The organism is Marinobacter xestospongiae (assembly GCF_023156385.1).
GTDB lineage: Bacteria > Pseudomonadota > Gammaproteobacteria > Pseudomonadales > Oleiphilaceae > Marinobacter > Marinobacter xestospongiae.
Genome location: NZ_JAKZAK010000020.1, coordinates 57672 through 110374, shown reverse-complemented (window position 1 = coordinate 110374; position 52703 = coordinate 57672). Strand labels below are relative to the sequence as shown.

Below are 52703 nucleotides of genomic sequence, written 5' to 3'. Positions count from 1 at the left end.
AATGAGGGTACCGGCAGCGACCCTCCTTCCCCTACCTCGTTATCTCAAAGTGCTGCGGTTATTGTCTGACATCAGGGGGCAACGCAAGTCTTACCGTCAAGGGTGGTTTCCGAATCAGGTTTCGTTGGCGATATCCCTTAGATATCGACCGTACGCACTTTTCTCCAATCTGGCCGCTGCTGTTAGAAGCTGTTCGGCGGTTATCCAGTTTCGCTTGAAAGCGATTTCTTCCAGGCAAGCGATCTTGTAGCCCTGTCGCTTTTCAATCGTTTCCACGAATTGGGCTGCCTCGAGCAGACTGCTATGGGTGCCGGTGTCTAGCCACGCAAATCCTCTTCCTAGCACCTCAACCGAAAGGTCTCCCCGCTCCAGATAGGTCTGGTTTATGGCGGTGATTTCCAGCTCACCTCGTGTGGACGGGCTTAGTCCTCGCGCAATATCAACCACATCGTTATCGTAAAAATACAGTCCGGTGATGGCAAAGTGAGATTTTGGTCGTTTTGGTTTTTCCTCCAGAGACAGTGCCTGACGATTGCTGTCAAACTCAATGACGCCGAAGCGCTCGGGGTCTTTGACCTGATATCCAAAGACCTTTGCTCCCTTGGTCAGCTTGGCCGCCTGTAACAGTTTGGGAGAGAAGCCCTGGCCGTAGAAGATATTGTCACCAAGAACCAGGCATACCGAATCATTGCCAATAAAGTCAGCACCTAGATCAAAGGCCTGGGCAATGCCTTTGGGCTCTGGCTGTTCTTTATAGGTGAGCTCTAGACCAAACTGTTCTCCCTTGCCCAGCAGCCGCTCAAAAGCAGGTTGGTCCTGCGGCGTACTGATGATCAGTATCTCACGAATATTCGCAAGCATTAGAACCGATAATGGATAATAGATCATTGGCTTGTCATAGATTGGCAGCAACTGCTTACTTACCCCATGAGTAATCGGGTAGAGCCGGCTGCCGGTACCTCCGGCAAGAACAATACCTTTCATTGATTGCCTCTATCTATATCCAGAATGCCGCCATACATTTCAACGCTTCGGATGATCTGGTGCCACTGGCTGAGTTGCTGATACCAGTCAAGTGTAATCGTCTGGCTTGTTCTGTTCAGGTGGCCTGATCGGAGCTTCTCTACGATCTCCCGACACCCTTTTTCCGCATTCCAGCGGGCCTGCCAACCCAGAGTGCGCTCAACTTTCGAAAAGCTGACCTGGTAGCTACGATGGTCTGGTTCGCCATACCATTCAATATCGACGGGGCTATCAATAATTTCAGAGACAAGCTCCGCAATTTCCTTGCCGAGCGATCCCAGCTGATAGGTATTCGCAGTGCTACCTACATTGAAAATTTCACCATTGATCAGCGATGGCTTTGTCTCCAGGAGCTTCAGCATGAGATCAGTTGCATCTTGCACGTGAAGCATTGGTCGGTACTGAGTGCCATCTCGCATTAATGGCAAACAGCGGTTGGCGAAAGCGCCATAGGTCATGCCGTTGATGGCTAGGTCAAATCGCATTCTTGGGCTAAAACCAAATACAGTCGCTTGTCGCAATACAGTTACCGAAAAGTCGTCTTCACATAATTTGAGTGTGTCAATTTCAGCTCGTTCGTTGGCCCGCGCATAAACAGTGAGTGGGTTGGTGGGGGCTGTTTCATCAACGACCTCCTTCTGAAAACCATAGATGCTACAGCTAGACGGTAGAATATACCTTGGTACGCCTGAGGCTTTAGCCAGCTTGGCGGTAGCCACGCGTCCCTCATGGTTGATTTGCCACGTGGCGGCTTCGAACAGTTCGCCAGAAGGGTCATTCGAGATGGCAACGAGGTCGATGACTGCGTCAATATCCCGAAATTGCCTGCTGCTCAGTCGGCGAGAGTCTTCTTGAATGATCTCAAGATTAGGGGCTTTTTCGAGTACGTTTGAGCCAAAGAAAAAGCGGTCAATGGCCCTCACAGCGTAGCCATTGGCAAGGAGTTTGGGCACCAATACGCTACCAATATAGCCGCCAGCACCAGTAACGAGAACTCGTTTCATATAGATAACTCTGGGTTCAGCTCAGTCAGTTGGGGCGCCGGGGTGGGTCAAAGTTTGATCTTTCTTCTGTGTAAACGAAAACGGGCCCCAAGTGGAACCCGTTAACGATACGAGATATGACGGCGTCTGTCAGGCTTTTAGCCTTGCAGCAGCTGAAGTACCTGCTGCGGCCGGGCATTGGCCTGGGAAAGCACTGATAGTCCTGCCTGCTGCAATACTTGAGTACGGGCGAGTTCCGCCGATTCTGCGGCGAAATCCGCATCCCGTATGCGGCTGTTTGACGCTGACAGGTTCTCTGCGGTGGTCGACAGGTTGGCGATGGTGGACTCGAAACGGTTCTGTACCGCGCCCAGTTCTGCACGTAGGCTGTTGATCTGATCCAGAGCGTAGTCCAGCGAGATCATTGCAAAGTCGGCGCCGTCCTGTGTCGATACGTCCAGACTGTTTACGGATACCTGGTCGGCAGGCACCGCGGTTGTCACATTGAACGTGGTGCCGCCAGCCACGGTGACATCGACACTGAAGGCCTGATCGAATTCCGACGAGAAATAGATTTCGTTATTGCCTCGGTCAAGGAAAGCCCGAACACCTGTTTCACTGCTCACGGCGTTCACCTGGCCGAGTACGTCCTCCAGAGACGAAGCATCGTTGATCTGAACCGTGGTGGTGCCTGAGGGCGGTGTTGGCAGGTCAACGGTGAAGTCTACAGTACCGCCGTCGGCAAAGATGTCAGCGACGGTCTGGCCACTCACCACGGCTGCCGAAAGGCCCGAGGTCGCGCCAATAATGGAGCCAAGCTGGCTGCCCCGCGCATCCAGCCCGTTGACGCTGATGGTTTCACCGGTGTTGGCGCCAACCTGGAACGTTTGTGTTGGCAGCGAACCATCCAACACCCGCAGACCGTTGAAGGAGGTCTGGCTGGCGATCTGATTGATTGCCTGAATACGCTGTTCCACTTCCCGGTTCAGTGCAACGCGGTCGGTGTTGCTGTTGGGGGCGTTTGCCGCCTGCACGGCCAGTTCCCGAATCCGCTGCAGGTTGGCGGTGATTTCATCCAGTGCGCCTTCGGTGGTCTGCGCCAGGGAAATGCCGTCGTTGGCGTTTCGTCGGGCCATGTTCAGACCGGTGATCTGGGACTGGAACCTCTCGGAGATGGCCAGACCGGCGGCATCATCCTTGGCGGAGTTGATCCGCAAACCGGATGACAGGCGCTGCAGAGCGGTATCGGCGTCCCGCTGGGTGGCATTCAGGTTTCGCTGCGCATTAAGTGACGCAATGTTGGTGTTGATTATCTGGGGCATGTCGAGTCTCCCTGTTCAGAGATGCCGATTGCGACGTATACCCGGACCTTCGAGTTGCCTGCCGCCGGCAAAAACATTTGGCGTTGGAGCAGGTAAAGCGATCTTCGTGCCAGATTTTGATCTTAGCTTTAAATTATTGATCGGCAATGACTTTTCCGAATTGGTAGATGATTGTCCTGGATAGAGAGCGACGAATTCATGGCGATGGGAAGAGGGTTGCCGCTTTTTTTGCCGGTGCCAGGGGCGGTTGCGAGAGGGTGAGATCGCACAGCTCTGTGTCCCCTCGGGCGGATGGGGGGATGGGGTAGTTTGCGGGGTACATCCCTTGTAGGCTTTGCTACCATTCTGTTGATTGTCATGCGGCTTGTTGGTGCGGTGGAGGGGCTCCGCCAGCGCCTTCGCCGGTTTCGCTTCTTTGGAGAACCTATGTCCAAAAACCATCAGGACCCCGCTCAGGTCTATCTGCGCAGAAAAGAGAAGAACCTGAATTACTTCAAGCTGCATCTGCCTAGGGTCTACCAGATTCTGGAAAACATGATGCTGACCAGAGCTGAGCTGGTGGTGACACCGGGTAAGAATGATGTGGATATGACGGTCAATGGCAAGTCCTGTTATCGGGGACTGGCGAGGGAGTACTCCGAAGATGAGGCTCGTAGATTCCTTCAGGAAAACCCGGACGATAAGCCCATTGTCAGCTTTCGCCCTGCCTGGCCCGATGAGGCAAAAAGTCGGCGCTTTGCCTTTGGTACGCTACGTCAGGTGTTGGACTGTAGCCCGGTCGAGAAAAACGGGGAATTTACAGGGTATGTTCGGGGTAATGTTTTTCCGTCGGTTGTATTTCTTGGCTGTGGTCTGGGTTTTCACATTGAGGCGTTGGTGTCGAGGGCTAACATTGTCAATGCCATCGTGGTTGAGCGGGAACCTGAGAAGTTCGCGTTAAGCCTCTTTACGGTGGACTGGGAAAAGATCTGTTCCAGGTTCAAGCGTAAGGGGTATTCCATCAGTTTCGCCATTGGTTTCGCAAACACCGAAGCCGATATGCGGGAGCTGTTGTCGAGAAATCTGGCGGCGACTCTGCCGCTTTATCCTTATTCCACCATTTACTACAACCATTTGGCTGATGTGGAACTTGCCAAGGTGGCGATGGATGTCGCCAAGGATGTTGCACTGATTCCCTCGCAGTGGGCGAACTATGACGATGAGCTGATGCGGTTCCGGAATACCATCCAGAACGTTCGTGCTGGTATGACATGCATTGATCCGAGCGCGGCTTCCGCTCGCGCCAAAGCCCTTGCTGTTGTGGGGAGCGGTCCTTCCCTGGATGAACGTATTCAGGAGTTAAAGGAAATGCGGGATCATTTCGTCATCATTTCTGCCGGGACCGCGTTGAAGGCGCTGTTGTCAGCGGGCATCAAACCGGATTTCCAGGTGGAGCTCGATCCCAGTCACGTCATATGTCAGATGATTGAAGAAAACGAAGCTGAAGCATTGAAAGGAATAACGCTGCTTGCGGTTAATGAGGTCAACCCCTGGGTGCCAAAGCTGTTTGACCAAGTCCGCTTCTTCTTTAAGACTGACAACTATTTCCCGGGCCTATTGCAGCTGGAGTCGTCGGCACTCCCTGATTGTAATCCAACCTGTACCAATGCAGCGCTTTCCGTTGGGTATGCCTTGGGGTATACCCGATTTTTCCTGTTTGGCACGGACTACGGCTTCAAAAGTGAAGGAAAAGACCATTCGTCTGGTTCGGTGTATGGCAGTGGTTCGGACTCAGCGTTTTCTGAAGAGCTTAAAACGGCCCACTCAGCGCGCGCAAAGTCGTCTTTCACTGTGCCGGCAGCAGATGGTGGCACTGTATTGACACGCTCTGACTACTACGCCTCCAAACGATCTGCCGAGAAGTTTATTGAACGGGTTGGTTGCGCTGACGTCAGCTTCTATAACTGCTCGAACGGCGCAGAAATAGAAGGCACCACATGGCTGCCGGATTCTTCTGAAACCGTGAGGCAGTTCAGTGAGGATGGCGAGTCAGAGGCCCTGCCGGTTGATGAGGTGGCCACGTTCGATCTCGAACCAACCGACCTTTATGACCAGATTGACGCGATGGCTGAAGAGTTTCGATCAGAAACCCGTACCCTTATCAATATAGTCAAAAAGGCTCGCTTGGGGGGGCGCCGGGACCTGGTGCTGCTGGTGAACGAGCTCAGGGGGACGATGGCAACACTCAAGCCCAGGCAGGGGCAGGGCTCTGTAACCGCTGTCCAGAAGTACGCCAATCAGATGCTTCGGGGCACCGTGTTGCATTTTGCAAGCGCGGCGCTTTGTCATGGGTTGTCGGGAAATGATGCGCAGCTGAAGGATTTTTTGCAGGCTTGGCGAGCAGGTTTCTTATCCCTTTTTGAGGAGCTTCCTGAACACTTCCTCAAGGTTAGTCGCAATCCACAGGATATTGTCGATGACCCCTGGAGTCGCATGCATTTCTACAGTCCTGAGCCGGACATGGCCAGTGACGATGAGGGCTAGTGGGCTATTACATTTGTTTACAAAGTAGTCCGGATTTTTTCTAAAGGAATTCTCGGGGGCGCCGTTAAGCACTACAGCAGGGCGGCGTACCCCAAACACTGACAGGGCGCCAGACCTCTTACCAATACCTGAATTGTTTGAGGAGATGCATTATGGCTCTCGGTATCAACACCAACATCGCTTCCATCAACGCTCAGAACCAGCTTAGCCGTTCCCAGAGCCTGTCCAACGAGTCTCTGACCCGTCTGTCCTCCGGCCTGCGTATCAACTCAGCCAAGGACGACGCCGCCGGTCTGGCGATCTCCACCCGGTTCGACACCCAGATTCGCGGCCTGACCGTCGCCCAGCGTAATGCCAACGACGGCATTTCCATGGCGCAGACCGCTGAAGGTGGTCTGGACGAAACCATCAACAACCTCCAGCGTATTCGTGAGCTGGCGGTGCAGGCGGCCAACGGCTCCCTGACTGACGAAGACCGCTCGCTGTTGCAGGACGAAGTTACGCAACGACTGAACGAAATTCAGCGTATCAGCACCGAAACCAAGTTTAATGGCCAGTCTGTGCTGGATGGCTCTCTGAACGGTGGTTCTGCTGTCAGCTTCCAGGTTGGTGTAGAGTCTGGTGAGACCATCAGCTTCTCATTCGATCAGGACATGGGGACTGGTAGCAGCGGTCTGAATATCTCTAATGTGGATATTTCCAGCGCTTCTGGCGCCTCCAGTGCTCTGGCAACCCTGGACACTGCTATCGATTCTGTGAACTCCTTCCGCTCCGACCTCGGTGCGTTGCAGAACCGGTTCGAGAGTACCATTAACAACCTGGCCACCAACATCGAGAGCGCCAGCGCTGCCAACAGCCGAATTCTCGACGCGGACTTTGCCGCCGAGAGTGCTAAGCTGGCAAAAGCGAACGTGCTCCAACAGGCTGGTATTTCGGTTCTGGCACAGGCCAACGCCCGTCCGAACCAGGTCCTGTCCCTGCTTCAGTAATCGAGGCCGGGTAACGGGTTAAAATCGACCGGCCTGTCCAGTGGGATAGGCCGGTCTTTTGCCGTTAGGGAATAGCGGGGTGTGCTATGAACGAAGTGGGTTTAAACAACCTGGATCTGAAGATGGTTCAGTCCTCCGGGGAGTCCTCCCGCACCAGTAATGCCGGTACGGCGGAAGCTGGTGTGAGGTCGCCTCAGAAGGGATCGACGGCTTCAGAGCAACCCTCAAATGCATCAGCGGCGTCCGCAGCTGCCGTTGCACGCGAGCAGGCTGTCGCGCAGGAGAAGCGGGCCGCAGAGCAGGAACAGGACAGTGAGCGGGTCGACCAGGCGGTCTCCCGACTGAACGATTACGTGCAGAGTGTCCAGCGTGACCTGCGGTTCTCTGTCGATGACGATTCCGGCAAGACGGTGGTGAAAGTCATGGACCGGCAGACCGATGAGGTTATCCGGCAGATTCCGGATGAAGTTGCTATGAGGTTGGCCGAGAAATTGCAGCAGGACGAACCATTGACGCTGTTTGACATCAAGGTCTGACCAATCCGCCGAAAATGGGCGGGAGATTGCCGGCCTGCTCAACGGCGCACAACATGGAACGGCAAGGAATGCAGTTGGGGCGGTAAAGTTTTGCCGCCAGGTGCCGATACGCGGATTAACTGATCAAGAAGACGACGACGTCGGGAGGTACAGGCATGGCAGGTATCACTTCACTGGGAGCCGGGTCCGGGCTGTTCAGCATGGATTTGGTCGACCAGCTGGTCGCTGCCGAGCGTACGCCGACACAGGCCCGGCTGGATCGTAACCAGCAGCTGTATGAAACCAAGATTTCCGCCTACGGTGCCCTTCGCAGCGCTCTGGAAGGTCTGAAATCACCTCTGGAGGCGCTTAGCAAGCCGGATGGTCTTCGGGCTTTTACGGCGGCGTCGAGTGACGAAAACGTGGTTGGTCTCGATGTCGATCAGAGCAAGATCACCCGCGGCAGCTACAACATCAACGTCACTCAGCTGGCCCAGGCGCAATCGCTCGCTTCCAATGACTTTGCTGATCGGGATACTACCGCGGTCGGTACCGGTACGTTGACCATCAATGTTGGCGGTGAGTCCACCGACATCACCATCGACAGCTCCAACAACACCCTGGAAGGCATTGCCGAAGCCATTAACGATGCGGGCGCCGGCGTGTCCGCGGGTGTCGTCGACACCGGGTCAGGTTTCCGCCTGGTAATGTCCTCCGAGGAGTCCGGGCTGGACAATGCCATCGAAGTGTCCGTTTCCGGTGACGGTGACGGCAGCGACACCGACGCCAGTGGGCTGTCCCAGCTCGCCTTCAACGGCTCGGCGTCCAACATGAATGAAACCGTGGCGGCCAAGGACGCGCTGCTGGAAGTCAACGGCATTGCCATCAGCCGTTCCAGCAATTCGGTGGAGGGGGTCGTCGACGGGGCGACGTTCGAGTTGAAGTCAACGGGAACATCCACCATCAGCGTGACGGAGAACCCGGATGAGGTCGCTGATCGGATGCAGGCGTTTGTCGACAAGTACAACGCCTTTCAGGATATTGTTAAAAAGGCATCGGGCTATAACGCTGAAACTGAGCAGGGCAGCGTGTTAACCGGGGACTCGGCGATCCGCTCCATCCAGCGGGACCTGCGTAACCTGCTGGTGGACGTGCCCGAGGGCCTCGAGGACAGCCCGGTGCGGATGTTGGCGGATATTGGCATCAAGACTGACGCGGATACCGGCAAGCTTGAGTTTGATAAAGAGGTCTTCAAGGAGAAGCTGGACGAGTACCCGGATTCCGTCGCTGCACTGTTTGGTTCGGAAGACGGTGTTGAGGGTATCGCCACCAAAGCTCTTGACGTTCTGGAGACCCACTTGGGCAGCGATGGCACACTGGCCAGCCGCACCGACGGTCTGAACCAGTCCTTGGAGGACATTGAAGACAAGCGGCTGGATCTGGATCTGAGAATGGAGACGTTTCGGGAACGACTGATTTCCCAGTTTTCCGCGGCGGATTCGCTGATTGCCCAGCTCAACAGCACCGGAAGCTTTGTGAGTCAGCAGCTGGCGTCCCTTGCGCCCCAGCAGAACAGTGGCAAAAGTTAACCGAGTGAATTTGGAGAGGTAACGATGAAGGGGCTTCAACAGTACCAGCGTATCAATACCCAGACCAGCATCACCGATGCTGATCCGCACCGGTTGATCCAGTTGCTGTACAATGGTGCCATCGAGCGCATCAACATGTCCAAGGCCCGCATTCAGGTCAAGGATTACGAGGGCAAGGCCCGGTTGATCAACAAGGCCATTGAGATCATTGGTGGCCTGCGCAGTTTTCTGGATTTTGATCAGGGCGGTGATCTTGCCCCGCGGCTGGATTCGCTCTACGAGTATATGGAGCGGGCCCTGCTGGAAGCCAGTCTGACGAACGATGTCGCCCGGCTGGACGAAGTGATCGAGCTGTTGCGCTCCATCAAGGAAGGGTGGGACGGCATTCGCGAGGAAGTGGTACAGCAGCAGGCCGTCTGAACAAGGATTGGCGTGCCCAGGGTCGTTTTGCCCGGGGTGCGCCTCGGCAATTCGAGGTACTGTGTTTAGCCTGATCGGTACGCTTGTCTTTGCAATTATGTTGGCTCTGCCCTATTCGCAGGCGAGGGCTGAGGTCTCGACGCCGTCCGGGGATCTTCCCGGCGGTACCACGCCCGGGGTCGATTTACGGGTGGCTTCCGCGGATGTCTGGCCCTGGGGCTACCGCACCGAATCCGGCGAACTGGCCGGAACCCTCGTAACCTTCTACGATCGACTGTCCGTGTTGATCGGCAAAACCTTTCACAATGTCCTTAGGCCTCATCGTCGGGTGATCCGGGAGCTGGAATCCGGGCGAGTGGATCTTGCGGTGCTGTATGAAAGCCCGACCACAGAGCAGGCGGGTATTCTGGTAGCGCCTGTCATCCAGGTTCGGGTATTGCTGGCGGGGCTGGCTGATTCTCAGTTGAAGCTGTCCTTGGGGGGCGGCTTGGCCGGCCGGACTGTGGCCTACATTCGTGGCACCTATTACGGCGAAGCTTTCGAGCGGGATGACAGCATCCGCAAGGTGGCCGTCAAGGATCTGCGGCAGGCGGTTGAAATGCTGCTGCGGGGGCGGGTGGATGCCCTGGTCGCCAGTGATCAGTCATTTTTCAGCACGTTGCACGAGATGGGCCTGGGGGCTGAGCGGTTTCGGCTGAGCGTGGCCTTGCAGCAGCAGGATGGGGCGCTCTACCTGTCGCGGGCTTCATCCCGGGATGATCTGGTGCCGGAGCTACGCCGCGCGGTGGAAACCATGCGGCGGAATGGCGATCTGGCCGAGATCTTTCACCTTCCTTAAATGGCTGGCTTGGTCTTCCCCCTTTGGCTGTCTGGCCGGAAGCCGTTGACTGCCGTACAATAATGCCCCTTATGTTTAAAGCCCTGCGTTTCCTGGTCGCTGTTCTGTCGGTCAGGAACGGTGAGCGTGGCTTCAAATAATCCATCCTGTTCAGTCTGGAGCAAGGTATGTCTGATATTAAAAAGGTTGTGTTGGCCTATTCCGGTGGCCTGGACACCTCCGTCATCGTCCGTTGGTTGCAGGACACCTACAACTGTGAGGTGGTCACCTTTACTGCCGACCTGGGGCAGGGCGAGGAAGTGGAACCGGCACGCGCCAAAGCGGAAGCGCTGGGCGTCAAGGAGATCTACATCGAAGACCTGCGCGAAGAGTTCGTGCGTGACTACGTCTTCCCGATGTTCCGTGCCAACACCATCTATGAAGGCGAATACCTGCTCGGCACCTCCATTGCCCGTCCGCTGATTGCCAAGCGACTGGTTGAAATTGCCAACGAAACCGGCGCAGATGCGATTTCCCACGGTGCCACCGGCAAAGGTAACGATCAGGTACGCTTTGAGCTGGGCGCCTATGCCCTCAAGCCTGGCGTTCATGTGATTGCGCCCTGGCGGGAATGGGATCTGAACTCACGCGAGAAGCTGCTGGCGTATTGTGAGGAGCGCAACATTCCGGTGGAGAAGAAGAAAGGCAAGTCGCCTTACTCCATGGACGCCAACCTGTTGCACATTTCCTACGAAGGCATGGTCCTGGAAGACCCGTGGGCGGAAGCCGAAGAAGACATGTGGCGCTGGAGTGTGTCGCCCGAGAAGGCGCCGGATCAGCCGACCTACATTGAGCTTACCTATGAGATGGGTGACATCGTCGCCATCGACGGTCAGGCCATGAAGGCCCATGAGGTTCTGGCGCACCTGAACAAAGTGGGCGGAGACAACGGTATCGGCCGTATCGACATTGTTGAGAATCGCTACGTTGGCATGAAGTCCCGTGGCTGTTACGAAACCCCGGGTGGCACCATCATGCTGCGCGCTCATCGGGCAATCGAGTCCATCACCCTGGATCGTGAAGTCGCGCACCTGAAGGACAGCATCATGCCGCGCTACGCCGAGGTGGTGTACAACGGTTACTGGTGGTCACCGGAGCGGGAAGCGCTGCAGGCGCTGATCGACCAGACCCAGACCTACGTTAACGGCACCGTGCGTTTGAAGCTCTACAAGGGCAACGTGGAAGTGGTAGGCCGTAAGTCTCTGGATTCCCTGTTTGATGAGAAGATCGCCACCTTCGAGGAAGATCAGGGTGCCTACGATCAGAAAGACGCCGAAGGCTTCATCAAGCTGAACGCGTTGCGCCTGCGGATTGCCGCTGGCAAAGGACGTAACCTGCTGTAACGCGGTGAATCATGGCGCAGGGTGGCTGGTCTGCCCTGTGCCGCTCGCTTCTTGAGTGGCACTTTTCTTCCCTCCCATTCTTCAATCCTTCCCTTTCTGCTCCGCTGTTTTCTGCCGATACTCTCCGGGTGTCATGTTGACCCTGCGCTTGAAGGTGCGGTGAAACGACGTGGTTTCGCTGAAACCCAGGCGTAACGCAATGTCCGGTATCGGAAGCGTCGTGCGGCTCAGGTAGTCTTCCGCCATGTCCTGTCGTACGTCGTCCAGAAGCTGTTGGTAGGAGGTGTCCTCCTGGCTCAGCTTGCGTTGCAGTGTCCGGCTGGTCATCCCCAGGCTGCTTGCCACCATGTCCTGTCGGGTAATCCCTTCAAGCAGGTTCTGGTAGATGCTGTTGCGCACCTGGTTGATCAGTTCGCTCGCCGATTGCAGGCTGGCCAATTGCTGCTGGGCGTGTCGCTCCAGGGTGCTGCGGAGCACCGGGTCGGGCTGGCGCAATGGGGTCTGCAGCAGGCTTTTGTCAAACTCGATGGCGTCCTCGCCGGCGTCAAAAAACACCGGACAGTCCCAGCGCTGCTGGTATTCCCGCAGAGAATCCCCGCTCGGCGCCGGGCGCTGTAGATACACGGCGGTTGGGGAGGCCTGGGTGGGTTCCGCCAGCCAGCGGGCGTAGTTGATCCAGGAGGCAAAGACGTTATCCACCAGCTGTGGGCGGACGATGGGGTTCTGGTAGGTGCAGTGCCAGGTCAGGCGAATTTGTTCGCCCCGATCTTCCAGGGTGGTCGTGCCCATGTCGCCCACCAGTTTTTCGAAGGGCGCGATGCGCTGGACGGCTTCCCCGAGGGTTGCGCAGCTCATGGTGATGTAGCCAAGCACACTGTAGGAGCCGGGTTGCACGAAATCGCCGGTTTTCAGTCCCAGCAGAGGGTCGCGGCTGTGCTGACACAGCCGGTACAGGAATTCCTGAAGCTGGGAGCCATCTATTCGGCCATCATCGCTGTCCAGAGTGGCTGGGGCGATGCCCGCAGCCCGCAACAGGTCTCCCACCGGCAACTGGTTGGCCTGGGCGGCGCGCACGTATTGGCGCAAGGCAGCGACAGAAACGGTTCCAAGAGGGTTCATACCACACCACTTGTGCTGGTCGTGGGCTTCAGAAACGCTTCAATGCGCGAAAAGTGTCGGTGTGCCAACTGCGCAAGAGCCGTGCAATACTTCCTAACCCACTGATTATAATGATTGTCTTTCTGAGGGAGTCGGCTAAGGGTATAGCGAATTCAGGGTGGTGTCGATGGGGATATGGGGGTGGCAGGCAAAACAAAAAGGCCGACAACGTGGCCGGCCTCAATCCAATAAGGATAAACAAAATTTGCCTGAAAATCCTGAATTCTGTGGAAGCGCCGCCCATAATGCGGCGAGGGGACTTCGAACTCCCTCGCCATGGGGGGATACTGCTTGAATCCACAATTTAAGAATACGTCGGGTGGGGCTGACTGTCTGTGTGTGATCTGTGTCCCACTGTTACAGAATGTGGCGTCATCTGTCGTGATGTTGCCCGGTACCGGCTGCCGTCAGTTTGGCTCGGGGCCGTTGGTCAGGGGGCGATGGCGTCTGGGCGGGTTTCGGTAAAACGCCGGGTTTCGTACGCCTCCATCAGCCCCTGGACGGCGGCGCGCTCCATGTCCTGAACCGATGGTGTGCCAAACTGTGCATCGGCCTTGCAGAGCACCATGCCCGCTTCAACCGACAGGTAGCCGGTGGTGGTTTTCAGCGCCTTGTGGTTGATGCCGTCGAAGATGCGACGAAAGGTGGTGGTTGAGCACTGATCGCTGTTGCTGAAATGGGCAACGATGGCGAACTGGTTGTCACCGACGCGACACAGCGCGTCCATCGGACGGATCAGGTGGCCCAGGCGCCGGGCGATGCCGACAGCCAGCTCGCTCATGATGGCTGGGGTGTGCCGGCGTTTGAGTTCCTGCCAGTTGCGGATGCCGCACAGCACATAACCTGAGGCTCCGCCACGGGCCTCTGCCTGGCGCAGGCTTTTGCCCAGCCGCTCGCGGGCGTAGCGATTGTTGCAGAGGCCGGTTTCCAGATCGATGATATTGCTGGCTTCCAGCTCGCGATTGTTCTCCACCAGCAGCGAGTTGGCCCGCAGCAGGGCGTTCTGTCGATCGGCAATCCGGTCGGCGGCAAACACTCTGGGGATCAGCTGCTTGCTCATGTCGGACTTGAAGATGAAATCATCGACACCGCGATCAAATGCTTCTGTCAGGGCCTCCATGCTTTCCTTGGCGGTCAGCAGGATGGTGTAGGTGTAATGATTGGTCTGTTCATCCAGCTGGCGGACCCGATCGGTCAGCTGCAGTCCGTCCATTTCAGGCATCAGCCAGTCGGCGATCAGGATGCTGACCGGACGCTGTTCCATCAGCTGGATGGCTGCGGGGGCGTTGTTGGCGACACGGACGTCACGATAGCCAGCCTGGCGGAGGGCGCGACTGACCACCATGCTGCTGAACTTGGCGTCGTCCACGACGAGAATCGGAAGATCTAGGTTAGGCATTGTTTACGGCTCACCAATCCATTGTTCAGATGCGGTACCCGGCTGGTCTTGCTATGCTTGGGCACCTTTGCACAGAGCCTAGTGTCCCGTGCGGTTAATTTGCGGACCTACTGAGCCACTGAAAACGTTGAGAGCAAGGCGCGCTGATGAAGGTATGGTGGTTCCATATCGAATTAGCTCAACGCGGCTATCAACGTTTTCAGTGGCTCCCGAAGGGCGCCGCTCTGGGGCTCTTGGCCGGTGTTGCCAGCGCTTGATGTGGAACCACCACATCTGCGCTCTAGCGCCTTGGCCAAGAGCCCCAGAACGACGCAGTAGGTCAATAAATTAACCGCACGGGACACTAGGGGCGCCGCCAGTCGCGGTTGCTGGTCGCATTAAATTAAAGACGCCATTATAGCCAATCGCCGCATCCCTGCTGTGCACAATTGTAAAACCTGCGGATTCGACCCGGGTCGGCTTTCCTGAGCGTGACGGTCTCCGCATTTTGGGAGTTAGGACTATGCCATCTTTTGACGTTGTTTCCGAGATCGACATGCACGAAGTGACCAACGCGGTCGATCAGGCCAGGCGGGATCTGGGCAATCGCTGGGACTTCAAGAACGTCGAAGCCGAGATTGAACACGACGACAAGGGCATCACCATCAGCGCGGAGCAAGATTTCCAGCTGGAGCAGCTTCAGGATATGGTGCGGATGGCGTTCGCCAAACGTAACATCGACAGTCGAGCCCTCGCCGAGGATGGTGACAGCAAGGCCGGCAAGCTGGTCAAGCAGCACTTCACCCTGCGACAGGGCATTGAAACGGACATGGCGAAGAAGATCGTCAAGATGATCAAGGACGCCAAGCTGAAGGTTCAGGCCAGCATCCAGGGCGACAAGGTCCGGGTAACCGGCAAGAAGCGGGACGACCTCCAGACCGCCATTGCCCTGCTCAAGGAAGCCGAGCTCGACATTCCGCTGCAGTACAACAACTTCCGCGACTGACCCGGAGACACCGTTATCCGCATCAAGGCCCGCTTGCCTGACGTCCAGGCCTGGTTCCAGATCTATTCCCGTTGGCAGGTCCTTACCCTGCTGTTCCTTGGGTTTTCCGCGGGTCTGCCTTTCCTGTTGGTGTTCTCAACGCTGAATACCCGGCTTGCCGACATCGGGGTTGAGATCGCCACCATCGGCTTCTTCAGCTGGCTTGGTATTACCTATTCCATCAAGGTGTTTTGGGCACCGGTGCTGGACCGGCTGCGATTGCCGTTACTGGATCGCTGGTTCGGCAAGCGTCGCAGCTGGATGCTGCTGGCCCAGGCGGGGATCGCCGCCGGACTCTATGGTATGGCCCAGGTGGATGCAGGCAGGGCTCCGGAGATGATGGCGCTGTTTGGTCTGGTGGTGGCATTCTCCTCCGCCACCCAGGACATTGCGATCGATGCCTATCGCATTGAGATTGCCAGTGAGCGCCTTCAGGCCGCCATGGCGGCAACCTATATCTTTGGCTATCGGCTGGCCCTGCTGGTGGCGGGGGCCGGAGCGCTCTACATAGCCGAGCTGTGGTCCTGGCAGGTTTCCTACGAAGTCATGGCGCTGCTGATGGGGATTGGTGTGGTGACGGTGCTGAGTGTGCCGGAGCCCCGGGTCAATCACTTTACGGCGGCGGAGGACATCGCCGAGCGGGTACAGGAAGAGATTCTCAAACGCGCTCACCTGCAGCCTTGGCTGGCGCGGGCGGCTGGCTGGTTTTCCGCAGCGGTGGCAGGGCCATTCCTGGATTTCTTCCGGCGCTATCGCCAGTTTGCGTTGATCATCCTGGTAATGGTAGCGGTCTATCGCATTTCCGACATCGCCATGGGGGTGATGGCCAACCCGTTCTACCTGAACTTCATGGGCTTCACCAAGGTGGAGATCGCCAATGTGTCGAAGCTGTTCGGCTTCTTTATGACCATTGCCGGCTCCATGGCGGGTGGCATCCTGGTGGTGAAGTATGGCGTGCGGCGAATTCTGTTGGTGGGGGCGGTCATGACGGCGGCCACCAATCTGTTGTTTGTGGTGCTGGCTCAGTATCCACCCAGCGTCAGCGCATTGGCATTGGTGATCAGCGCCGACAATCTCAGTGGTGGTATTGCCAACGTGGCACTGATTGCCTGGCTGTCTTCTATGACCAGCGCGGCTTTTACCGCGACCCAGTACGCCCTGTTCAGCTCATTGATGACGTTACCCGGCAAGTTCCTTGGCGGGTTTTCGGGGCTGGTGGTGGAGGGCTATGGCTACGCCGAGTTCTTCCTGCTGGCGGGCGTGATGGGCATCCCGGCCATCCTGCTGGCGCTGTACCTGATTCGCCACGGCCAAATACTGGATGCCATGGCGCCAGACAAGTCCGGGGCAGCGGTGGCTGAGACCTCCTAGGGTTGCCACCGATACTGGCTCATGGTGACCCGGCCGCGGCCCGCGTCGATGCCTTCGGCCTGTAACAGTGCCACCTGCTGCAGATGGCGTTCCGAACCTTCTGGAAAGGCGATCTGGCCATTGCTGCGGAGCACTCGGTGCCAGGGTAGGGCGTGACCATCCGGCAGTTGGCTTAGGACCCGTCCCACCAGTCGTGCCTGTCGTCCAAGACCCGCCATGTCGGCCACCTGGCCATAGCTGGCAACGCAACCGGGTGGAATGGCAAACACAACCTGCCAGATCTTCTCTTCGCGACTGGGTTCCATCCTCTCCTCTTGATTCTCTGCTAATGACACACCGCTGCGGCGTTGGGCGGCAGCGGTGTGTCATTGTGCTACCGCTCGTAGGTGACTTCCAGTTCGGCGGTGGCCAGAGCGTGATGGTTGAGCATGAACCCGACCATGGCAGCAGATGCGTTTTCATCCAGCGGCAGGCTCTCAACGTTCAGGGCGTAGACCCGGAACTGGTAACGATGAGGACCATGGCCCTCGGGCGGGCAGGGGCCGCCATAGCCGGGTTTGCCGTAATCGGTTCGGCTCTGCACTGTGCCCTCCGGCAAGGCGCCCTGACTGCTGGCGCCACTGGCCAGAGAGCGGGTGTCGGCGGGCAGATTGAAGGCGACCCAGTGCCACCAGCCGCTGCCGGTGGGGGCGTCCGGGTCGTATACGGTGACGGCAAAGCTCTGAGTGGCGTCTGGCGCCTTGTCCCAGCGCAGGGACGGCGAGACGTTGTCACCCTGACAGCCAAAGCCGTTGAAGACGAATCGGGACTGCATGGTGGCCGGGTCGCCCAGATCCGGACTGTGCAACTGGAAGCTGTCGGCAAGGGCTGAAGTGGATAGCATGCCGCCAAGAATCAGCGGTAACAGACGGTGGTGACGGAAAAAACGCGATCGGTCAGTCATGACGGTCTCCCTTGGTGAGTGAGGAAGACAGTGTGCCGGTTGTTGCCGGTGCTCAGTCGCCTGCTGACCTCATGTTATCGCTTGCTCACGTCATCCTGGCGCTGATGGGTGTCCCGCAGGGTGCTGGGCAGGAGGCCAAAGCGGTCGCGAAAACGTTCCGCGAACCGGGAGGCGGACTGGTAACCCACATTCTCGGCGATCAACTGGATCGGTTGCTGGCTGCCTTGCAGCATGCCCAATGCCGACACCATTCTCGCTTCTTCCAGCAGGGCGCTGAAGCTGGTGCCCTCCCGGGCCAGCTGCCGTTGCAGGGTGGAGTCGCTGCAGCAGAGCTGGCGGGCGGCATCGGCCAGTCGCCAGGGTTTGCTAAGGTTACCGTAGATCAGTGACAGCACCTGTTGTGGCGCGGAGGTTTGGTAGCGGGTCAGGTGGTCAGCGTTGCCACTGTCAAGCAAGTGATCGCGGATCTCGCGGCTGCGCCCGGCGTGCCAGTTCTCCGGCAAAGAGTGCTGGTGGTGGCCATCAATCCATTGCTGCAGCATCAACCAGATGGGAGCCGGTGCGGGGTGAGTCCAACGGGCCTGCTGGGGGACCTGTGGTTCGGCGGCTGGCGGAGGCTCCGGCAGGGCGAGGGTCAACGCCAGGTAGCGACCATCGGCCGGTGGCAGATTGGCCAGGGCAATGTGGCCGGGCGGTAGCATGATGACCTCGCCCGCCTGCGCCTCCTGCAGCTCGCCGTTCAGATGCAGCTGCTTGACGCCGTCCAGAACAAAGATCAGCGAAGGGTAGTGCAGGGGCACATTGTGTATGTGCTGGGGCTGCTGGCAATGAAACAGAGCCACCGGTGGGGGCAACGTCGGTTGCTGCCCCCGGTCCAGGGTGTCATGAAGCCAGTTGGCGAGCGCTGTCCGCATGACGTGCTCCTTACAGGCGTAACGCCCCGTCGACTTCAATCATCCGGCCCGAGACATAGTCGTTCTCAAAGATGAAGGCAGCGGCCGATGCGATGTCGTCGGGTTTGCCCATGCGCTTGAGGGGAATGCCCGCGGTCATCTTCTCCAGAGCTTCCGGTTTCATCGAGGCCGTCATCTCGGTTTCAATGAAGCCCGGTGCGATGCCCATCACCCGAATGTTGTAGCGGGCCAGTTCCTTCGCCCAAACCGGAACCAGTGCTGCCACACCGGCTTTGGCCGACGAGTAGTTGCTCTGTCCCATGTTGCCGGCGCGGGAAATAGAGGAGATGTTGATGATGGCACCCTGGTCGCCGTTCTGGATCATCTGGGTGGCGGCTTCCCGGCCACACAGGAACACGCCGGTGAGGTTGACGTCGATGACGGCCTGCCACTCGGCCAGGCTCATGCGTTTGGTGATTTCGCCGTCTTTGGCCTTGACCATCAGGCCATCGCGGAGAATGCCGGCGTTGTTGATCAAACCGTTAAGCTGGCCGAAATCGGCACTGATGGCGGCGAAGGTTTTCTCGACGTCTTCTTCACGGGCGACGTTGCAGACATAGGCCCGGGCTTCTCCACCGGCCTGCTGGCAGGCAGCAACAGCGTCGTCCAGCTTGTCCTGCATCAAGTCAATCAGTGCCAGCCTGGCGCCTTTGGCGGCCAGGTACTCAGCCATGGCGCGGCCAAGGCCCTGGCCGCCGCCGGTAATTGCAATCACGGAATCTTGAAGTTTCATGGTTCGCCCTAACTGTAGAAATGGAGAGAGTCTCCGAATGTGCCCTTATAACCGGCCCGCTCGTGTCGTTGGACGGCATGGTTCCAGGGTGCATTCGGAAGCTCCCTAACAAACGGGGTGTTGGCAGTATATCAGACCCACCCCCCTTTCCTATTCCAACCAAAGGCCGATCTATGGGCGTTTTTCTTTTGCTTTTCATCATTATGCCGATCGTTGAGATGGCGATACTGATCAAGGTCGGGGCGGCCATTGGCGCGCTGAACACCATTGCCCTGGTGTTGCTGACGGCGGTCGTTGGTGCGGCGTTGCTGAAGCAGCAGGGGCTGGCAACGCTGTTGCGTGCCAATCAGCGCCTCAACAGTGGCGAGTTGCCGGCGCGGGAAGTTGCTGAGGGCCTGATCCTGGCGGTTGGCGGCGCCTTGCTGTTAACGCCGGGATTTGTGACCGACACCGTTGGTTTTCTCTGCCTGTTGCCAGGCTCCCGCCACTGGCTCGCTGCCCAGGCGCTCAAACGCATGCAGGTCCGTGGTCAGGCCCAGACATTTCAGTTCGGCATGGGTCCTGGTCCGTTTGGTCCTGGCCGACCGGATGACAGTGACATCATCGAGGGTGAGTTCCGCGATGAGACCGAGCGCGACCGTGACTACATCGAAAAAAAGTGATTTTTTTCCATTTGGGGGGATTGAAAACCGTGGCCTGACCCCCAGATAAACTCCACAAGATCACCGCGGGTGCTTAATCCTGCTGGAAAAACAGTTGGTTATGCACTCCGGTTTTTAACGCAAATGTCATTGCCAAAGACAACCTGACTATTGGAGATATCGAGCAATGAAAATTCGTCCGCTTCACGATCGAGTCGTCGTGCGCCGTAAGGAAGAAGAAGAGAAGACTGCGGGTGGCATTGTGCTGCCGGGTAACGCAAAGGAAAAGCCTTCCCAGGGTGAAGTGATCGCCGTGGGTGAGGGCCGTGTTCTCGATAACGGCGAAACCCGTGCACCGGCCGTCAAGGTAGGGGACACCGTGGTGTTTGGTCAGTATGCCGGCAACACCGTAAAGGTTGACGGCGAAGACCTGCTGATCATGAGCGAGAACGACATCTTCGGCGTTATTGAGTGATCCGCACAGCTAACTGACGTTGCCGGGTCCCCACAGCCGGGGCCCGCTGAAACCAGACAATTCGGTTTTACGAACAGGAATTAGGAACTATGGCAGCTAAAGACGTTAAATTCGGTGATAGTGCACGCAAGCGTATGGTCGCGGGCGTTAACATCCTGGCAGACGCCGTCAAGGTAACCCTGGGCCCGAAAGGCCGTAACGTGGTACTGGACAAGTCCTTCGGCGCGCCGACCGTGACCAAGGACGGTGTGTCCGTCGCCAAGGAAATCGAGCTGAAAGACAAGTTCGAGAACATGGGTGCCCAGATGGTCAAGGAAGTTGCTTCCCAGACCAACGACACCGCCGGTGACGGTACCACCACCGCTACCGTACTGGCCCAGTCCATCGTTAACGAGGGTATCAAGGCCGTCACTGCCGGCATGAACCCGATGGACCTCAAGCGCGGCATCGACAAGGCCACCCAGGCCGCCGTTAAGGCCATCCGTGACATGTCCAAGCCTTGCGACGACAGCCGCAACATCGCTCAGGTTGGCACTATTTCCGCCAACGGTGATGAAACCATCGGCAAGATCATCGCTGACGCCATGGAGCGCGTGGGTAAGGAAGGCGTGATCACCGTTGAGGAAGGTCGTGGCCTGGAAGACGAGCTGGATGTGGTTGAAGGTATGCAGTTTGACCGCGGCTACCTGTCTCCGTACTTCATCAACAACCAGGACAACATGTCCGCTGAACTGGAAGATCCGTTCATCCTGCTGGTGGACAAGAAGATCTCCAACATCCGCGAGCTGCTGCCGACTCTGGAAGCCGTTGCCAAAGCTGGCAAACCGCTGATGATCATCGCCGAAGACATCGAAGGCGAAGCGCTGGCGACCCTGGTCGTCAACAACATGCGCGGTATCGTCAAGGTCGCTGCCGTGAAGGCGCCGGGCTTTGGTGATCGTCGCAAGGAAATGCTGCAGGACATCGCCATCCTGACTGGCGGCACTGTGATTTCCGAAGAAGTGGGTCTGACCCTGGAAAACGCTTCCCTGGACGATCTGGGCACCGCCAAACGTGTCAACATCACCAAGGAAAACACCACCATTATTGATGGTGCTGGTGCCGAGAACGACATCGAAGCGCGTGTTGAGCAGATCCGCAAGCAGATCGAAGAAAGCTCCTCCGATTACGACAAGGAGAAGCTGCAGGAGCGTGTTGCCAAACTAGCCGGTGGTGTTGCCGTGATCAAGGTTGGTGCCGGTTCCGAAGTGGAAATGAAAGAGAAGAAGGCTCGCGTTGAAGATGCGCTGCACTCTACCCGCGCTGCCGTTGAAGAAGGCATCGTTGCCGGTGGTGGTGTGACGCTGGTTCGCGCCCTGAACGCTCTGGAAAACCTGGAAGTCGAAAACGACGAGCAGGCGGCCGGTGTCAACATCCTGCGTCGTGCGATGGAAGCGCCGCTGCGCCAGATCGTCACCAACGCCGGTGGTGAGGCCTCTGTGGTTGTCGCCAAGATCCGCGAAAGCGAAGGCTCCTTCGGCTTCAACGCGGCCAAGGAAACCTACGGCGACATGCTGGAAATGGGTATCCTTGACCCTGCCAAGGTGACTCGCTCTGCCCTGCAGGCAGCGGCTTCCGTAGCTGGTCTGATGATCACCACCGAAGCGATGGTGACCGACGAGCCGGAAGACGAGAAAGCCGGTGGCGGCATGCCTGACATGGGCGGCATGGGTGGTATGGGAGGCATGGGCGGCATGATGTAAGCTCGCCAGCCATCCGAAGCCCGGTGTGCCGGGCTTCACACCCTGAAAAACCCCGCGTTTCACGCGGGGTTTTTTGTATCTTGTCCATGGACTTACCGACAGGCTTTGTTAGACTCGGGGGCCATCTGTCAGCTCCGTCCCATAGACTATGTCCTCATCCCGCCCGTCTTCCTTTCTGCGTCCCGGCAAAGTCGTGCTGTTGGTGCTGTTGGCGTTGTTGGTTTACGGCATTGGCCTGGTCCTGACCGTGCCGGCCGGTTGGGCGTGGCAGCAGGCTCGCCAGGAGATCCGGTTGCCCCGGGGGCTGGAAGTACAGGCCGTCACCGGCACGGTGTGGGATGGTCAGGTCAGCCTTCGTTTTCAGGGGCGGGCGCTGAGTGCAGACTGGGCCCTGGGATTACCAAGCCTTTCGGCGATGGCACTGCCGGTGCGTCTGGAGCTGGCGACCGCCGCCTCCGAGCTCAGTGGCGATGTCACCCTGGGGTGGCCACTCTCGGCTTCGCTGGATGCCCGAGGCCGTCTCCATATTGCTGAATTCGAAGACCTTATCCGTCAGAGCGGTGGTGCCATTCTGGAGGGCGATGTCCGCATTAATCGGCTGCAACTGGCCTGGGCTGATAATCGCCTCACCGAAGCGCGTGGGATGGGATATTGGCCTGGTGGTCAGGTGACCTGGCCCATGGGGGACACCCGGCAGAGCGCCCAGTTCCCGGCCATGGAGGCGGATCTCAACCAGTCCGAGGCTGGGGTGTCGCTGAAGATTCGCCAGCAGGGCGAACAGGCTCCGGCGGCTGAAGCCGATATTCTGAGAAATGGTCAGTTGCGGGTTCAGGTCTACAAACGGTTGATCGATCTGGCGGGCCAGCCCTGGTCCGGTGCAGCGGCTCCTGGCGATGTGGTATTCAAGGTGCAGCAACCGTTGCTGCCTGGAGGCCGGTTCTGATGGTAGCGTCAAAGACGGAACGCTGGAGTCGTCGGCTGGCCAATCTGCTGTTGCTGGCGCTGGTGGTGTACTTCGCCTGGGTGCTGGCCAGAATGACCTGGTTGGTACTTTGGCAGGACCCGGTCAATACCGGCGTTCAGGCCGTGGACGGGGCGACGTCGCAGCAGGATAGCCAACTGATGTCCCAGCCCCTGGCCGCGTTTGACCTGTTTGGCCGTGCTTCCCGCGCCGAGCCGGTGGCCGAATCGGTACGTAAGTCCGCCCCGGAAACCCGGCTCAGGCTGCGCCTGGAGGGGGTTCTGGTGGCAGAGCGTGCCGAGGACTCCGGTGCTATAGTTGCAGGAGCGGACGGCACGACAGAGCATTACCGGGTGGGGGATACCCTGCCGGGGAATGCCGAGCTGGTGGAGGTGGAACCCCAGCGTATTCTGATCAAGCGTAACGGCCTGTTTGAGACTTTGACGTTTGAAGAGTCCGAGCAGGAGCTGGTGACCGAATCCGAGCCGGTGAATACCTCCTCTCCCGATCGCTTCATGGCGGATGTGCAGTCCAGGCTGGACGCCCAGGGAGCCCAGGCACTGGTTGCTTTCGGTCTGCGACCGGTACAGGATGGGAGCGCCCCGGGCTACGAGTTCGATGGTTCCAACCCCATGCTGCGGGCAGCCAGCCTGAAGAAAGGGGACATTATCACGGCAGTAAACGGCCAGACCCTGGGCAACTATCAGCAGGATCGAGCGTTGCTCGACAGCTGGCGCAGTATGTCCCAGGTCGAAATCGAGATTGTGCGGGACGGTGCCCGGTTTACCGTCAGCTATGCGTTGCCGGCGCAGTGGCGTTGAGCCTCCAACCGGTGCCTGAGGCAAGGGTTGGCCAGGATGGTCCGGCAATGAAAACAGGAAACTTTTCGGGGCCCGGGATCGGGTTTCATCGGTACAGGATGCGATCGTTGCATGAACAAGCTTAAGACTCCCTTCGTTCGGGCCTTTTTGCTGGTCCTGCTGCTACCACTGATGTCGGTGGCCCATGGTCAGGAGGGAACCTGGCGGCTGAACCTCAAGGACGCCGATATTCGGGCATTTGTTACCCAGGTAGCCGACATCACCGGTTACAGTTTCGTGGTGGACCCCAGGGTCAAGGGTAAGGTGACGGTACTCTCCAGTGCCCCGATGAACCGTGATGAGATCTACGACCTGTTCCTGGCGGTGCTCCATGTTCACGGTTTCACCGCCATCCCCGGCGAGGAAGTGATCAAGGTGGTGCAGCAGGTGGACGCCAAACAGCTGGCGGAGGATCTGGATGGCTTCACCGAGATACCGTCGGAACAGCTGGTGACTCAGGTTATCCAGGTGGACAACGCCAATGCCCTCGAGCTGGTGCCCATCCTGCGCCCCCTGGTCGCCAAGTATGGTCACCTGGCGGCGGTGGCGGCCGCCAACGCGCTGATCGTGAGCGATCACCAGTCCAACATTGTCCGTATCCAGCAGATCGTCCAGGAGCTGGACAGCCCCTCCAAATACGAAGTGGAGGTGATCCAGCTGCAGGAAGCCTGGGTCGGTGACATGGTGACCCTGCTGCAGGAGCTGGCGCCAGCGGAGCTTGGCAATGCCGGTGGCCAGGATGCCTCTCGCAAGTACAGCGTCACTGCCGACGAGCGCAGCAACCGGTTGATCCTGCGGGGTGACGAAGCGTTCCGGGACAAGATTCGCGGCCTGATCCAGCAGCTTGACCAGCCCTCCGCCACTGGCGGCACCACCAAGGTGATCCGGCTCAACCATGCGGTGGCCAAGGATCTGGTGGAGATCATCAAAGGGGTGATGGGCGACGTCGCGGCGGAAGCGCCGGGCGGCAATGCATCGGGCAATACCAGCAGTCGCAACAGCAGCTTCTCGGTGTTTGCCGACGAAGGGCTCAATGCCCTGGTCCTGCGGGGTGAGCCCTCGATGATGCAGGAAGCGGAGATGATCATTGGCGAACTTGATGTGCGCCGCGCCCAGGTGCTGATCGAAGCGGCCATCGTGGAGATCAACGACGAGCTTGGCGAAGATCTGGGCGTGCAGCTGGCGGTGGCTGATGAATCCGGCAACTCCACGCCGGTGCTGGGGACCAACTTCAGCAACCTTGGCGTGAGTCTGAGCAACGTCATTGGCAGCATCGTGAATGATGATTTCATTGGCCCGGCGCCAGGTGGCATCACCATCGGGGGTGGCCAGCGGGACGAGGATGGCCTGTCCTGGGGGATTCTGATCCAGGCGCTGTCGTCTTCGGCAGCGGCCAACCTGCTGTCCACGCCCAGCATCATCACGCTGGATAACCAGGAATCCGAGATCATTGTTGGTCAGAACGTGCCGTTCCGAACCGGTCAGTCTGTTGTCGCCGGCGACAGCAGTGCCAACCCGTTCACCACCATCGAGCGTCGCGACGTGGGTCTGACCCTCAAGGTGACCCCCACCATCAGTGGCGACGGTCTGGTGCGTCTGGTGGTCGAGCAGACCACGGAAAATGTCGGGGACAGCATCGACGACGCCTCCGACATCGTCACCAACAAGCGTGAGATCAAGACCACCGTGCTGGCAGACGATGGCGAGACCATCGTGCTGGGCGGTCTGATTAAGGACGACTACACCGTCAATCGCAGCAAGGTGCCCCTGCTGGGGGATATTCCCTTTATTGGTCGGCTGTTCTCGTCCGAGTCCGAGAAGCGGGTCAAGCGCAACCTGCTCGTTTTCCTGCGGCCAACCATCATGTTCAACAAACAGGAAGCGGTTGAGGCCACGGCCGACAAGTTCAACAGCCTGTGGGAAGTGGATCTGGGAATCCGTCGCAAGATGGGCCTGCCTGAGGTGGAGTCGCCAGACATTGAGAGCCTGTTTGATCCGGCCCGTCGGGCCCGCCTGGAAACTGAGGCCGCCACCGACTGAGGTGGCGCTGTGGCAGTCTGCACAATGGGCTGCCGGTGACAGCAAAAAGCCGCACAGGGTAACCTGTGCGGCTTTTGTCGTTCTGGGAGAGTCGCCTTTTCAGTCCCGAAAGATCAGATCTGGATGGGTGGCATGGGGCAGTCCAGTTGATCCGCCACCAGCCGCAGCATGTCGTACTCCATGGCTTTTACCTCGCCATCAAAGGTAACGCAGTGGCCGCAGGCATCGATAATGGCCGGCTTGAGCAGCGGCGAGAGGCCGTTAAGGTGGGTAAGAGCGCTAGCCAGGTCGCGGATGGACACTTTGGCCTCCGGCGTCTCGTCTTCGTTCACGGAGACGAACCCGGCCATGGCTTCCCGGTAGACTCGGTTTGCTTCGTTGGCGTCAGCGGTTCCGGCCCGTGCCAGCAGGCCGAACAGGGTTCGCAAGTGGTTTTCCACCGGACGATAGCTGCGAAAGCGTGTTTTCACCAGTCGTTCGGCATCGTTGGCCAGGTGGCGCTGGAGAAAACTCACCAGGGCGAACTCGAACAGGGTGACCCGGCCATCCTGACGAACCAGCAGATTGACGGCGTGGATCAGCTCCTGGCGCTCCTGGGGATCGAGTCGCCGCAGGGCGGGCATGGCCAGTTCCAGGGCCGGAAAGCGGACCACCGCCCCCAGTGTGTTCAGGGTTGGTATCAGCTTGTCCTGCAGATCGGGCTGGGCTCCGAACAGAGGATGGGTAGGCAATGCCGCCAGATGCTTGCTTCGGTCGGTCTCATCCCGAGCGTGAATCAGCAGTGCATAGCACAGCTGAACCGCTCCCGAACGGGTGTAGAGCAGTTCCCGGAAGGTGGCGGGCAGCTGTTTCAGCAGTGCTTCGGCAAACTGCTCACCGCCTGTGGTGACGGTACCGACCTGGTTTGATAACGGCTCGACGGGGGCGGCCACCACGGATGCTGTGGCGATGGCGGACAGGTTGCGCTGACCGGTTCTCGGAGTGACGGGCTGGAACCCGGCCATGGCGGCCGTACCTTCGGTTGCTGCGCCGGATTGCGCGGTCGGGTCCAGGCTGGCGGATGGTCGGGTATCGCGGTGGCGACTCTTCAGTCGTGCCAGCATGCCGGCTTCGATGGCATTGATGCGTTCGTCAATCGGGGGGTGAGAGGCCAGCAGGCTGGTCAGTTTCATTCGTGCGCTTTCGCCGAAACACATGTGGTTCATGTCGGAGGCATGGCTGGTGGTTTCCAGAAAGCTGCCTTTGTAGCCAATCTTGAACAAGGCGGAGGCAATGCCCTCCGGGTTACGGGTGAACTGCACCGCGGAGGCGTCCGCCAGCATTTCCCGTTGCCGGGAGACCGCGGCCTGGATCAGCCGACCAAAGAACACGCCAACGTAACCAATGACCAGCAGCGCCAGGCCGAAAATGCCGATCGCAGCACGTTCATTGCTGCGACTGGAAGAACGGAAGCTGGCACTGTGCATCAGGTGACTGCCGATCTGACCGATCATCAGAATACCCGCCAGGATCGCAATCAAACGAACATTGATGCGCATGTCGCCGTTGAGGATGTGGCTGAACTCGTGGCCGACTACGCCCTGGAGTTCATCCCTGGAGAGCTGGGTCAGGGCGCCATGGGTCACCACCATCACTGCTTCACCGGGGCTGTAGCCGGCGACAAACGCATTGATGCCGGTTTCATGATCCATCACGTAAAGCTGGGGAACGGGCACGCCGCTGGCGATAGCCATTTCTTCCACCACGTTACGGAAACGGCGCTCGTCGGCGTCCCGGGTCGATGGGTCGATCGCGCGGGCGCCGACCATGGTTGCCACCCGGGCACCGCCGCGGGACAGATCGAGCCAGCGGAACAGCGACACCAGCAGAATCAGGCCGGAGACCGTGCCGGCTGTGACCACGCCGTGGACGCTGCCAAACCAGGACAGCAGGGATGGGCGAGCGCCTTCACCGCTGGTCACCAGGTAACCCACCAGGCACACCGCCAGGGTGATCAGCACCACCGCCACCAGAAACAGTGATACCAGCAGCAGGGTATTGCGCCGGGCGTGAGCCTGGCGCTGGAAAAAGCCGGGGCTGGCCATGTCAGCAGAACTCCGTTCCAGTCAGGTTGCTCAGAATGACACAGTCGGCGCCTGACGGGCTTCCGGGTTCTCCAGTTGCAGTTGCGCGGTCGGCTTGAACGCAAAGAAGCCGGCAATGAAGTTGTTGGGGAACTGTTCGCGGAAGGTGTTGTAGGTCATTACACCGTCGTTGTAGGCCTGACGGGCAAAGGACACACGGTTCTCGGTACTGGTCAGCTCTTCCATCAGCTGCTGGATGGTTTCGTTGGCTTTCAGATCCGGGTAGTTTTCAGCCACTGCGTAGAAGTTGGCCAGGGCTTTGGTCAGCATGTTCTCCGCCGCACCCAGACGCTGGATATTGCCGCCGTTCTCAGGGTCCCGTGCGGCTACCTTTTGGGCGTCTACGGCGCCGTTACGGGCTTCCATGACCTTGGTGAGGGTCTCTTTCTCATGGCTGAGGTAAGCCTTGGCGGATTCCACCAGGTTGGGAATCAGGTCGTGGCGACGCTGGAGCTGTACATCGATCTGGGCGAAACCGTTCTTGAATTCGTTGCGCAGGGCGACCAGACGGTTGTAGATGAATACCAGGTAGAACACCACCAGGGCGATGACGGCAATGCCGATCAGGGTGGAAGTCATGGGCGGTCCTCAAGTCATTGGGAGTGGACAGGGCAGGGCGCCATCGGGCGGCCCTAACCGTTACTTTCCGCCATTTTACCGTGGAACTTCGCGACAAACGATTGGAATTCCCCGGCCGGCAATGGCTTGCTGAAGTAATAGCCCTGGGCGAGCTGGCAACCCCGTTGTTGCAGGTAGTATTCCTGCTCGGCCGTTTCCACGCCTTCAGCGATAACCGACAGGTTGAGGCTTTTGCCCAGATCGATGATGGTGTTGGCGATGCGGGTGTCTTCTTCGTTCACCAGCAGATCACGGACAAACTGCTTGTCGATCTTCAGATGCTGAACCGGCATGCGCTTGAGGTAGGTCAGTGACGAGTAGCCGGTGCCGAAATCGTCAACGGCGATCTGGATGCCTTCGCGCTTGAACTGCTGCAGCTTGCCGATGGCGTCCTCGAGGTTGGTCATCACACTGGTTTCGGTGACTTCCAGTTCCAGCCGACCGGGTGGAATCTGGTGACGTACCAGGGTGCTGAGAACGGTGTCGACAATGGTGTCCTGACGCAGTTGTACCGCGGACAGATTGACGGCAATGCGCAGTGGTGTGCCCTGATCGGCCCACTCGGCGGCCTGGCGGCAGGCCTGATCCAGCACCCATTCGCCGATGGGGACAATGCGACCATTCAGTTCGGCCAGCGGGATGAAGTCGTCGGGTGGCACCAGGCCGCGCTCGGGGTGTTGCCAGCGGATCAGCGCCTCGGCACCGATCACCCGACCGGTTTCCAGGTTCACCTGTGGCTGGTAGACGAGGTAGAACTGGTTTTTCTGCAGGGCGATGTTGAGGTCTTTTTCGAGTTTCTTCCGTGCCCGCATTTCCTGGTCGACGCTGGCGACGTAGAACTGGAAGCTGTTGCGGGTGCCGGTCTTGGCCAGGGTCATGGTCTGTTCCGCCAGCTGGAGCAGGCGATCCAGTTCGGAAGCGTCGTCGGGGAACAGCGCCACGCCGATGGTGGCGGTGACAGGAATGCGCTGGTTGTTGGCTTCGATAGGCTGGGCAAACAGGCTCAGCAGTCGATCGGCGGTGATGGTGGCCTGGTAGTCATCGCGCAGGTTCTTCTCGATCACCACAAACTGGTCACTGCCAAGCCGGGCCTTGAGGAAGCGGCCGTCGCTGAAGCTGCCTTCGAGGCGGTCGGCAATGCTCTGCAGGATCTGGTCACCGGAGTCGTACCCATACTGTTCGTTGATGCCCTTGAGGTCATCGATACCAAAACAGAACACCGCCAGGACCTTGCCCTGCTGACGGGTTTCCTCAATGGCGGACTGCAGCAGGCCCAGCATGTATTCCCGGCTTGGCAGGCCGGTCAACTGGTCGAATCTCGACAGTCGATTAACCCGCTCTTCGGCTTCCCGGTGTTTGTTCTGGCTGTCTGAAATCGCCACCAGCAGGTTGTTGGTGGCATTCACCCAGAGGCCGAGCTCGTCCCGGCGGTGGCCGGGGAGCGGGTCGATCAGGCGGTCATCGGGCTGGGAGGGGTCGACCTGGGTGAGGGAATGGATGATCTTCAGCAGGGGTTTGGTGAGCAACAGGTGGTACACCATGTAGAGCACCAACGACAGAATAATGGCGCGGGCGACACCAGAGCCAAAGGTCATGGTGGCCCGTTCCAGCCAACTGGCCGCAGTGGGGCCAGTGTCGTAACGCAGTTCCAGATAGCCGTAGCTGATGTCGGGCTCTTCGCTGCGTGCCAGATCGATACGATAGGTGCGCTCGTTCTGGAAGATGGTGTCGGTCAGCGGTCGATAGGGCGCTTTCAGTAGTGGTCGGCTGTGGGCGCCGAGCGGCTCGCCGTCGGGATGGCAGATACGTGCCAGTCGCACCGACTGTTGCTGGAACAGGCCGTCAACCACCTGTTGGGCGAGGTCGTCGTCAATGCTGAAAACCGCCTGCGTGGCGGCGTCCCGGACCAGGGCCATGGTCTGTTCCGCCTGACGATCCAGGTCTTCCGAGACCCGTTGGGCGTCGAAAACAATCTGGCTGGCGCTCAGCAGGATGCCTGAGACCAGGGCGATAGACAGTACCCAACGAAGGATGCGGTAGCCGAGACGATGTTCGATCTTGAAGGAAGTGTTCATCGAGTACCGTTCATTGTTGTTATTTCCCGCCCGATAAAGACTGGCGTACGGAACACATGAAATTCGATGAGCCGGTTTGCAGTCAAGTGTCGTCCCAGAGAGTCGGTGTGATTTTCAGGTCCAGGGTGGGGCGGATCATTGCGTCCCCGGAACCCCCTGCCGGTTAGTCAGAGGCCCCATTGGTTGACCAAAGACGCCTGAATAACCAGAAAAAGTTCATTAAAGCACTTTAGCGCATCGCACAAATAAGTGACAGCGATAGCCCGGCCAGGCGGGACACTTGATTCCCCATACATAATAGAGGGGTATTTGTGCCAGATTTTGGGGCGGAAGCATATTTCAAATTGTAGCTTTGTAGTAACAGTGGTCGTCTGGATGGGCGGGGGAGGCGGAGCGGATGGATAAACGGGGCGAATAAAACAAAAAACGCCCGCAAAGGCGGGCGTTTGTCACGACAACCGATCAACGATCGGCTGGAACGTGGGGATTAGGCCAGGTTTTCGTTAACGAAATCCCAGTTCACCAGGTTCCAGAATGCCTCCAGGTAGTTGGGGCGGGAGTTGCGGTAGTCGATGTAGTAGGCGTGTTCCCAAACGTCGACAGTCAGCACCGGCTTGTCCGCAGTGGTCAGCGGAGTTTCGGCGTTGCTGGTGTTGGCGATGGCGACGCTGCCGTCGGCTTTCTTGACCAGCCAGGTCCAGCCGGAGCCGAAGTTGTTGGCGGCCTTGTCGTTGAACTCCTTCTTGAAGTTCTCGAACGAACCGAACGCGGCGTTGATGGCGTCCGCGGCGGCGCCGGTCGGCTCACCACCACCGTTCGGGCTCAGGCAGTGCCAGTAGAAAGTGTGGTTCCAGATCTGGGCTGCGTTGTTGAACAGCGGGCCACTGGAAGTCTTGATGATGTCTTCCAGGGACTTGTTGGCATCGTCAGTACCTTCCACCAGGCCATTCAGCTTGGTGACGTAAGTGGCGTGGTGCTTGCCGTAATGGTATTCCAGAGTCTCTGCGGAGATGTGCGGTTCCAGTGCGTTTTTTTCGTAAGGCAGTGCAGGAAGTTCAAATGCCATGAGGTCGTTCTCCCAGGTTTCTCTCAATGGATCGGCGACATCCAGGGTCACCGACAACGGTATTATTAGCCATTCAGTCAGCGGCCCAACCTTCCAGATACAGCTGGTGGGCCCTCTAAGGCTGCAATATTGGGATGAAAAATACCATTTCAACCCGTTTGGTCAAAAACGGCTCATCTCCCTCAAAGGTCGACGTCGAACTCCGGACAGCCCGGCAGGAAGCTGGCGCAGTTTTTGACGCGCCAGCGCAGCTCGTCATAGCTGTCGGCCAGTATGTTGACATGCCCCAGTTTGCGGCCAGGCCGCTCCGCCTTGTTGTACAGGTGCAGGTGGGCATAGGGCAACCGCATGATCGCGTCCAGGTCACCATGCTCACCGATGATGTTGATCATGCAGCTGTAGCCGCGGGCATCGGTATTGCCCAGGGGGTGGCCGCTGACGGCTCGGATGTGGTTTTCGAACTGGCTGGTCATGGCGCCTTCGATGGTCCAGTGACCGGAGTTGTGAACCCGGGGGGCCATCTCATTCGCCACCAGGCCGTCCTCAGTCTGGAACAGTTCCAGCGTCAGGACGCCAACGTAATTGAGCTCGTTGAGCAGGGCGCGGATGTAGCTTTTGGCCTGATCATCGATATCGGCGGCCATCTTTGGCGCCGGTGCCACGGAATAGCGCAGGATGCCTTCGTGGTGGCTGTTCTCGGCAATAGGGTAGTAGGCGACTTCGCCATCTTCACCGCGAGTTGCGATGATCGATACCTCGCGGGAGAACTCGACAAACTTCTCCACGATCAGGCGCGGATGGCCAATGCCAGTCCAGGCAGATTCCGCGTCTGAGGGATCCCGCAGCACCGCCTGGCCCTTGCCGTCATAGCCTTCGGTGTTGGACTTGGCGACCACCGGGCATCCCAGTTCTTCGGCAGCCTGGCGCAAGCTGTCCGCGCTGTCGGCAATGCGCCACTGGGGGGTGGGGATGCCCAGTTCGCCGAACAGGGTCTTCTCCGCTTCCCGGTTCTGGCACACTTTCAGTGCCCGGGGACATGGATGTACCGGTTTGAGGGAGGCTATCTGTTCGGCGACGTCTACAGGGAGGTGTTCGAATTCGTAGGTAACCCGGTCAACCCGGTTCAGGAAGTCATCCAGGTAGTCGCCTTCACGGTCGACAATCACCTCTCCGAGGCCGGCGCTGGGGCTGCCGGAGAGATCATAGAACACAAAGGACTTGGCCAGCGGGTAGCCAGCCAGGGCCAACATACGGCCGAGCTGGCCGGCGCCTAACACTCCAATACGCATTGGGGACTCCAACAGTTATCAGTATCCAATAAGTCGGTAAACTGGATACCCGGGCGTGACTCAGTCGGCCGCCGGGTCCGGGTTGTCCAGTACCGTCTGGGTCTGGTCTGCCCGGAATGCCTCAATGGCCTGACGAACCTCGTCGTCCTGGGTTCCGATAATCTGCGCGGCCAGCAGGCCAGCGTTGGTGGCGCCTGCCTTACCAATGGCCAGCGTACCGACGGCAATTCCGCCCGGCATCTGGGCTATGGACAGCAGCGAGTCGAGTCCGTTCAGCGCCTTCGATTGTACCGGGACGCCCAGCACCGGCAGCGCGGTCTGGGAGGCAACCATCCCCGGCAGGTGGGCTGCTCCCCCGGCACCTGCGACAATCACCTTGAGGCCACGGTCGGCGGCTGTCTTGGCGTATTCAAACAGCAGGTCAGGGGTTCGGTGAGCGGATACCACACGGGTTTCGTAAGGTACGCCCAGTTTGTCGAGCATTACAGCAGCGTGTTCCATGGTCGGCCAATCCGACTTGGAACCCATGATCAGTCCTACCAGCGGTTGCATAAGAAGCAGTCCCGAAGCTTGTCAAGAAAGCCGGCCATTGTAGGTACTGCCGTGAATGCTTGCAAATAGCACTGAGCGGCGGCGCTGGCGGTACCTGGATGCCGGCGGTGAAAAGTATGGCGGTAATAGAAGAACCAGACACTGGTGCATCCATGTGACACTGCGATCACGGTCGATGGTCGGAGCCTCCCATCATTATTAGGTCTTATCCATGCTGCTTGGTTGGTGGCGGGTCGCCGGGTATCATCAGAAGCCCACAAGCTGTTGAAATTTTGGAGCCGAGGCCCGTATGGAATCCCTTCGTCCCGATGACGATGAACTCAGAGGCAAGCAACCCGATAAGGCTGAGTCGCCACCGACACTGCGGGAAGGCGAGCCGGTAAAGAGTGAAAAGCCGGCCAAGGCGGGCGCCAAGTCTGCAAAACCTGCCGCCAAGACCAAAGCGTCTCCGACAAAACCGGCCGGACGACCGTTGGTGCTGTGGGGGCTGGTCCTGGCCTCGATCGCGGCAGGCGGGACGTTGGGCTGGCAGCAGCAGCAACGGATTGCGGCCCTGGAAGGGCAGTTGGAGGAGGCGGATTACTGGGCCCGGCAAAGCAAGCTGGCTCTGGCCCGGTTTGAAGGGGAACTGAGTGAAACCGGCGAGAGCCTGGCGGAGACCGGCGCTTCCATGGAAGAGCAGTTGGCTTCCCATGGCGAGCGGCTGGACACCACCGACAGCGAGATCCGAAAGCTGTGGGTGGTCGCCAATGAGCGTAACAAGGCAACTTTGGCTGAACACAGCACTGCCATCGACAGCCTCAAAGGAACGCTCGCGTCCCAGCATGACCAACTGACCGATCTGGAGCAGCAGGCCAACACGGCCTCACAGCGTTTTACCAATCAGCTCAAGGAACTGAAAACGCAGCTGGCCAGTCAGCAGTCAGCGTTGGAGCAGCAGCTCGCTGCCGTGGCGCAGCAGGTGTCGGAACTCGAGGGCGAGACGGCCCAGGCCATCGAGCAGCGTCTGCAGCGCTTCCGGCAGGAGCGCCAGTTAGCTGATGCCGAAGTCCAGAGTAGGCTTCAGGCGCTGGAGCGTCAGGGCCAGCAACAGGCGGGCGCTGGCGACCTGTCGCGTGCGCAAGCACGGATCGCGGAGCTGGAGCAGACCGTCAAGGCAATTGATGCTTCCCGTGCTCAGTTGACGTCGCGGCTGGTGAGACTGTCGGACGAGGTCAGTTCCCTGCGGGCACAGGTGGCACAGCCATAGCCTAACCGTGTCATCCTGGGCCATGTAACAAAACGTAGTCATCTCTTGCGGTAGCTCTCAGTTCCCGGACCCCGGTGCTGCTACCATGTCGGGGCACGCAAACTGGCACAAGAGATTGATAACAATGAATATGCCCAGGTTGACCCGCGCCGCCTCAGCGCTTTCCCTTGCCCTGCTGCTGACCCTGCTTTCTGGCTGTCAGGTGTACCAGTCCATTGGTAAGAGCACCGGAGCCTTTCTGCATCCGGTATCTGGACCGGACTTCGTGCATATCGACAATGACGCCTGGAGCCAGAATAACGCGCTGATCTACTTCTATCGCACCCATTCCCAGTGGGCGGCGGACGAGATTGAGGCGCCCAGCGTTTACGTTGACAACCAGCACTACTTCAACATTCGCAACGACAGCTTTACCTGGCTGGAGGTGAGCCCGGGAGAGCGTCATATCGCGATGCGACGTCCCTTGCTCGGACTGGAGGGGCTGGGCCACTTCAGTCTGAGTCTGATCGCCGACGCCACCCTGACGGTCGAACCCGGCCGCATCTATTACCTGCGTTACAACGAACTGACCGAGCCCGCGACCCGCCACCCCGATCTTGATCCGGAGCACCCACTGGCAAACGGCGACCTGCAGCTGGTCACCCGAGAGGTCGCCATGGCGGCGGATGAACTGGTCTCCACCCGTTTCCTGAACAGCGATCTGTTGGCTCCCAATCACGCAGCGACGTCCATTGTCCGGGAGAATGAGGACACCGATTTTGAGCGTGATCTCGCCCGACTTGAGGAAGAGCGAGACGAGGAACTCGCCCGTCTGGTGTCCACCGGCCTTTATGAGCCTGCGCCCTGGTACTGGCCGTTTGGAGGCGATGAGCCCGAACTGGAGACGGATCAGCGTATTGAAGCCCGTGAGGAGGCCTATGCCCGGCTGGAAACAGAAAGGGAGCGTGAGGATGCCCGTCAGTCCGGGGGCTGGTGGCCATTCTGAAGACCGAGGGTCAAGAGGCACCTGCTAGATGAGAGGGAACGTTGTTGGCATGGAGATCTGTGACTAGACTGATCCCATGCTGAAGTAAGGCAAGGAACACAGCATGTTTGAGAGACATTCCCGCTGGGATGAGCTGCGGTACTGGTTGAAAGCCCGGCTGCCGGAATGGCAGCAACAGGTAACGGAAAATGCCGAGTCGTTGCGTCAGCGGCTGGACGAGTGGAATCGCGCCCTCGCCAGTCAGGCGTTGCCGGACGCCCGGCGGGCACGAGTGAGCCGGCTGGTGTTGGAGCGTAAGAACCGGTTGGCCGCCCAGCGGCGCAATGGCATGAAGGTTGTGCGCCGGCAGGTGCATACGGGGAGGTCGGCGACCGAGTAGCTGTTGATGCTGTTCGGAGCGGTTCTGGTTGTCTGGTTTTTGCTCGATGTGTTTGAAATATAGACGATTTTGGCTTTTTTTCAGTTTTTTGAAAAAAGTTTGGCAAAAGGTTTGACAGGCCCGAAAAAATCCTTAGAATGCGCAACTCATCTGGTCGAGACAACACATCTCAACCGGGTGATTCCGGGACTGGGTGGTTAGCTCAGCTGGGAGAGCATCGCCCTTACAAGGCGAGGGTCACTGGTTCGATCCCAGTACCACCCACCAATTCCGGAGCTTTTGAGTTCATCTGAGCTTGAAGGCAAGCACAATTTGGTATCGCTGCGGAGCGGTAGTTCAGTTGGTTAGAATACCGGCCTGTCACGCCGGGGGTCGCGGGTTCGAGTCCCGTCCGCTCCGCCATTTCCTTGTTGTCTGGGTGGTTAGCTCAGCTGGGAGAGCATCGCCCTTACAAGGCGAGGGTCACTGGTTCGATCCCAGTACCACCCACCATTTTCCCGCATTTCTTTACTTACTCTGCCTGAATGATTTGGGCGGGGTTTTGTCGTGTCTGGGTTTTCTGTTTTCCTCACTTTTCCGCCGAAAGATCGCTTCCAGCGCCTCTTAAGGATCTGAGTGGTCGGTAAACACTGGGCCAGCCAGAAGGCGAACTCCCGGCTGGCCTGTGATGGCGAGCGCGTTATCGACCAATCAGTGATTGGCCGCAGACCCGCACCACGTTGCCGTTAACGCCGACTGACGCCGGGTTGCAGAACCAGGCGATGGCCTCCGCGACGTCCACCGGCAGTCCACCCTGGGACAGGCTGTTCATCCGCCGCCCGGCCTCGCGAATGGTCAGGGGCATGGCTGCGGTCATCTGGGTTTCGATGAAACCGGGGGCCACGGCGTTGATGGTGATGCCCTTCTTCAGTTGCTTGGCCATGGCTTCCACATACCCAATCACGCCGGACTTCGCGCAGGCATAGTTGGTCTGGCCAAAATTGCCCGCGATCCCGCTGATGGACGAAACGCAGACAATTCGTCCGTTCTCCCGCAACAAATCCTGCTTCAGCAGTGCTTCGTCGATCAGTTCCTCGGCGGTGAGGTTGACCGCAATGGCCATATCCCAGAAGTGCTCGGGCATCTTGCCGAGGGTCTTGTCGCGGGTGATGCCCGCGTTATGGACCACCAGGTCAATCCCGCCAAACGTCTCCTGAATGAACCCGGCAATCATGGCCGGTGCCTGGCTGTCGGTGATGTCGCAGGTCAGTGCCTTGCCGCCAATCCGGCTGACCACCTTCTGCAGTTCTTCCTGCGCGGCGGGGATGTCCAGGCCAATCACGGTGGCGCCATCGCGAGCCAGGGTGTCGGCGATGGATTCGCCAATGCCGCGGGATGCGCCGGTCACCAGTGCAACCTTACCGGTTAAAGGGGCCACGGGGTTGGTGGCGCTGGCGGTGACGGTGGACTTGCCAATTCGCGCCACCTGACCGGACACATAGGCTGAGCGGGGCGAAAGGAAAAAGCGAACGCTCGATTCCAGCTGATGCTCCGTATTGGGGGCCAGCCACAGCAGATTGGCGGTGGCGCCTTTCTTGCCGATTTCCTTGCCGATGGCGCGGGTAAAGCCCTCCAGTGCACGCTGACTGGCGGCGTAGGGGGCGGCCCGGCAGCTCGCCGGGTCCTGGCCGACAATCAGCACCCGGCCATTGCGGCCGAGCTTGCGGATGCTGGGGTGAAAGAAATCATACAACGCGCGCAGATCGGCGGTGTCCTTGATGCCGGAGGCATCGAACACCAGGGCACTGAAGCGGGTGTCCGTTTCGCCATCGAGAGCCAGGGGCTTGGCCTTGTTGCCGGCCTTGGCAGAATCCTCCAGACGCTCGGCGCCAGAGACGTGAAATACCCGGGCCGGGCTGGCGTTGAGAATGGCGCCGAGATCGGCAATTGCCTTGCCGCCATTGGCTGCCCCGACCAGCACATCGCCTTCCAGGAAAGGCTGGTCGGCCCGCTGCCAGCGTTTCAGGGGGATTGGGGAGGGCAGCCCAAGAGACTGGGCGGCGGTCTTGCCCACCGGGGTGTTGACGAACTTCAGGTACAGGTCGGACATGGAGTCTTCCTCTTCCGTGACTTGCGATGGATGATCAGAGTGAAACGGCTTTCCGCCATTATGGCACCGGACAGCCGGATTGCGGCGCTGGCTGGTGATCGCCGGAGCGTTGTTCGGTCACCGGTTTGGCCAGATTGGTCGCCGTGCTTGCCCCGTAGGTTAAGGCTCCTGACTTTTTTTGGATTGACTCAACCGGACCCGGGGGGTGTCAGGCCTGCCAATGAGGCGATGCGGGTGGGCGCTAGACTGGCTGCTATCTTATTCGAACGTTTCCAAACGCAGGACTTGATCATGGCTCAAAGCAAAGGAACGACTTCCCGCAAGGCATCCACCTCGAACCGCCGCCAGACATCGGCCGCCAATGGGACGGTGCGCCGGGTGGCGATCATCGGTGGCAATCGCATTCCGTTTGCCCGCTCCAACACCGCCTACAGCAAACTGAGCAACCAGGAGTTGTTGACCGCCACCTTACGGGGACTGGTGGATCGATTCGAGCTCCAGGGGCAGCGTCTCGGCGAGGTCGTAGCGGGTGCCGTCATCAAGCACTCGCGTGATTTCAACCTGACCCGGGAGGCAGTGCTCAGCTCCGGTCTGGCCCCGGAGACCAGTGCCTATGATATCCAGCAGGCCTGCGGGACTGGCCTTGAGGCGGCGATTCTGGTGGCCAACAAGATTGCTCTGGGCCAGATTGACTGTGGTATTGCCGGCGGCACTGATACGACCTCGGATGCCCCGATCGGTCTCGGTGAGGGGCTGCGTGAGATTCTGTTGGATCTGAATCGCGCCAAGACCAACGGCGAGCGTCTGAAAATTCTCAGCCGGTTCCGGCCCAGCCACCTGGTACCCACGATTCCCGAGAACGGTGAGCCCCGCACGGGCATGTCGATGGGAGATCACTGTCAGGTGACCGCGCACGAGTGGGCCATCCCCCGTGACGAGCAGGATCAGTTGGCGGTGGAGAGTCACCACAAGCTGGCGGCCGCTTATGATGAAGGCTTTTTCGACGATCTGGTCACCCCGCTGGCGGGTCTCGACAAAGACAATATCCTCCGGCCGGACTCCTCACTGGAGAAGCTTGCCGGTCTCAAGCCCTGTTTTGATCGCGACAATGGCACCATGACCGCCGCCAACAGCACGGCCCTGACCGATGGCGCGTCCTGCGTGTTGCTGGCCAGTGAGGACTGGGCCAAGGCCCGCAATCTGCCGGTGCAGGCCTACCTGACGTTCTCCGAGGTTGCCGCGGTGGATTTCGTGGAGAAGAAGGAAGGGTTGCTGATGGCGCCGGCCTATGCAGTACCCCGCATGCTGGAGCGTGCCGGCCTGACCTTGCAGGACTTCGATTTTTACGAGATTCACGAAGCCTTCGCAGCCCAGGTGCTGTCGACGCTCAAGGCCTGGGAAGATCCGGAGTTCTGCCGGCAGCGCCTGGGACTTGAGGCGCCGCTGGGCAGCATTGATCGCGCCAAAATGAACATCAAGGGCAGCAGCCTTGCCACCGGACATCCGTTCGCCGCCACCGGTGGACGAATCATCGCCACCCTGGCCAAGCTGTTGGAGCAGAAGGGCAGTGGCCGTGGTCTGATCTCCATCTGCGCGGCCGGCGGGCAGGGGGTGACGGCAATCCTCGAGCGCGATTGACCGCGTCGCCATAAATAAATGGATTCTCCACCAAAAAAGCTTTGACTTTTGCCGGGTTACTCCTTAATATGCGCGTCCTCGATGGGGTGACGCCTACCCCGAATCAGCGCAAATGCCGCTGGCTCACAACAGGGCGAGACAAGTTTTGATGCGGGGTGGAGCAGTCTGGTAGCTCGTCGGGCTCATAACCCGAAGGTCGTTGGTTCGAATCCAGCCCCCGCTACCAATTTGAAAAAAGCCGGTCTCTGACCGGCTTTTTTCGTTCCAGCTTGTGGCGTTATGATCGACCCTTTATTTGTGCCAGCCGGGGCGGGTTGCCGCTGCAGAAGGTGCAGCTGAGGCGCTTTTGCTCCCGGCGTTATAAGTTCTGAATGCTTCTCCTGCGATCAACCCTGCTTTCCTGCAGTGACTGCTTTACCCGCAATCAGTTCTCATCGGCCATCACCCGAGCCATCTCGTGGGCATTGCTGCATGGTTCCTGGTTCAGACCCGCCATTACCCCGGCGTGATTCTTCTCTGGCTGATTCTGACTGGCCTTGGTCTTGCCGACGAGGGTGTCGATGGTAATCTCGATGCCGACAATGTTCTGCATAAGCCGGTTCGTAAAGGCCTCCGGTGCGTCACTGAGCTGCCAGGGAGTGCTCCTGTGGCGCTCATGATGATCGGTGAGCTGACTGAGATGGTGGCGGAGCCAGGATGGATCGGTGGTTGCTCTCGCCGGGCCCTCTGCATGTATTGCCAGGTAGTTCCAGGTGGGAACAGCTCTGCCGTGCTCGGCCTTGGTTGGGTACCAGGATGGCGAGATATAGGCCTGAGGACCCTGAAAGACTACGAGCACCTTCATCTCGGGGGCCAGTCGCTGCCAGACCGGATTATTGCGGGCGACATGGCAGGCAAGCCTGACCGGTCCTCCTGAGGGTGGTCGGTCGAGCAGGAAGGGCAGGTGATTGGCCTCAATGCCCTGGCTGTCCGCCAGCACCAGAATGCCAAAGCCCAGTGTTTCGATATGTTCCAGCAATCGGGACTGGTCGTTCTCTTGAAAATGCTCCGGCACATACATCGTTAGTAGGGTCCTTATGTCGCTAGTGTCCTTGAGTCACTAGGGTCCTTGAGTCACTAGGGTCCGTGCGGCAACGGATTGGCAACCGGCAGCCGAATGGTGAAGGTGGAGCCGTGGCCGACGCTGGATTGCACCTCGATCTGGCCGCGATGTTTTTCCACCACCACGTGAACGAACGACAGGCCCAGCCCTGCACCGCGATTGCCTGACAGCTCGCTGCTTTTCTGCCGACGGTAGCGATCGAACAGGTGGGGAAGTTCGTCCGGGGCAATGCCGCAGCCCTCATCGCTGACTGTGAGGCAGGCCTGGTGGCCGGCTTCGAACACCTGGATGGTTACGACGGAGTTGGCTGGGCTGTACTGCACCGCGTTGGTCAGCAGGTTGATCACGGCCCGTTCCAGCAGTTCCGGGTTGCCGTTGAGCCACAGATCCTCACTGCCCTGCAGGGCCAATCGGATACCTTTGTCGAAGGCCTGTTCGCTGACGCTGTCCCGGGCGTTCTCGACAATGGCCAGAAACTCGCATTCATAAAAGCGGGTTTCTGAGAGCTGCTCCGCCCGGGCCAACTGTACGAACTCTTCCGCCAGCTGGTAGCTGCGACGGGCCAGGCGACCCAACTGGTCGAGCTGTTCCGGCTGGATTTCGCTGGGATTGCGTTTAAGTTGTTCGATCAGCGCCAGCTGTGACACCAGCGGCGAGCGAACGTCGTGGGAGATGAAGTCGATGGCCTCGCGGTGCTGGCGCTGTTGCTCCCTCAGCTCGGAGATGTCCGAGATATTGGCGATGATGCTGTTCTGGGCAGTGTCGTCAATTTCAAAGGGGGCAAAGTGGATCAGGAAATCCCGCCCGTGCACCCGCAAATCCACCGTCCGGCTCTGACGCTGGGTCAGGGTTTCGGACACGGTTTCCTGCCAGGGCGGGTTGTCCCTGGGGTCGTGGCCTTGCAGCAACCTGGCCAGGGGCAGGCCGTCGAGGCTGGGGCGGGGCTCGTGAAACCACTCTTCGATATGACCGTTGGCGAACACAATCACCCCCAGCTCATCCGTCACAATCACACCGTCGGGCATCCGCTCGAAGCTCTCACGGATGAACTGCTGCATGGTGTTCATGCGCTCGGTGGCTTGCCGCACCCGCTCGATGCGGGCGGAGATGTTTTCCTTGGGCCCGGCGATGGGTTTGGGGGTGTAGTTCGGGTCGAGTGTCAGCCGGCGGAGGTAGCGTTGGCTGGCGCCCCGGCCGAGGTTTTCCGGCAGCTTGAGCCCCAGATCAAAGGCCTGGTCGCCGCGCACCAGTCGTACCCAACTCTGGTTGTTGGTGTGCACCCATTGCCCCGGAGCCGTCAGTGGTGGCCGCTGGCTGGCGTCCAGATTGTGGGCGTTGAGGGTTTCCGCTGACTCCGCGTGGGCCAGATACCAGCCATCAGGAGCCAGCAGGGCTTTCAGTTGGTCCAGCAGGGTCGCCGGGTGACGGGTCGCAGGTTCTGACAGTGACAGCTGTGGGCTGTGGCCGAGCTCGTCGAGTTGCCGGTTGAGGAAACGGTTGGTCATGGCCAGCCTGCGGGCACTCCAGACCGGAAACGCCAGTATCGGCACCAGCAGGCTGTTGGCCACCGGCAGCCACAGTCGGGGCCCCAGCAGAAACAGTGCAAAGAGCCCCACCAGCATGGCGGTTAGCGCAATGGTGAAGGCGACGGTCTGGGCCGGTCTCAGGCGTGGCAGGGTGAGGGCGACACCAACCAGTACCAGCAGGCAGAGCAGGTTGGGAACCAGCTCGGTGACCGGGTGGATCATCGCGTCCTGGGTCAGTGCCGAGTAGCTGTTGGCGTGGTATTCCACGCCCGGCATTGGCCGGGCAAGGCTGGAGAATGGCGTCGGCAGGATGTCGCCGAAGCCGGAGGCGGTGGCGCCCACGAACACCGTCTTGCCCTGGAACAGGCCCGGTTGCGGAGGCTGGCTGAGGACGTCGGCGTAGGAATAGGTGGGAAAGGTGCCGGCACCGCCGGCCAGTGGCACGGCGACGAATTGCGCCCGGACATTGACGTAGGGAGCGGCGTTGCCGGCATCTCCGGGTTCTGGGCCGGGCCCCTGGCCCTGAAGCTGCGCCGCCGCCAGCGCCAGGCTGGGCCACAGCGACCGCCCCAGGCCGTGGTAGAGGTAGAGCCCGCGGGCCAGACCGTCGGTGTCCAGCTCGACGTGAGCGTGGCCCAGTGCCGCCGCCGCGCCCGCCAGTCGGGAGGTCGGCAGGTGCTCGGCAATGGGATCATCCTCCGCTGGCGGCGACAGGTGTACGGGCAGTACCACCCGACCGTGATTGCGCAGGGCGTCGGCCAGGGCAAGATCATCCGCCGAGGGTTCCGGAAACAGCACGTCAAACACCACGGCGTCGGCGCCGGCCGCGGTGAGCTGGCGCACCAGTTCGGCGTGGCGCCGGCGGGGCCAGGGCCACCGGCCCAACTGGTCGAGGCTGTGCTCATCGATGGCGACAATGGCAACGTTGGGGTCTGCCGCCAACGGTGTGGTGGTTATCAGCGCATCGTAGAGCCAGAAATTGATGCGCTGGGGAATGGTGGTGGTCTGCAGCAGCAGTAGGGCTAGAAGCAGAGACAGGCTGAGGGTCCAGAAAGCGTTGCGTTGCGGAAGCCTGTCTCTCGTCATGTAGCGTGGGTATCGAGCGGTGTGAGTGTCAGCACGAGCTATTCGATAAACAGCTCTCTGCCCGGCCCCCATCGGCTGGCCAGCGGGCCGTCAGACAGGGCTTTGAGTCTGACAAAATACCGTCTACCGGGAATCAAGCGCAAGGCTGCAGTGGTGTCGTCCACCGAGGCTTCCTTGACGATGTTGCGGAATTCGGGACCTTCTGCCAGTTGCAGAAGGTAGCCGGTGGCGGTATCCACCGACTGCCAGAAGATGCGCACCTGGCTGTCGATGTAGTTGACGCTGAGGATGCGTACTGGCGGCAGGGTGCCGTTGATCACGAACTGACGCGCGTCACTGCTGGCCACCGAGTTGCCGCCGGCTTCGGTCACCACCCGCCAGTAGTACTGGCCCGGGCGCAATGGCTTGTTGGCCAGGGCAGTGCTGTCCGGCGCCCACTCGCTGGTGGCGATCAGGTTGCTGAAGTCCTCGCTGCCGGAGATCTCGACCCGCGCGACTTCGTTGCTGCCTCGATACTGCCAACTGAACTCCGGCATGTCGTCATCGATGGCAGTGCCGGTTTCCGGGCTCAGCAGTTGGGCGGCGCGGGCCTGCAGGTCGATGTCGACGGTCTGGCTGGCCGGCATACCGGCAATGCCGCGGGCATCGAGGGCCGCGACCTGGATGTCGTAGCTGCCGTTGTCGAGATAATCCAGGTTGTAGGTGGTCTGGCTTACGGTGGTGCTCTTGAGCCACTCGCCGCTGTCGGTGTCAAAGACATCAACCTGGTAGCGGCTGGCGCCATTGTCGGCCCAGCGCAGCTCCGCCGGCAGGCTTTGCAGGTTGGGTGGCAGGGATTCCGCCTGCGGCGCCGGAGGCAGTCGACGGATCTGGACCTGGCCGGGGCTGGTGCTGTCGACGGATGCGCTGTATCCGGCCGGGATATTCTGGGGTTGGCCATGGGGGCCAAAGGTCACCGTACCTTCGGTAACCTGCAGCGCCGTCATCCCCGGACGGGATTGCATGGCGAAGACCGTGCCGCGCACAGCGGCGACCGCAGATGGGGTTTCCACCTCAAAGCGGGCACCGCCTTCCAGCAGCGGTTCCACCTGGGTGCTGATGCCGCCATGGTCGAGACGCAGACGAATGTCCACCATGCCGGCCTTGCCGTACTGGGTGAGTTTGTTGAAGATCAGCCGTGAGTTGGGGCTGATGCGGATCACCGAGCCGTCGGCAAGTTCCACGGTGGCGTTACCATTGCGGGTGACGATTTCATCGCCGGCGCGAATCAGGCTGTTGACCGAAAGTGGGCGCTGACGTCCGTCGCTGGCGGAGACCACGCCGACATTGCCGCTGACCGCGAGGGCTCTTGCCGGATCGGGCTGCTGTTTGAGCCAAGCCAGGGGAATACGCAGGGTGTCGCCCTGGGCGAGCCGGGCATCCGGTGTCAGCTGGTTGTGACGCATCAGTTGGCGGGCGGTGTAGCGCTCCTTGAGCAGCTCACTCACCAGCGTATCCAGTTGCTCGCCGGCTTTGAGGGTATACAGCCAGTCGGTGCCGCGGGGCGCTGGGGCCGCATTGGTGGCGCCCTGCACGTTTGAGCCGCGGGCAATGGACCACTCTGCCAGCAATGGTCCGGCGGCCAGCATCAGCAGGCTACCCAGCAGGGTCAGGGTGGCAACACGTGATCGATTCCAGGACGCCGACTTGGCGGTCATACTAGCTCTGCTCAGGTTGTACCGTGGGCTCCCCTGATGCCGGATCGAGCGCCTCCAGGCGGTAACCGCGCTGGTAAATGGTCTTGATCCGGAAGCCATTGTCCGGATTCAGGCCCAGGCGTCGGCGCAACCGACTCATGTGGGTATCCACGGTGCGTGTGTTGATATCCCTGGTCAGTCCCCAAACCCTTTCCAGCAGCATTTCTCGAGTCAGCAGCCGGCCCTGATTCTGAAACAGGAACAGGGTCAGGTCGAAATCCTTGTCGGTCAGTGTCAGCGTTTCCCCGTGCAGGGTGATGGTCCGCTGTTGTGTATTGATAGTAAATGGCCCGAACTGGAGACTCTCCCGTTCGGACTCTGGGCCCGTGCGCCGGGCCAGAGCGTTGATTCTGGCCAGCAGCTCCGCCTGGCGGGCGGGTTTGGACAGATAGTCATCCGCGCCGGCGTCCAGCGCCCGCACGATGTCCTGCTCGCTGTCCCGCTGGGTCAGAAACACCACCGGGATACGCCAGTTGAGCTGCGCCCGCACGTTCTGCAGCACATCGATGCCGGTCATGTCCGGAATCTGCCAGTCGAGGATCAGCAGATCGTAGCTCCGGTGCAGGACCGAACTCAGGAACGCCTGACCAGTGCCAAACGCCTCACAGGCGTGGCCGTTCTCGGTCAGCAGGGCCTGGATATGCTGGGCCTGTTCCTGCTCATCTTCCAGCAGAGCGATGTGCATTGTTGTGTCTCCTGTTGCTCGTCAGGCCGGTGGCCGGCGCCGTCGTATGGACGCGGGTGCCCTCAGCCTGACTGTATTCTGACAAATTGTTACTTCCGGGTCAGTTGCAAAGTGTAGAGTTGCGTTAAAAAGCGCGTCCAGCTTGCTGTAGCGCAATCTTTTCAGCCCCGGCCCGGGGAGCCAATGGAAGGCTTCTCAGGATGGTTGTGGCAGTGCCGGCTTGCCATTGTCGTCACTGACGGTCTGGCGGCAGGCCGGGTAGTTGCTGCACCCCCAGAACCAGCCTTTCGGACCCTTGCGACGCACCAGTGGCGAGAAACAGTGGGGGCAGGGGATGGGCCGTTCACCGGTGCCGTCCTGGGGCTGACTGTCTTCGATGGGGCGGGTGCCCCGGCAGCGGGGAAAGCGGCTGCAGGCGTGGAAACGGCCAAACTTGCCCTCGCGAATCCGCATGGGTGCCCGGCATTTCGGGCAGTGTACCGCAGTGCCGGTCTGGTCGCCCTCCGGAGCCAGGGGAGTATTGAGGTATTGCTGGATCTGCTGTTTCAGTTGCTCCAGAAACTGTCGTGGATCGCCTTCGCCCTGACGGATCTGGTCCAGGGTGGCTTCCCAGGTGGCGGTCATGTCCGGTTGGGTGATGGCCTCCGGCAGCGCGGTGATCAGGCTATGGCCTTTTTCCGTGGCCTTGATGTGGCGTTTGTCCCGGTGCAGGTAGTCCCGCTTGAACAGGGTTTCGATGATCGCCGCGCGGGTGGCTTCGGTACCCAGGCCATCGGTGTCCCGTAGGGTCTTGCGCAGTTCGGCGTCGCTAACGAAGCGGGCGATGTGGGTCATCGCTGACAGCAGGGTGGCGTCGGTAAAGTGCTGCGGCGGCTGGGTCATCCGTTGCTTGATGTCGGTGCTGTCACAGATCACCGGGTCGTCTTCCTGCAACCTTGGCAGTGGCGCCTTTGGCGATTCGCCCCGGGCCTCCTGTTGGCGCAGCTCCAGGGTTTTCCAGCCGGGCTCTGCCACGGCGGTTTCGGTGGCGCGGAAGCGGTGGTCGCCGATCGCCAGGGTCAGGCGGCCTTCCCGGTGAACCGCGGCCGGGTAGAACTGCATCAGGTAATAACGGGCGATCAGGTTGTAGACGTTCTGCTCCGCGTCTGTCAGCCGTGATGCCTGCACCACCCGGGCGGTGGGAATGATGGCGTGGTGGGCATCCACCTTGGCGTCGTTCCAGGCGGCGGAGCGGCGGCTGGCCTCGGCACCGGAGACGGCATCTGCCAGGTTGGGCTGTACCCGGCCAATCGCCTGCATGACTGCAGGGCCCTGGGAGAAGTGTTCCTCCGGCAGGTAGCGGCAGTCGGAGCGCGGGTAGGTAATCAGCTGATGGCGCTCATAGAGGGCCTGTGCGGTATCCAGCACCGCCTTGGCGCCCATGCGGAACTGCTTGCCGGCCTCGATCTGCAGCGCCGACAGCGACAGCGGCAGTGGCGGCGATTCCTTGCGGTCGCGAAAGCGGGATTCGGTGATCCGGCCCGGCCGGCCCTCCACCTCGCTGGCGATGGTGCGGGCGATGCCTTCGTCCAGCAGCCGGTCTTCTTCGTCGAGGTGGTCCCGGTAGCGCTCATCCGGCAGCCAGCGGGCGGCGAAGATGGGGCTGCCCGGCTCGGTATCGAGGTGACGCACCAGTGCCTGCAGCCGATAGAACGGTTTGGGTTCGAACTCGGCGATGGTCTTGTCCCGCTGCACCACCAGCCCCAGCACCGGCGTTTGCACCCGACCCACCGAGTAAACACCGCTCTCGCCCTGCTGTTGCCAGGACAGGGTGTAGAAGCGGGTCAGGTTGATGCCGTACAGCCAGTCTGCCCGCTGTCGGGCCAGCGCCGAGTGGGACAGACGACGAAACTCGCGATTGTCCCGGGGGCTGGCGAGGGCCCGTGCGACAGCTTTGGGCGTGAGGTCGTTGATCAATACCCGCTCTACCGGACATTGGGCGCCAAAGTAGCGCAGGACCTCATCAACCAGCAGCTGGCCCTCGCGGTCCGGGTCACCGGCGTGGACGATGGTGGTGGCCTTGCGGATCAGGGCGCCGAGCACCTTCAGCTGTTGTCCGACCGATTCCCGGGGGCTGAGTTGCCACTGCTGCGGAAACACCGGCAGCTCGTCCAGGCGCCAGGCCTGCCAGCGCGGGTCGTAGCTTCCCGGTTCTGCCGGCTCCAGCAGGTGGCCGATGCACCAGCTCACCGTCACCCGGTCTTCGCCATTGCCACAGCGCAACCAGCCAGGGCCTTTCTCCACCGGCCCGGGCAGGGCGTCGGCGATGGCTCGGCCAAGACTGGGTTTTTCGGCGATGTAGAGGCGCATGGGCGTAATGGACCAGGGTAAGGACGGATTGGCTGGCTGCCGATCCGTGCAGCGATGGCGAAAACCGCGCCATTGCGCCGTTCACGGGGGGATCGGAAGCTGTCTGGGGGAGGGAAGATGGCCTCTTGGCCGGAAACTGTCAAGCCGGGAAGGGGGCCGCTGTAGTAGACTGACGGGAAGAGCGTAGACTAACCCGAACACCGATCGGGTGAATGATTTAACTGAGTTCGAGGGAGGAGGCAGACGGTCCATGTCCGTTCAGCAGACCATCGAAGAGAAATTGCAGCAGGGTTTTGACGTTCAGGAGCTGAGCGTCGAGAACGAAAGCCACATGCACAGTGTACCGGCCAACTCGGAGACCCATTTCAAGGTGACCCTGGTGTCCGGGGCCTTTGCCGGTCAGGGCAAGGTCAAGCGCCACCAGGCCATCTACCGCCTGCTGGCGGAGGAAATGGCAGCAGGCGTCCACGCCCTCGCGCTGCACCTGTATACCCCCGACGAATGGGCGGCCCAGGATGGCGTGTCACCGGCATCGCCAAACTGTATGGGTGGGTCCAAGCGCGATCCGGCCTTCAAGGAATAGGGCAATCATTATGAGTCAGTTTTTCCAGATACATCCGGAAACCCCGCAGAAGCGGTTGATCAACCAGGCGGTGGAGATTCTTCGCAAAGGCGGGGTGATTGTCTACCCGACCGATTCCGCCTACGCCATTGGCTGTCACCTGGGCGACAAGCAGGCGGCGGATCGCATCAAACGGATTCGCCGTCTTGACGACAAACACAACTTCACCCTGGTGTGCAGTGACCTGTCAGATATTGGCACCTACGCCAAGGTGGGCAATACCCAGTACCGTCTGCTGAAGAATTACACCCCCGGGCCCTACACCTTCATTCTTGATGCCACCAGCGAAGTACCGCGCCGGCTGCTGCATCCCAAACGCCGCACCATCGGCTTGCGGGTGCCGGACAACGCCATCGTGCAGGCACTGCTGAGTGAGCTGGGCGAGCCGATCATGAGCAGCACGCTGATCCTGCCGGGGGAATCGGAGCCGCTGACCGACCCCTACGACATCCGGGATACCCTGGAGCATGAGCTGGATCTGATCATTGATGGCGGTTTCTGCGGGTTGGAAGCCACCACGGTCGTCAACATGCAGGACGACGTGCCGGAAGTCACTCGGGTTGGGAAAGGGGACCCTGCGCCGTTCCAGAGCTGAGTCATCAGCCGTTGCCGGGGAGTGCGGCGCTTCAGGCCCGGGTATTCAGGCTGTAGCCCGCATCGGCTAGCTGACCGGCGGCTTCCAGTTGCTGCGCGCTGACGGTCTGGCGCAGTTTGTCATAGCGGTGCACCAGATCGTTGAGACCGTTGAACTGCTGGTTCTCGCTGACCAGGGAATCGAGGAGGGGGTTGTTGACGCCGTAGGCCTGATTGAGCTTCAGCGCGGTGTCAACGAAGGCCACCGTCGGCTCCTGGGTGCTGAGTCGCTGGAATGCCTCGCGAAAGCCGCGGTTGTTGTTGAGGTCCTGCTCAATCTGCTGGCGTTTTTCCGCCGGAATGGCCGCCTGTAGCTGCAGCCGGCCATCGTCGCCCCTGCTGACGGCAATCCGGGTGCCGGGGTGGATGCCGTACTCGGCAACTTTATGCCGCAACGTTTCTTTGACGAATCCCGAATCCTCACTGATGCTGGTCTTGTACTGGGCGATGGCCAGCTTGCTGGACGCTCGCGGCAAGGGTCCGCCGGTGAGGGTAACGTCGTCCTGCGGCGATTTGTCGCGTTCCGCGCCTTTGGCCTCGGCCGGTGCGCTGGCCTGGGGCTGGGTACGCTGGCTGGCGGCCTGCTGCAGGCTGGCGCTCATCCGCGCCAGGGATGTGAGTAGGGACACGGCAATTGTCCTCCGGTGTCGACGGAAATCCTGCCAAAAAACAGTACTGAGAAGGGTTTAAGCAAACTCCGTGCCGGCCAATTCCGGGGGAGCTGGCGCCGCCGGCCGACGGTTGCTGATGGCCGGTGGTTGTGGCTTAATCCGCTCATTATTCCAACCCTGAACGGTTTGTCCCTGAGTGGGCGGCCGCTGAATGGACAGCCGTGGCATGGAATCGCACTCACACACACCATTGCTTAACCGACAGCGTCTCTGGCTGTTGCTGGTGTTGTGCTGTTTTCTGGTCCAGAGCCTGGCTCCCAGGGGCTATATGCCCATGGCCCGGGACGACGGGCTGCCAACCCTGGGCTTTTGTGGTGACCCCATCCCGGGGGCCACGGAACTGTTCAACCTGGCGGACTTCGCCGCCGCCCCGTCCGACGCCCCGGCAGACCCGGAGCACAGCCAGACTCACTGCCTGTTCTCGGTGGGCGGCCAGGTGGCGGCTTTGGCGGCCCTGCCGGTGTTCTCTAAGCACGCCGCTGGCCAGTCTCTGCGGCTGCCGCCAGCGTTTCATCAAAGCGCCTCCAGGCCGGACCGCCTGTTGCCGGACTGCCGGGCGCCACCTGCCATCCTGATTGCCTAGTGTCCCGTCTGGTTAATTCGTTGACTTACTGAGCCACTGACAACCCGAAGAGCTAGGCGTGCTGGTGAAGGTTTGGTGGTTCCAAATCGAGACAGTACAACGACGCTATTCGGGTTGTCAGTGGCTCCCGAAGGGCTTATCTCTGAGGGCTCTGAGCCTGTGTTGCCACTGTTTGATGTGGAACCACCACATCGGCACAGCGGCGCCTTGGTCAGAACCCTCAGAGACAAGCAGTAAGTTAACGAATTAACCAGACGGGACACTAGTCCGAACCCTGCTTGTGTGTGGGTTCGCCATTGCCCGTGTGTTCGCCAATCTGCCGTTTAAGCCGCCCCGGCTCTGGGGTTTCAGGCCTGGCGGCGCTGGCGACGGGCCAGAAAATCAAAGCATCAGGATAACCCAATGAAAAAAATGACCTTTGTCCACGCCATTTGCCAACCATCTGACGCTGTCCGAGGCCGCCTGCCGGTTACCGCTGCGCTGGCGCTGGCCGGTACGCTCGCGGCCTGTGGTGGTTCTTCATCGTCGTCGTCCGACGATCGCGGTCCCACCGACACCACTGTGTCGCTGCCGTTTGAAGCAGTCTACAACAGCAGCAACGACCCGGTGACCTGTGACGGTACGCTGAGCGGACTGGGTGCCGGGGTGGATGTGCAACTGGAAGATTTCCGGCTTTACCTGCACGACGTCCGGGTAACCACCAGCCAGCAGCGTGAGCTGCCCCTGACCCTGGACGATACCCTGTGGCAGGGCAGTGGCGTGGCGTTGCTCGATTTCCGCGATTTCGTCTCCTGCGGCACGGTGCCGCAGACGCCCAACACCGACGTCACGGGCACCGTGGCGCTGAACGAGGGTGAGCGCATCGACGGCGTCCAGTTCAAGATCGGCCTGCCGGAGTCGCTCAACCACACCAACCTGGTAGATGCCGCCACGCCGCTGAACGTGCCGACCATGCACTGGAGCTGGCAGAGCGGTTACAAGTTCATGCGGCTGGATGTCACCGTTGCCGGTGGCGACGATTTCAAACTGCACCTTGGCAGTACCGACTGTGCGGGTGATCCGGAAGCCGGTGACAGCGTGAGCTGCGACCGGGGCAACCGGCCCGAGGTCCGGTTCGACACCTTCACACCGGGCCAGGACACCATCGTGATCGACTACGCGGCGATGGTGGCCACCGCATTGGATGGTGTTGACGATGGTGGTGCGCCGGGCTGTATGTCCGGGGTCAGTGATCCGGAGTGTGCGGGGGTGTTTGCCGCTCTGGGGCTGGATCTGGCGTCTGGGACACCGGATTCCCAACTCAACCAGGTGGCTTTCCGCCTGAAGTAGGGGAACCGGACGATGCGGCGCTGTATCCGTCGCCATCGTCGACCATGGCTGAACATGGTGCTGGCGGCTTGCGGGCTGCTGGCACTGGCCGGCTGTGGCGGCGAGGGCGAAACCACGTTTGACGACCAGGGGGCCACCGCCACCGCGTTCGACTGGCGCCTGCCAGCCGGCACGCCGTTACCGCTGGAGCCCCTGGACAATCCCATGACCGAGGCCAAGTTCCAGCTTGGTCGTCACCTGTTCTACGACCGTCGGTTGTCCGGCAACGGCACGCAGGCCTGTGCCGACTGTCACTTGCAGGCTCAGGGGTTCAGTGACGGCCTGGTCACGCCCACGGGCTCCACCGGCGAGGTCCATCCCCGCAATGCCCAGCCGCTGCTGAACGTGGCCTACCATGCCACGCTGACCTGGGCCAACCCGTCGCTGCTGACGCT

46 protein-coding genes and 4 tRNA genes (1 of these 50 only partly in view) are annotated in these 52703 nt (G+C 59.9%); 28 read left to right on the top strand and 22 right to left on the bottom strand.

The features are described 5' to 3' along the window. Positions 1-114: 114 nt before the first annotated feature. The 3 genes from rfbA to MLD24_RS15060 form a co-directional block, all read right to left on the bottom strand. Positions 115-984: a glucose-1-phosphate thymidylyltransferase RfbA gene (rfbA, locus tag MLD24_RS15070; RefSeq protein ID WP_248167580.1), complete on the bottom strand. Its 870-nt coding sequence runs from the start codon at positions 982-984 to the stop codon at positions 115-117. After that, on the bottom strand, positions 981-2027 hold the full coding sequence (locus MLD24_RS15065; protein ID WP_248167577.1) for an NAD-dependent epimerase/dehydratase family protein: 1047 nt from the start codon (positions 2025-2027) through the stop codon (positions 981-983). The genes rfbA and MLD24_RS15065 overlap by 4 nt, the downstream gene beginning before the upstream one ends. A 137-nt stretch (positions 2028-2164) precedes the next feature. Then, the gene (locus MLD24_RS15060; protein WP_248167574.1) at positions 2165-3328 is read right to left on the bottom strand and encodes a flagellin; all 1164 of its coding nucleotides are present in this window, start codon (positions 3326-3328) and stop codon (positions 2165-2167) included. Positions 3329-3754: 426 nt separating this feature from the next. Here MLD24_RS15060 and MLD24_RS15055 point away from each other — a divergent pair, with 426 nt between their 5' ends. The 7 genes from MLD24_RS15055 to MLD24_RS15025 all read left to right on the top strand — a co-directional run bounded on the left by MLD24_RS15055 (position 3755) and on the right by MLD24_RS15025 (position 11584). Continuing rightward, positions 3755-5851: a motility associated factor glycosyltransferase family protein gene (locus tag MLD24_RS15055; protein WP_248167571.1), complete on the top strand. Its 2097-nt coding sequence runs from the start codon at positions 3755-3757 to the stop codon at positions 5849-5851. Positions 5852-6003: 152 nt separating this feature from the next. After that, on the top strand, positions 6004-6840 hold the full coding sequence (locus MLD24_RS15050; RefSeq protein WP_248167568.1) for a flagellin N-terminal helical domain-containing protein: 837 nt from the start codon (positions 6004-6006) through the stop codon (positions 6838-6840). Between the two features lie 86 nt (positions 6841-6926). Continuing rightward, positions 6927-7376 carry a flagellar protein FlaG gene (locus MLD24_RS15045; protein WP_248167565.1) on the top strand — a complete coding sequence of 150 codons (450 nt, stop codon included), beginning with the start codon at positions 6927-6929 and terminating at the stop codon, positions 7374-7376. Between the two features lie 155 nt (positions 7377-7531). Then, positions 7532-8944 (top strand): flagellar filament capping protein FliD, encoded by a 1413-nt coding sequence (gene fliD / locus MLD24_RS15040; protein WP_248167563.1) that lies wholly within the window; start codon positions 7532-7534, stop codon positions 8942-8944. Between the two features lie 24 nt (positions 8945-8968). Beyond that, positions 8969-9364, top strand: coding sequence for a flagellar export chaperone FliS (gene fliS, locus MLD24_RS15035; RefSeq protein WP_248167561.1), 396 nt, complete (start codon positions 8969-8971; stop codon positions 9362-9364). A 190-nt stretch (positions 9365-9554) separates the two neighbouring features. Further along, positions 9555-10202: a substrate-binding periplasmic protein gene (locus MLD24_RS15030; RefSeq protein WP_248167559.1), complete on the top strand. Its 648-nt coding sequence runs from the start codon at positions 9555-9557 to the stop codon at positions 10200-10202. 167 nt (positions 10203-10369) lie between these two features. Then, positions 10370-11584 carry an argininosuccinate synthase gene (locus tag MLD24_RS15025; protein ID WP_227171688.1) on the top strand — a complete coding sequence of 405 codons (1215 nt, stop codon included), beginning with the start codon at positions 10370-10372 and terminating at the stop codon, positions 11582-11584. An 81-nt stretch (positions 11585-11665) separates the two neighbouring features. On the opposite strand, the gene MLD24_RS15020 is transcribed toward MLD24_RS15025, so the two are convergent. Continuing rightward, the gene (locus tag MLD24_RS15020; RefSeq protein WP_248167558.1) at positions 11666-12703 is read right to left on the bottom strand and encodes an AraC family transcriptional regulator; all 1038 of its coding nucleotides are present in this window, start codon (positions 12701-12703) and stop codon (positions 11666-11668) included. A gap of 469 nt (positions 12704-13172) precedes the next feature. Next, entirely contained in the window at positions 13173-14141 is a 969-nt protein-coding gene (locus MLD24_RS15015; protein WP_248167555.1) for a GGDEF domain-containing response regulator, read from the bottom strand. Positions 14142-14643: 502 nt separating this feature from the next. Here MLD24_RS15015 and MLD24_RS15010 point away from each other — a divergent pair. After that, a complete protein-coding gene (locus MLD24_RS15010) occupies positions 14644-15126 on the top strand; it encodes a YajQ family cyclic di-GMP-binding protein (RefSeq protein WP_227171685.1) in 483 nt (160 codons plus the stop codon). A gap of 33 nt (positions 15127-15159) precedes the next feature. Beyond that, positions 15160-16536 (top strand): AmpG family muropeptide MFS transporter, encoded by a 1377-nt coding sequence (locus MLD24_RS15005; RefSeq protein ID WP_425562331.1) that lies wholly within the window; start codon positions 15160-15162, stop codon positions 16534-16536. On the opposite strand, the gene MLD24_RS15000 is transcribed toward MLD24_RS15005, so the two are convergent. The 4 genes from MLD24_RS15000 to MLD24_RS14985 all read right to left on the bottom strand — a co-directional run bounded on the left by MLD24_RS15000 (position 16533) and on the right by MLD24_RS14985 (position 19165). Beyond that, the gene (locus tag MLD24_RS15000; RefSeq protein ID WP_227171684.1) at positions 16533-16841 is read right to left on the bottom strand and encodes an MGMT family protein; all 309 of its coding nucleotides are present in this window, start codon (positions 16839-16841) and stop codon (positions 16533-16535) included. The two genes, MLD24_RS15005 and MLD24_RS15000, sit on opposite strands and share 4 nt — an antisense overlap. Positions 16842-16909: 68 nt before the next feature. Next, entirely contained in the window at positions 16910-17479 is a 570-nt protein-coding gene (locus MLD24_RS14995) for a YbhB/YbcL family Raf kinase inhibitor-like protein (RefSeq protein WP_282450668.1), read from the bottom strand. A 74-nt stretch (positions 17480-17553) separates the two neighbouring features. Continuing rightward, positions 17554-18393 carry a helix-turn-helix transcriptional regulator gene (locus tag MLD24_RS14990; protein WP_248167553.1) on the bottom strand — a complete coding sequence of 280 codons (840 nt, stop codon included), beginning with the start codon at positions 18391-18393 and terminating at the stop codon, positions 17554-17556. A 10-nt stretch (positions 18394-18403) separates the two neighbouring features. Beyond that, positions 18404-19165 (bottom strand): SDR family oxidoreductase, encoded by a 762-nt coding sequence (locus tag MLD24_RS14985; RefSeq protein WP_248167551.1) that lies wholly within the window; start codon positions 19163-19165, stop codon positions 18404-18406. A gap of 173 nt (positions 19166-19338) precedes the next feature. Between MLD24_RS14985 and MLD24_RS14980 the strand changes: the two genes are divergently transcribed. From MLD24_RS14980 to gspD, 6 genes are all read left to right on the top strand, one after another. Further along, the gene (locus tag MLD24_RS14980; RefSeq protein WP_227171681.1) at positions 19339-19827 is read left to right on the top strand and encodes an FxsA family protein; all 489 of its coding nucleotides are present in this window, start codon (positions 19339-19341) and stop codon (positions 19825-19827) included. Between the two features lie 166 nt (positions 19828-19993). Beyond that, positions 19994-20281, top strand: a complete 288-nt coding sequence (groES, locus tag MLD24_RS14975; RefSeq protein ID WP_227171680.1) for a co-chaperone GroES — start codon at positions 19994-19996, stop codon at positions 20279-20281. 89 nt (positions 20282-20370) lie between these two features. Continuing rightward, positions 20371-22023: a chaperonin GroEL gene (groL, locus tag MLD24_RS14970; RefSeq protein ID WP_227171679.1), complete on the top strand. Its 1653-nt coding sequence runs from the start codon at positions 20371-20373 to the stop codon at positions 22021-22023. 148 nt (positions 22024-22171) lie between these two features. Next, on the top strand, positions 22172-22966 hold the full coding sequence (gene gspN, locus MLD24_RS14965) for a type II secretion system protein N (RefSeq protein WP_248167549.1): 795 nt from the start codon (positions 22172-22174) through the stop codon (positions 22964-22966). Continuing rightward, positions 22966-23805, top strand: a complete 840-nt coding sequence (locus MLD24_RS14960) for a type II secretion system protein N (protein WP_248167546.1) — start codon at positions 22966-22968, stop codon at positions 23803-23805. Before gspN ends, MLD24_RS14960 begins: the two co-directional genes overlap by 1 nt. 111 nt (positions 23806-23916) lie before the next feature. Further along, positions 23917-25884 (top strand): type II secretion system secretin GspD, encoded by a 1968-nt coding sequence (gspD, locus tag MLD24_RS14955; protein WP_248167544.1) that lies wholly within the window; start codon positions 23917-23919, stop codon positions 25882-25884. 113 nt (positions 25885-25997) lie between these two features. Here gspD and MLD24_RS14950 read toward each other — a convergent pair whose 3' ends face one another. From MLD24_RS14950 to purE, 6 genes are all read right to left on the bottom strand, one after another. Further along, entirely contained in the window at positions 25998-27968 is a 1971-nt protein-coding gene (locus MLD24_RS14950) for a M48 family metallopeptidase (protein ID WP_248167540.1), read from the bottom strand. A gap of 30 nt (positions 27969-27998) precedes the next feature. Then, positions 27999-28586: a LemA family protein gene (locus MLD24_RS14945; RefSeq protein WP_227171674.1), complete on the bottom strand. Its 588-nt coding sequence runs from the start codon at positions 28584-28586 to the stop codon at positions 27999-28001. A gap of 53 nt (positions 28587-28639) precedes the next feature. Beyond that, on the bottom strand, positions 28640-30700 hold the full coding sequence (locus MLD24_RS14940) for a putative bifunctional diguanylate cyclase/phosphodiesterase (protein ID WP_248167538.1): 2061 nt from the start codon (positions 30698-30700) through the stop codon (positions 28640-28642). 487 nt (positions 30701-31187) lie between these two features. Next, positions 31188-31766 carry a superoxide dismutase [Fe] gene (sodB, locus tag MLD24_RS14935; RefSeq protein ID WP_227171672.1) on the bottom strand — a complete coding sequence of 193 codons (579 nt, stop codon included), beginning with the start codon at positions 31764-31766 and terminating at the stop codon, positions 31188-31190. 182 nt (positions 31767-31948) lie between these two features. Continuing rightward, complete coding sequence (locus MLD24_RS14930; RefSeq protein ID WP_227171671.1) at positions 31949-33055, bottom strand: 5-(carboxyamino)imidazole ribonucleotide synthase; 1107 nt, start codon at positions 33053-33055, stop codon at positions 31949-31951. A 60-nt stretch (positions 33056-33115) separates the two neighbouring features. Beyond that, the gene (gene purE, locus MLD24_RS14925) at positions 33116-33607 is read right to left on the bottom strand and encodes a 5-(carboxyamino)imidazole ribonucleotide mutase (protein ID WP_227171670.1); all 492 of its coding nucleotides are present in this window, start codon (positions 33605-33607) and stop codon (positions 33116-33118) included. A gap of 289 nt (positions 33608-33896) precedes the next feature. Here purE and MLD24_RS14920 point away from each other — a divergent pair, with 289 nt between their 5' ends. From MLD24_RS14920 to MLD24_RS14895, 6 genes are all read left to right on the top strand, one after another. Then, on the top strand, positions 33897-34856 hold the full coding sequence (locus MLD24_RS14920) for a coiled-coil domain-containing protein (protein WP_227171669.1): 960 nt from the start codon (positions 33897-33899) through the stop codon (positions 34854-34856). Positions 34857-34980: 124 nt separating this feature from the next. After that, complete coding sequence (locus MLD24_RS14915) at positions 34981-35841, top strand: DUF2846 domain-containing protein (RefSeq protein WP_248167537.1); 861 nt, start codon at positions 34981-34983, stop codon at positions 35839-35841. Positions 35842-35944: 103 nt separating this feature from the next. Then, positions 35945-36220 (top strand): hypothetical protein, encoded by a 276-nt coding sequence (locus MLD24_RS14910; protein ID WP_227171667.1) that lies wholly within the window; start codon positions 35945-35947, stop codon positions 36218-36220. A gap of 191 nt (positions 36221-36411) precedes the next feature. Beyond that, positions 36412-36487 (top strand) — tRNA-Val (locus tag MLD24_RS14905). A gap of 58 nt (positions 36488-36545) precedes the next feature. After that, positions 36546-36622: transfer RNA gene (locus MLD24_RS14900), tRNA-Asp, on the top strand. Positions 36623-36636: 14 nt separating this feature from the next. Then, positions 36637-36712: transfer RNA gene (locus MLD24_RS14895), tRNA-Val, on the top strand. Between the two features lie 187 nt (positions 36713-36899). On the opposite strand, the gene MLD24_RS14890 is transcribed toward MLD24_RS14895, so the two are convergent. Then, a complete protein-coding gene (locus MLD24_RS14890) occupies positions 36900-38309 on the bottom strand; it encodes a 3-oxoacyl-ACP reductase (protein ID WP_227171666.1) in 1410 nt (469 codons plus the stop codon). Positions 38310-38600: 291 nt separating this feature from the next. Between MLD24_RS14890 and MLD24_RS14885 the strand changes: the two genes are divergently transcribed. Both MLD24_RS14885 and MLD24_RS14880 read left to right on the top strand, forming a co-directional pair. After that, a complete protein-coding gene (locus tag MLD24_RS14885) occupies positions 38601-39947 on the top strand; it encodes an acetyl-CoA C-acetyltransferase (RefSeq protein WP_248167536.1) in 1347 nt (448 codons plus the stop codon). 149 nt (positions 39948-40096) lie between these two features. Beyond that, positions 40097-40173, top strand: a tRNA-Met gene (locus MLD24_RS14880). A gap of 198 nt (positions 40174-40371) precedes the next feature. On the opposite strand, the gene MLD24_RS14875 is transcribed toward MLD24_RS14880, so the two are convergent. The 5 genes from MLD24_RS14875 to MLD24_RS14855 form a co-directional block, all read right to left on the bottom strand. Continuing rightward, entirely contained in the window at positions 40372-41007 is a 636-nt protein-coding gene (locus MLD24_RS14875) for an FMN-binding negative transcriptional regulator (protein WP_248167535.1), read from the bottom strand. A 56-nt stretch (positions 41008-41063) separates the two neighbouring features. Continuing rightward, positions 41064-43661 (bottom strand): CHASE2 domain-containing protein, encoded by a 2598-nt coding sequence (locus MLD24_RS14870; RefSeq protein ID WP_248167534.1) that lies wholly within the window; start codon positions 43659-43661, stop codon positions 41064-41066. A 38-nt stretch (positions 43662-43699) separates the two neighbouring features. Then, a complete protein-coding gene (locus MLD24_RS14865) occupies positions 43700-45358 on the bottom strand; it encodes a FecR family protein (protein WP_248167533.1) in 1659 nt (552 codons plus the stop codon). Position 45359: 1 nt separating this feature from the next. Further along, entirely contained in the window at positions 45360-46082 is a 723-nt protein-coding gene (locus MLD24_RS14860; protein ID WP_227171661.1) for a response regulator transcription factor, read from the bottom strand. A 195-nt stretch (positions 46083-46277) separates the two neighbouring features. Continuing rightward, complete coding sequence (locus MLD24_RS14855; protein ID WP_248167532.1) at positions 46278-48431, bottom strand: DNA topoisomerase III; 2154 nt, start codon at positions 48429-48431, stop codon at positions 46278-46280. Positions 48432-48681: 250 nt separating this feature from the next. Between MLD24_RS14855 and MLD24_RS14850 the strand changes: the two genes are divergently transcribed. Then, the gene (locus tag MLD24_RS14850; RefSeq protein WP_227171659.1) at positions 48682-49014 is read left to right on the top strand and encodes a BolA family protein; all 333 of its coding nucleotides are present in this window, start codon (positions 48682-48684) and stop codon (positions 49012-49014) included. Between the two features lie 10 nt (positions 49015-49024). Then, entirely contained in the window at positions 49025-49648 is a 624-nt protein-coding gene (locus tag MLD24_RS14845) for an L-threonylcarbamoyladenylate synthase (protein WP_227171658.1), read from the top strand. A 31-nt stretch (positions 49649-49679) separates the two neighbouring features. On the opposite strand, the gene MLD24_RS14840 is transcribed toward MLD24_RS14845, so the two are convergent. Continuing rightward, positions 49680-50315 carry a hypothetical protein gene (locus tag MLD24_RS14840; RefSeq protein ID WP_248167530.1) on the bottom strand — a complete coding sequence of 212 codons (636 nt, stop codon included), beginning with the start codon at positions 50313-50315 and terminating at the stop codon, positions 49680-49682. Positions 50316-50523: 208 nt separating this feature from the next. On the opposite strand from MLD24_RS14840, the gene MLD24_RS14835 reads away from it, so the two are divergent. The 3 genes from MLD24_RS14835 to MLD24_RS14825 form a co-directional block, all read left to right on the top strand. After that, on the top strand, positions 50524-50940 hold the full coding sequence (locus MLD24_RS14835; protein ID WP_248167529.1) for a hypothetical protein: 417 nt from the start codon (positions 50524-50526) through the stop codon (positions 50938-50940). A gap of 402 nt (positions 50941-51342) precedes the next feature. Further along, on the top strand, positions 51343-52269 hold the full coding sequence (locus MLD24_RS14830; RefSeq protein ID WP_248167527.1) for an MbnP family copper-binding protein: 927 nt from the start codon (positions 51343-51345) through the stop codon (positions 52267-52269). Between the two features lie 12 nt (positions 52270-52281). Then, a protein-coding gene (locus MLD24_RS14825) for a methanobactin export MATE transporter MbnM (RefSeq protein ID WP_248167525.1) crosses the window boundary here: on the top strand, positions 52282-52703 show its start. Its footprint extends 775 nt past the window's final position; 422 of the gene's 1197 nt are visible here — the first part of the coding sequence; its start codon is at positions 52282-52284; its stop codon lies off the right edge, out of view.

Excerpts from the sequence above, each read along its gene's own strand:
- MLD24_RS14920 (WP_227171669.1), top strand. The coding sequence starts at position 33,897 with ATGGAATCCCTTCGTCCCGATGACGATGAACTCAGAGGCAAGCAACCC.
- MLD24_RS14985 (WP_248167551.1), bottom strand. The coding sequence starts at position 19,165 with ATGAAACTTCAAGATTCCGTGATTGCAATTACCGGCGGCGGCCAGGGC.
- MLD24_RS14835 (WP_248167529.1), top strand. The coding sequence starts at position 50,524 with ATGGAATCGCACTCACACACACCATTGCTTAACCGACAGCGTCTCTGG.
- MLD24_RS14845 (WP_227171658.1), top strand. The coding sequence starts at position 49,025 with ATGAGTCAGTTTTTCCAGATACATCCGGAAACCCCGCAGAAGCGGTTG.
- MLD24_RS15000 (WP_227171684.1), bottom strand. The coding sequence starts at position 16,841 with ATGGAACCCAGTCGCGAAGAGAAGATCTGGCAGGTTGTGTTTGCCATT.
- sodB (WP_227171672.1), bottom strand. The coding sequence starts at position 31,766 with ATGGCATTTGAACTTCCTGCACTGCCTTACGAAAAAAACGCACTGGAA.
- MLD24_RS14875 (WP_248167535.1), bottom strand. The coding sequence starts at position 41,007 with ATGTATGTGCCGGAGCATTTTCAAGAGAACGACCAGTCCCGATTGCTG.
- MLD24_RS14950 (WP_248167540.1), bottom strand. The coding sequence starts at position 27,968 with ATGGCCAGCCCCGGCTTTTTCCAGCGCCAGGCTCACGCCCGGCGCAAT.
- MLD24_RS15055 (WP_248167571.1), top strand. The coding sequence starts at position 3,755 with ATGTCCAAAAACCATCAGGACCCCGCTCAGGTCTATCTGCGCAGAAAA.
- MLD24_RS14915 (WP_248167537.1), top strand. The coding sequence starts at position 34,981 with ATGAATATGCCCAGGTTGACCCGCGCCGCCTCAGCGCTTTCCCTTGCC.
- MLD24_RS15050 (WP_248167568.1), top strand. The coding sequence starts at position 6,004 with ATGGCTCTCGGTATCAACACCAACATCGCTTCCATCAACGCTCAGAAC.
- MLD24_RS14990 (WP_248167553.1), bottom strand. The coding sequence starts at position 18,393 with ATGCGGACAGCGCTCGCCAACTGGCTTCATGACACCCTGGACCGGGGG.
- groES (WP_227171680.1), top strand. The coding sequence starts at position 19,994 with ATGAAAATTCGTCCGCTTCACGATCGAGTCGTCGTGCGCCGTAAGGAA.
- fliS (WP_248167561.1), top strand. The coding sequence starts at position 8,969 with ATGAAGGGGCTTCAACAGTACCAGCGTATCAATACCCAGACCAGCATC.
- MLD24_RS14995 (WP_282450668.1), bottom strand. The coding sequence starts at position 17,479 with ATGACTGACCGATCGCGTTTTTTCCGTCACCACCGTCTGTTACCGCTG.
- purE (WP_227171670.1), bottom strand. The coding sequence starts at position 33,607 with ATGCAACCGCTGGTAGGACTGATCATGGGTTCCAAGTCGGATTGGCCG.
- MLD24_RS15020 (WP_248167558.1), bottom strand. The coding sequence starts at position 12,703 with ATGAACCCTCTTGGAACCGTTTCTGTCGCTGCCTTGCGCCAATACGTG.
- MLD24_RS14890 (WP_227171666.1), bottom strand. The coding sequence starts at position 38,309 with ATGTCCGACCTGTACCTGAAGTTCGTCAACACCCCGGTGGGCAAGACC.
- rfbA (WP_248167580.1), bottom strand. The coding sequence starts at position 984 with ATGAAAGGTATTGTTCTTGCCGGAGGTACCGGCAGCCGGCTCTACCCG.
- MLD24_RS14855 (WP_248167532.1), bottom strand. The coding sequence starts at position 48,431 with ATGCGCCTCTACATCGCCGAAAAACCCAGTCTTGGCCGAGCCATCGCC.
- MLD24_RS15015 (WP_248167555.1), bottom strand. The coding sequence starts at position 14,141 with ATGCCTAACCTAGATCTTCCGATTCTCGTCGTGGACGACGCCAAGTTC.
- MLD24_RS14865 (WP_248167533.1), bottom strand. The coding sequence starts at position 45,358 with ATGACCGCCAAGTCGGCGTCCTGGAATCGATCACGTGTTGCCACCCTG.
- gspD (WP_248167544.1), top strand. The coding sequence starts at position 23,917 with ATGAACAAGCTTAAGACTCCCTTCGTTCGGGCCTTTTTGCTGGTCCTG.
- groL (WP_227171679.1), top strand. The coding sequence starts at position 20,371 with ATGGCAGCTAAAGACGTTAAATTCGGTGATAGTGCACGCAAGCGTATG.
- MLD24_RS14930 (WP_227171671.1), bottom strand. The coding sequence starts at position 33,055 with ATGCGTATTGGAGTGTTAGGCGCCGGCCAGCTCGGCCGTATGTTGGCC.
- MLD24_RS15060 (WP_248167574.1), bottom strand. The coding sequence starts at position 3,328 with ATGCCCCAGATAATCAACACCAACATTGCGTCACTTAATGCGCAGCGA.
- MLD24_RS14870 (WP_248167534.1), bottom strand. The coding sequence starts at position 43,661 with ATGACGAGAGACAGGCTTCCGCAACGCAACGCTTTCTGGACCCTCAGC.
- MLD24_RS14860 (WP_227171661.1), bottom strand. The coding sequence starts at position 46,082 with ATGCACATCGCTCTGCTGGAAGATGAGCAGGAACAGGCCCAGCATATC.
- MLD24_RS14940 (WP_248167538.1), bottom strand. The coding sequence starts at position 30,700 with ATGAACACTTCCTTCAAGATCGAACATCGTCTCGGCTACCGCATCCTT.
- MLD24_RS14980 (WP_227171681.1), top strand. The coding sequence starts at position 19,339 with ATGGGCGTTTTTCTTTTGCTTTTCATCATTATGCCGATCGTTGAGATG.
- MLD24_RS15025 (WP_227171688.1), top strand. The coding sequence starts at position 10,370 with ATGTCTGATATTAAAAAGGTTGTGTTGGCCTATTCCGGTGGCCTGGAC.
- MLD24_RS14885 (WP_248167536.1), top strand. The coding sequence starts at position 38,601 with ATGGCTCAAAGCAAAGGAACGACTTCCCGCAAGGCATCCACCTCGAAC.
- MLD24_RS14910 (WP_227171667.1), top strand. The coding sequence starts at position 35,945 with ATGTTTGAGAGACATTCCCGCTGGGATGAGCTGCGGTACTGGTTGAAA.
- MLD24_RS14960 (WP_248167546.1), top strand. The coding sequence starts at position 22,966 with ATGGTAGCGTCAAAGACGGAACGCTGGAGTCGTCGGCTGGCCAATCTG.
- MLD24_RS14830 (WP_248167527.1), top strand. The coding sequence starts at position 51,343 with ATGAAAAAAATGACCTTTGTCCACGCCATTTGCCAACCATCTGACGCT.
- fliD (WP_248167563.1), top strand. The coding sequence starts at position 7,532 with ATGGCAGGTATCACTTCACTGGGAGCCGGGTCCGGGCTGTTCAGCATG.
- MLD24_RS15010 (WP_227171685.1), top strand. The coding sequence starts at position 14,644 with ATGCCATCTTTTGACGTTGTTTCCGAGATCGACATGCACGAAGTGACC.
- MLD24_RS14945 (WP_227171674.1), bottom strand. The coding sequence starts at position 28,586 with ATGACTTCCACCCTGATCGGCATTGCCGTCATCGCCCTGGTGGTGTTC.
- gspN (WP_248167549.1), top strand. The coding sequence starts at position 22,172 with ATGTCCTCATCCCGCCCGTCTTCCTTTCTGCGTCCCGGCAAAGTCGTG.
- MLD24_RS14850 (WP_227171659.1), top strand. The coding sequence starts at position 48,682 with ATGTCCGTTCAGCAGACCATCGAAGAGAAATTGCAGCAGGGTTTTGAC.
- MLD24_RS15045 (WP_248167565.1), top strand. The coding sequence starts at position 6,927 with ATGAACGAAGTGGGTTTAAACAACCTGGATCTGAAGATGGTTCAGTCC.
- MLD24_RS15065 (WP_248167577.1), bottom strand. The coding sequence starts at position 2,027 with ATGAAACGAGTTCTCGTTACTGGTGCTGGCGGCTATATTGGTAGCGTA.